The organism is Vibrio sp. DNB22_10_4 (assembly GCF_052879755.1).
On sequence record NZ_JBNNXW010000010.1, the window covers coordinates 57,672 to 115,342 of the forward strand.

The following is a 57,671-nucleotide window of genomic DNA, read 5'->3' on the forward strand; positions in this document are numbered from 1 at the left end:
GATTTGGCTTCCAAATCGTTGGCCGCCCCTAGCGATTGGACGCGCGAGGCATCAAACTGCACTTCTCGATTCGACTGAAAAGAGTGAGCGGGACCGAGCTGTTTTACCAGCATGTCGGCAATGCCAGAGTTCTGTTTTTTGGCCAGTTCAATCGACAGCTGTCCATCGTGCATATCTCTAAATACGCCGTGTTGTTGCGAGGAAAACGGACTGTCTTCGTCGGCCAGTGCGTCACTGCTGCTACGCATTTGTCTTAGCACCATTTGCAAGAACATGGCCTCAAACTGCCCCGCCACTTCTTTTAGCGCTTCAGGGCTGTCGTTGCTGTGTTTGATATTAGTTAGCGCCGCATTGTCATGATAAAGCATGCTGTTGACGCGAGTCGTATCGTTCATGGCATCGATTTTCATACTGCGTCTCCTATATCACAACCAGCTCAGCATTGAGCGCGCCTGCTTCGTGCAGCGCTTGCAGAATAGACATCAAGTCTGTTGGCGTTGCACCTAAACTATTGACTGCATTGACAATAGTATTCAGTTCAGTTCCTTCCGGCCAAATCACCATTTGTGCTTGGTCTTCATTAATGTCGATTGTGGTTTGGTCTACCACTACGGTATCGCCATCGGCAAAGGCATTAGGCTGACTGACGCGCTGCGATTCACTGATCGCGACCGTCAAGTTGCCATGGCTAACCGCCGCTTCCGTGACTTTGACGTTTTTACCCACCACCACAGTGCCGGTGCGCGAGTTAAACACAATGCGCGCTGGCTTGCGGCCTTCAACCACGCTCATCTCTTCAAGCATCGACATCATAGTCACGCGCTGCTGGGAATCCTTTGGCGCGCGCATATCCACACGAACCTTGTTGACCGCAATTGCTACATCGGGACCAAAGGTGCCGTTGATTTCACGAGCGATGTTCTTCGCCGTGGTAAAGCTTGCTTTGCGCAGGTTTAAGGTAATTTGTGGACGAGTATTAAAGTCGGATGGAATTTCACGCTCCAGCGTCGCGCCATTTGGCACGCGGCCGGCTGTTGGCGTGTTCACGGCTATCTTAGACCCACTGCGCCCTTCCGCAGACACACCGCCAACAACCACGTTGCCTTGAGCCACAGCGTACACTTCACCGTCCACACCACGCAGAGGTGTTAACAACAACGTGCCGCCACGCAAGCTCTTGGCATCACCAATCGACGAAACCACGATATCCAGCATTTGGCCGGGACCTGCCATCGGATCGACCGAGGCGGTCACACTAACCGATGCCACGTTACGCAGCTTTGGGTTAGCATCGTCGCCAATCTGCACGCCAAACTGACGCAACATGTTGGTAATAGATTGAGCGGTAAATTTCACTTGGTTGCGGTCGCCTTGGCCATCAAGGCCTACTACCAAGCCGTAACCGACAAGTTGGTTGCTACGCACACCTTGTACGTCAACCAAATCCATAATTGGGATTTCCACTTCCGCCTGTGCCATTGGCGTTAAACCAAGGGCAAGCACAGCAGTAAGGGCGTTAAAAAAGTGACGAAGTTTCAACATTAGAATGGCATCCAAGGGCTTGTGAAGAATTGCGTTAGCCAACCCGCTGAGTTGCTATCTGCTAAAGCGCCGCGTCCTGAGTAAGTAATGCGAGCATCACCGATACGGTGTGAAAAGACTTGGTTATAACGGTCAACATCGTCAACGCGGACGATACCAGTGACGCGGATAAATTCATCACCTTGATTGAGGCGGATCCACTTTTCACCGCTAACTTTGAGTACGCCGTTTGGCATCACTTCATGCACAGTGACCGTAATGGCACCCTCAAGCTTGTTGCCTTGCGAACTGGCGGCACTGCCGTCAAAAGCGCGGTTACCGCTAATGCCCACCGCCGTTTCATTAATCGTAGTACCACCTATGTTAGCGGCACCAAAATCCACATTCGATGACTTACCAAACTTGGTATCGGCTTTTTTGCTCGATTGGGTTTCTTCCACCAGCAAAATGGTGAGCACATCGCCGACGCGATAGGCGCGGCGATCTTGAAATAACGTAAGGTTGTATTGATGACGGTACAAACTGCCATTGGTTGCCTCAGGCAGCGCGTAGTTTAACTCTGGCGGCGCGTACTTCTGCTCATCTGGCTCTGGCGGCACAAACTCTTGTCTGGCTGCACATCCAGCGAGCAGTAGCACCGTCAGTGCCACTATGCCTTTTTCTATTAGGCGTCGCGAAAACCATTTCATATTACTACTTCCTTTCACGTTATCTCCCGCTCACTCAACTCGCTTGCTCAACGAGTTTGGTTACCGAAACCCGTTACACCGCTTGCGCGACAAACTTAAGCATGTCATCGGCCGCCGATACGACCTTGGCGTTCATTTCATAAGCGCGCTGTGTGGTAATCATGTCGACCATCTCTTCCACCACTTGCACGTTTGAGCCTTCCAGTGAGCCTTGCTTGATGCTACCTGCGCCTTCTTCACCCGCAATCAGCTCTTGTGCTTGACCGCTTGCTTCAGTCTCTTTAAACAAGTTGCCACCAATCGCTTCAAGGCCAGCGGGGTTAATGAATTTAGCTAGGGTAATTTGACCCAGTTCTTGTGGTGCAGGGCCGTCGGCTGTTGTTGCCGTCACCGTGCCATCGACACCCACAGAAACCGTCAATGCGTTGTCTGGGATCTGCACTTGCGGCTCAAGCGGTAGACCTTGGCTGTTGACCATTAAACCTTCTGAGTTGACATGAAACTGGCCGTTACGGGTGTACATGATCTGGCCATCGGAATTTTCGATTTGGAAAAAGCCCTGTCCCATGACGGCTAAATCTAGCTCTTGCCCTGTGTTTTGTGAGCTGCCTTGAGTGAACACTTTTTGCGTCCCCACAACGCGAACACCGCTACCCAACTGAACACCGGTTGGTAGCTCATTCACTTGGTCTACCTGAGCGCCAGGTTGGCGCTGAATGCTGTAGAACAAGTCTTCAAATACCACTCGGTCACGTTTGAAACCGACGGTATTAACGTTGGCAAGGTTGTTGGAAATCGCCGTCATTTTGGTGTCTTGGGCGGCCATCCCTGTTTTACTGACCCACAATGCTGAATGCATGGTTTACTCCTGTAGGCGAGCCTTCTAGCTCGCACTCATTAATTTGTTTCCGGATTGCGCTAAAGTTTCCGCGGTTTTCATCATGCGGATCTGCATCTCGAAGTTGCGGGTGAGTGACATCACGCTCAGCAGCTCATCAATGGCTGAAACGTTACTGCTCTCGATATGCTCAGGCGCTAGATTGACCGTCGCATCCGCCGCAAACGGCTGACCATCAAGGCTGTGCAGTAGGCTGTCACTCTCTTTTTGCAACTGAGTGATATCCGGCTTAACCAGTTTCAGTGTGCCAACTTCCACTTCCGCACCGCCGCCAGGTGGGATCACCGACACACGGCCGCGTTCACTGATTTCCACTTTCTGAAATTCAGGCAATACCATAGGACCGTTATCACCAACAACGGCAAAGCCATTGATGCTCATAGCACCCAAATCGTCCACTTTGATGTTACCGGCGCGAGTGTAGGCTTCGTTACCGGCAGGGGTTTGAACACTGATATAGCCTTCGCCCATGATGGCAATGTCAAGTGGGCGACCGGTTTTCACCACGTCGCCTGAATCAAATCGCGTCGCGGCTGAGTTGGTGACCACCATAGTGCGGCCATCGAAACCTGAGCCTTGCAATGGAACGCTGTTGACGCGCTCCATATCCGCACGAAAGCCCGCCGTATCGGCATTCGATAAGTTGTTTGAACGAACATGCTGCGCTTTAAGGACGCGACTCGCGCCCGTGGTCGCAGTAAATAGCAAGCTATCCATGGCCTACCTCTATACCGCGTTAAACAGCGCTTGAGTAAGTTTGTCAGACGTAGAAATCGTCTTCGCATTCGCTTGGTAGTTGCGCTGCGCCGTCATCAGGTTCACAAGCTCAGATGTGAGGTCTACGTTGGAGCCTTCCAGCGCACCCGGCGTCAGATCGCCCAATACACCAGTACCCGGTGTACCCACCACAGGTGCACCTGAGCTAAAGCTTTGTGTCCAAGCGGTACCATTGGTTTTTGCCAAGCCTTGTGGGTTAGCGAAGTTCGCCAGCACCACCTGACCTTGCATCTGCGACTGACCGTTGGTGTAAGTGGCGAATACCATGCCGTTGTTCTCAACACGCACACCCGCAAGCTCACCAGAGGTGTAACCATTTGGACTGTTGGTACTTACGCCAAATGCCGCGCCAAACTGGGTGCTGCCCGCTAGACTGATATCGATGCTCATCCCATTCGCACCGGCAGCAGGGAAAGAAACATTAAAGCTGCCAGTTGGAGAAGCAAGCGTACCGTCAGCGTTAAAGTCTACTTGCTGTGTTGTCGCTGGCGTCGTTGGCGAACCATCCACCTCAACATTCACCTGCCACGAGTTGTCGGCAGTTTTGGTGAAGTACTGAGTTACTGTGTGGGAGTTGCCAAGCGAGTCATACACTTTTGAGGTGTAAGAAGAGTTAAATGAATCTGGATTTGAAGAATCAAATGGCGTCACTGTTTGGTCAATCGCTGTCGCACTTGCATCGAAGTTGGCGATAAAGTCCAGTTTGTCGGTTGCTTGTGCCGCTAGAGAAGAGGTGCTGATCTTGATGTCACCCACAGAGCCTTGGAGTAGGTTATTGTTGCTATCAACACCATAACCTTGCAGCTTGGCACCCGTGTTGCCGACCACATAGTTATCTTTGTCGGTACCAAACACACCTGAGCGGGTGTACAGGGTTTGCCCCATACCATCTTTAGTCACAAAGAAGCCATTGCCATTGATGGCTAAGTCCATCGAACGCCCCGTGCCGGATACCGAACCATTTTTGTCGAAGTTCTGTGAAATAGATGCCACTTCCACACCGCCTGCCTGCATGCCGTTATAGACCGCAGAAAACTCGGTACGCGCTTGCTTAAAGCCGTAAGTCGATGCGTTAGCAATATTATGACTGATAGTGTTTAGCTGAGTATTCGTAGCATCCAAGCCACTTAAAGCAATATTAAAACTCATGATGTCCTCTTAATTCTGATAATTATGGGTTTTACACTCGGCGCTAAGCACCAAACTGACTGATTTCATAGAAAGGCACATTGCCCACGCCAGCGACATTGACCATCGCCGCGCCGCCTGTGCTAGGAATACGGACTTGTTGAACTTCACCTGCCAGCAGCAAATTTGGCTGCGCTTGACCGTCTTGTACTTCGACTGAAATAGAGTACTTGCCCGGCTTAAGACCCAGCTCTTCTGGGTTGATGGTGAAATCCACGTCACCGGCAGGGTGAGCGCCCAGTGGCACTTTGGTTTTTTGACCAAACTCGTCTTCCACCACCACATTCACTTGGCTCGATGAATGGGCGAGCTCAATACGACCTTTTTGCGCGCCGTCCGCCAGTTCAACCTCGTTGCTGCTGACATACACGGTTTGACCCACTAGGCTTGCAGTCGATAGCACCTGCATGTTGTCGAGAAGCACCATGCTGTTTTGCATTAGTGTTGACATGTTCTCGGTACTTTGTACCTGAGAGAACTGCGCCAGTTGGCTAACGTACTCGGTGCCATCAAGCGGATTGAGTGGATCTTGGTTCTGGATTTGCGCCACCATTAAGGTGATAAACTCATTTTGTAGTGAGCTAGCGCTGTTGGCGTCTTGCGGATTCGCAGACACATTAGCATTAGTTTGCTGGGCGACTGGAGAGTCCGTATCCAGCGCGGTGAACTGTGCAATACTCATTAGCTGCCCTGCCCTAAACGAAGTAATCCTTGCTGCATGCTTTTCACATTCGACAGCACTTCCACATTGGTTTCAAAGCTGCGTGATGCGGACATCATGTCTGCCATTTCCGCCACCACATCAACGCCCGGGTAATAGACATAACCTTCTTCATTGGCGAGTGGGTTATTCGGCTCAAAACGTTGTTCGGCTTTAGCACCACTATTCACCACATCGACAATGCGCACTTCGGCATTGGGGTACACCCCTTGATCACTCGCCAATTGGGTTTGGCTGTAGACAGTGGCAAACACAGGCTTGAGCGGCTTATAAGCATCATCTGGGTTGGCCGATACGGCGTCTGCGTTGGCAAGGTTACTGGCCACGGTATTAAGTCGTACCGTTTGCGCCGTCATGGCTGAGCCAGCGATAGAATAAATATCGGTAAATGACATGATTAACGTCCCTCAATCGCTTTCGCTAGCCCGCTAAACTTCATGTTCATGAAGGTCAGGCTAGTTTGAAAATCCATGTTGTTTTGAGTGAATTTGGCCTGCTCAACGCCCAGCTCTACCGTGTTGCCGTCTTTGCTGTTCTGGTACGGCACGGAGTATTGAGTGGCAATGTCCAACTTTGGTGTCGTGCTGTGCACACCATTGGCGCTGGCTTGCTTCATCACCGTGGTAAAGCTCAGGTCTTTTGCTAGGTACCCAGGTGTATCGACATTTGCTAAGTTACTGGCTAGCACCTTGGTTCTCTGAACTCGAAAATTGAGTGCTTCGGGATGCACGCCTAACGCACTGTCAAAACTGATTGCCATCTCTTTGTCCTTAAATGGGCGGTCGTCCCTAATTAACAACAAGATGCGTGCCAATTTTTTATTTCAATAAAAACAATGAATTACACAAAACAAAGGAAGAGGAACTTCCGATTCACGGAAGCGAGATATGACATGGGGAAATGGATCATAGGTCTATTATTGGGGGCAATATCACTGTCTGCTTTCGCCACCAGCCACGCCAAAATGACGCGGTTGGATATCGAGCACGCGGTGCGCCACGCGCTTGATTTGGAGATTGAGCAGCTCGCCGAGCGCCATCGCTGGGGTAAGCACGACGCCAAACTGGTGATATTGGTTCCAGAGTCAGCAAAACATCTCGATCAATGCATAGCACCGCTCATCATCAGTAGCCGTGACCATCAAGCGCTGCCTGTAGGCAATTTAAAACGCAGCGTCAGCTGTGAAGACGGAGTGAATGATTGGCGCATTAATGCCAGCATCAAGGCGACCTTATCCTTGCCTGTGGCAGTGGCAACCACCACGCTCAATCGTCATACCACGGTAGATGCCAAATCGGTTCGACTCGAAACACGCACCTTGTCGCGCGCAACGGCCTTTGTGACCGACCTGTCGACATTGCGTGGTAAACAGGTCACGCGAAGGATGCGTGCCGGGCAGATCATTGATGCTAAGTTTGTCAGTAACCCACCATTGGTTGAAAAAGGAAATGAAGTGGTGATCGTCGCCGCCAAAGGCGGTTTTAATGCCACCACCAAGGGCATCGCCTTACAAACGGGTGGAGAAGGTGAACAGATTAAGGTGCAAAATAGCCAGTCAAAAAAAGTGATTCGAGCCGTCGTTACTGGATTAAATCAAGTGCATACGCAATTTTAAGCACAGGTCAGCCCCCTCAACAAACCCAAACCATAACCACCACCTATATTTACCGTAAGCCATATTGTTAGACTTGAACATGGATTCCAAAAATCACAGCGTTCAAGTTATTGAAGAAAGTTATCGTAGAAGAAAAACAATGCTTTTTTCAATAAAACAAAAGTGGTGGTTATGTATAAATCAACCTTCCCAAAGTGCAAAACAATAGGGATCCTAACCCTAGTTGCACCTTTTTCGCTTGCTGCAAACACTCTCAATATCGAGTTCGAGGACTATGACACAGGAGGTCAGAATGTCGGCTATTTTGACACCACCCCCGGTAATGCTGGTGGTAATTATCGTACTGAGGATGTCGATATTAGAAGTAATGGTTCTGGTGGCTATGCCGTGGGCTGGATCAAAGAGGGGGAATACCTGAACTACAGCCTTAACCTAGCTCAAGCGGGCCGTTACCGTCTTGATGCTCTGGTCGCAGGTAACAAAACAGAACCTATGACTCTGAGCTTTCACCTCACCGATGGCAGTCATTTGGGCACAATGACTTACACCCCACTGGTTGCCGATGTGCGCAGTTTTCAAACCGAAACTCTATCAGATATCTGGTTGCCACAGGGCGACATCACGATTCAGGTTCGCTTACACAGCGGCGCCTTATCCCTAGACAGCTTTGCCCTCATCTTAGATCAGGCCGCTTCCGCCGCCGATACTCAATATGGTGCGGGCTCAAGCCTGGTCAATTACGCCCGATTACCGGGAGACTTCATGGCGGCCGATTACAGTGGCTATTTCGATACCACCGAAGGCAATGCTGGCGGCGGATATCGCCAAGATGATGTCGACATTCGAGTCAGTAATCAAATCCCTCTGGTAGGCTGGACTCAACCTGGAGAATATTTAAAGTTCGAAACATCCATAGCACAGAGCGGTGCTTACGATGCTGTTTTCTACCTTGCATCAGATAGTACAAGCGATAAAACGCTGGAGCTTAGAGACGAAGCTGGCGACCTGCTAAGTCAGTTAACTTTTAATACTCAAGGTGCTGGTGCCTATAACTTCGAGCCCTTTACCATGAAAGGGTTAACACTGCTTGAGGGGCGCCAACAATTGGAGCTTCGCTTTACCAGTAATGGCTTCCGCATTCGAGACATTGACATTGTCTCCTCGCCCGATCGCGACGGTGACTGGGTTGGCGACAATGCAGACGCTTTTCCTGATGACCCAGCAGCCAGCATTGATACTGATAAGGATGGCTACCCCGATGCTTGGAATGAAGGCAAGACTCAACAAGACTCTACGACGCCTTTAACACTGGACGCCTTCCCCGATGACCCGAATGAACAGCTCGACTCCGATAAGGATGGCGTAGGCGACAATGCCGATATTTACCCATTACTGCAGGATCTTTGGGAGCCTCCAGTAATGAAGGTGCCGGGCAGCATGCAAGCCGAGCACTTTCAATACGGATTAAACGGCCAAGCGTATTATGATTCGACGCCGGGGAACTCAAAAGATCAGCATCGTACTGATGTCGACGTCGATATCCATAACAACAACCAAAGTGACGCATCGGGCAACCCGACCTACGGGATTGCTAACACCGCCGATGATGAATGGTTGATGTATGATCTTGAAGTACAACAAGACGGGCTGTATCAACTCACCCTAACCGCTGGCAGTGGCCAAATCAGCAAACCTGTTGAGCTTTCTATACATATCAATGGTGACAGCTACCCGCTTGAATACACAGCAAATGTCGCCGATCCTCGCCAATATCAAACCGTCATGCTGGATGCCGATATCCCACTATCCGCAGGCAAGCACTCATTAATGATCCGCTTTGATGACGCCAATGGCGCGTCACTGGATGCTTTCTCACTGACCACAGTTATCGATAGCGACAACGACGGTGTTTCTGATGGTCGTGATGCCTTCCCTAACGATCCTACCGAATGGTTAGACAGCGATGGCGACGGTGTGGGCGACAATAAGGATGCATTTCCTTATAACGCCGCTGCCAGTGTCGACTCTGATGGCGACGGTTACCCTGATGCATGGAACGAAGCATGTAACTATTTATGTCAGTTAGACTCGGGGCTGCGACATGATGAACTGCCGAACAATCCGAATAACTACCGTGACAGTGATAAAGATGGTGTGGGTGACAACGATGACCTAGACGATCAGCGCTTCCATCACACCTCTTTTGCCAGCGATACACTGCTTTTCGAACGATTTGAAATTGAGACTCGCTCCAAGAGCGGCGCAGAAGTGATAGGTCGAATCCAGCCTGTCAGCAATCGCTTTGCGCCAGAATCGGCACCAGACTCCGATCTCGCTTTTGTTCTCACTCGTGACGACAGTGATCTGTTCACGCTCACTAATGTTCGAGATCAGGACGGCCGATTGTTCGGGGTACTGACACTGAAAAAGGATGACAGCGTAGATTGGGACAACAACCATCTGGTTGAAATTGAGCTCCAGCAAGCGGGCAGCGCGATTGCTCGAGTGGAGACCTTGGTCGAAGCACTTAATACCACAGCATGGCAGCAGTTCTTTGACCAGTTCTATCTCTACGCCACAGACGAAGCCTATCGCCTACACAGCGGTAGAGACTATGATTATGCTTTGGTCAGCGACCAGGTAACGACTCTGGCTAGCAACAACTATCAAGTCCGCCATGGATTTAAGAGCACCAGCTCTGGCTGGGTTGAGGACAGCAACCTCGCGATCAATTTCTATGATTACCCGAATGAAGATGATCTCGCCTATTACGGTCAGCAGGTCGTTAGCAAATCGATTTTGGCTGATGAGCTTGAGCAAAGTGCACTGCATCTTGCGGCTCTGGCTCGTGCGTATACTCACCTACCCGAGTATCAATCCGGATCTGAGCGAAGTACCCTGAAAGCGACCTTATTGCATGCCCTAGAGGCCTGGCTTGATGTCTTCCCGAGTTCTGACTTTGGTAACTTCGCAGGTGTTGAGTACAACGACACCACACACGCTTGGCGCTTCACCGACCCCATCTCTGGTGTCATTATCGCGCTAGCCGAAGACATCCATAAAGGCCGAGCAGATGGCAAGAGCCTTTACACGCGGGTATTTGATAAGACCAGTCATTTCCTGTCTGAGGTGGCGTTTGACTTGCCTGTGGGTGAGGCCTCCATTGATTACCACCGTTACTACAACGCTAAGGATCTCGCTTCCTCTCCAGGTGCTTGGGCCGACGCTAACCGCGCACACCGACTCAGAACGTGGGCAGCTATGGTTGCCTTCTATAAAGACTACAACCGCCCGATCACATACAACGCATTGTGGTACCCAGACTACGAGGGCGATCAACCCGGTTTCGGCTGGCAATCACAAGGGACAACTTTGTTACCGGGATGGAGCCCTCTGGGAAGCTTTGGCGATCTGAAGCAGTGGATCGACACCAATGGCATCAGTGCACAAAGCTATGGCCGCTCCGGTTTGTTACCAGACGGTACCATGAGTCACCACGTAGGATTAAGACAAGACTTAGCCATGTACGCGTACGGATATGAGTGGCTAACCGAAGAGCCTTATGTGTTTGCATCTTATCTGAAAGGCACAGCGTTTGAAGCCTCACATACCCCTTATGAGTTTTCAATGAATGTGCTTAACTACATGATGCCTTGGCTCATTTATGGTGAATCCACCGACTTTCAGGCGGTCGGACGCAGTCACTACGGCAGTCATATCGGTGATTTTGGTAATTACATCTTAAGTCGAGATGCAGAGCTGCTCACCCAATCCGCACCAGAGTCAACCGATCAGAATGCTATTACTCAGTTGACGGAGTTAACCTCAAACATTAACCAAGACACCCACCAGCAACTGGGCAGCAACGCCTTTTGGACCAATGATTATCTGGTCCACCGCAGGGAGACGTATGACACTAACCACGCAGAGTACCGAGAATGGTTTAGCTCTGTGAAGCTTGAATCTCAGCGAACTCGCGGGGCCGAAAGCTTCTCTGACAGCGCATTTGGATTTATGAATGGGCGCGGCGTGCTGCAAGTCAAAACCAGTGACCAGGATTATAGTGATATCCGTTATGACTGGGACTGGCATTTACTTCCAGGGGTGACCGAGTCGTGGCGACAAGATACCCCACCACTGCAATCTAGCGAAAAGGCTGGCAACCCGTCTGCATTTTCATCCGTACTGACAAATGACGCGCAAGATCCACAGAATGCTTATGCGATGGCGGCGTTTGACTACGCCAGCGACCATAGCTACACCACAGTCACGGCCAATAAGTCTTACTTCTTCCTCGATGATATGGTGGTTGCGATGGGCAATAGCATTCAACGAGTAAGAGACGATCTCGCAACTGGTGGTAATAATTCACAGATATTAACCGTCATCGATCAGCTTGCATGGTCTACTCCTCTGACTTACAACCCAGGCCAAGGTTCAAGTGTCGGCACGGATGGTGTGAAAGTAGCACAGCTGCAAACTAGCTGGTCTTCGAGCCCCGCCAGTGACCCTACGCTCAGTGAATCCGAGCAGGTTATGTGGTTCCATCAGGGCGACAAAGGCTATGTCATCCTGCCGCAAAATGGTCAAAAAGTTCGAACCTACTTACGTGGCGGCGACAGCATTCCCGATTCAGATCCAAGTCAGCAAGCCGGAGAGGATGGTGCGCGTCTACAGCCACTGCTCATTGCCATTAATCACGGTACTGAGATTGAAGGTGCTGGAGAACGCAGTCACTACACCTACCTGACGTTGCCTTTTGTCACTGCGCAAGAGATGCCCACAAGGGTGCAACAAATCCTCACCCAGCTTGAGGTGCATCAACTGCCGAGTTCGGGCATTGAAGCCATTTACTATCAAAACCCCGACAAAGGTACCGACGTCGCACAAATGGTCTTTAGGCAGAGCGGAGAGATGACGTTTGATAATGGCCTTAAGGTCTCCGTCAACAAACCTGCTCTGGTACAAATGAGTCAGTTGAGCTCTGGTGAGTGGGACATCACGGTGAGTGATCCTACCGCTCATGACGACCCGAATGTCGAAGCGCCGACAAAAAGCTTTAAGCATGTCTCTTTGACAACCCACAATGAAATTGTTTTGAACGTAAGTCTCAACTTTTCACCGGGTACATACTCTTATCTGACTCAAGGTATCAAAAAGGAGGCGCTGCCCTCGCAACAGGTATGGGTTTCAAGTATCAATAACGGTACAGAAATAACTTTCCAACTGCCTGATATTAATGATAATGAGGACTATCAAGGTAGAGAAAACCTTTACCTTGGCATGCCGGCGAGTGTTCGCATCGACGAAATCAACTAATGTAACCTAATCACAGGCAAACAAAATGTTTAATACTTTTTGTTTGCCTGTCGCCCTATACTGTTAACAACAATGCAGACAGGAATTTGTGATGAAAATCGATAAGGTGGCCGGCGGACATGTCCCACAAACTAACTTCAACCAGTCTAAAACTCAAACCGCAGAAACGCCGCAGCGTAAAACCGTGTCTGAAGCCGCATTCAATGCCAACACAGCCGCACTAGACAAGGCACAAGCCGAACTCGCTGCTATGCCAAATGTGGATATGGCCAAAGTCGAAGCGGTGCGTAATGCGCTGGCGAATGGCGAATTGGGTCTGGATGTTAAAGCCCTGTCGCAAGCGGTGATGCGTTTTCATACTGGTCACGAATCCTAAGCACGCGACCCCATTGAGTGGAGTAACCAACCATGGCCGCATCGAAAACCGAGCTAGTACAAGCCTTCGTGCTGAGCATTTCTGACGATATTAAACTGTACCGAAAACTGCTCGCACTACTGCAACATCAAAAAGCCTTGTACCTCAAGTTTGATGGGGAATCGCTGAGCGACAATATCCAGAGCCAACTGCCGATATTGAATCAACTTGGCCGCAATGCCAGCAACCGCAGTCAGGCACTCACCCAATTAAAACTGCCTTGCTCTCAAGCTGGGGTTGAACGCTTAATTAGAGCGCTGCCTGCAAAGCTGTCAGACAACGTGCACAAACAATGGCACATCCTTGAGTCTTTGATTGCACAGTGCCAAAAATACAACCAAAACAACGGCCAAAGCTCCGCCGCTTTCCAAGAATTGCTCGGCGAGTTGACGGGGCAAAAGCAGCACAGTTATGAGGAACATGCTCGCGCGGTTTAGCCGTTATTGGCGCCAACCTCACTGGTATGCTTTGCTAGTGATAAGTTTGCTGTGCTTTGGGCACAGCATAAGCTATGCCAAACCGTCCCAAGGTGCCCCTGCCCAAGCGGACATAGCCCCACATATCGCCACGTTAAAACCCTATCAAACCCATATCACTAAAAAGTTCGAGGAGTTCAGTCCTTTAGTGGATGAAATCTTCAAACAGCTAAGCAAAAGGTCACTACCCGAAAGCTTAGTACTGGTGCCTATGCTGGAGTCTTCCTATAACCCCAAAGCGGTCTCGCCAGCCAAAGCCGCAGGACTTTGGCAACTCATGCCAGCCACCGCCAAACGCTTTGGGTTAATCGTAGAGCAAAACCTCGATCAGCGATTTGATATTGAGCCGAGCACACAGGCAGCGATGCAATATCTGTCATTTTTATATCGCAAATTTGAGGGCGATATTAATCTTACTCTAGCGGCCTATAACGCGGGAGAAGGACGAGTACAACGCGCAATCAATAAAGCGGGCAGTCGTGAATTCTCAAAACTCAAACTGCCCAATGAGACCGTGCACTATGTACGGCGTTTTTACGCCTTAATGAGTCTCGTCGACATTTCTTCACTTAAAGGAAATCACGTTGATACCTTATGGCTGTTTGCCAGTGAACCTTCATGGCAACAAGCGCCATTGATCGATCTGACACCGCTGCCACCGCTGATCTCACTTTAGTTGAGCTCGCTGCAATCTTGTGTGATTCGTCACCACAAACTGCTGTTTTCAGAATGCCATTCACTGGTAAGATGCAGACATTGTTTACTCCATCCTAATGCTAACTCTCCATGCAAAACGAACGCAAAGCCCTGCTGTTTGGGTTATCGGCTGTCCTACTGTGGTCTACGGTCGCGACGGCATTTAAACTCACATTGGCTGAATTTACCCCTGCGCAAATGGTCGCCGCAGCATCGGTTGCCTCAACCATCGCTCTGGTCATTGTCTGCGCCGTAAAAGGGACGCTGTCTCAACTCAAAACCACGTTTTTTTCCAATCCTTGGTACTACCTATTGCTGGGATTGATCAATCCTCTCGCGTATTACCTTATTCTGTTCAAGGCGTATGACTTACTACCAGCGTCGCAAGCGCAGCCCATCAATTACAGCTGGGCAATCACGTTAACCTTAATGGCGGCGGTATTCCTAAAACAGAAAATCCGTCCGCAAGATTGGTTTGCGTGTGCACTCGGCTATTTAGGTGTGGTGGTCATCGCTACTAAAGGGGATGTGCTAGGACTGCAATTTGATAGTCCAGCAGGCGTGGCACTAGCGCTGCTTTCCACTTTGCTTTGGGCAGGCTATTGGATCCTGAACACCAAAAACACTGCCGATCCGGTTGTTGGTGTACTGCTCGGCTTTTTGGTGGCGTTACCATTTGCTTTCGGTGTCGCGATCTATGAGGGTGCCGCTTGGTCGAGTATCACCCTAAAGGGCTGGCTGGCGGTAAGCTATGTGGGTCTTTTCGAAATGGGTATCACCTTTGTTCTTTGGCTGAGCGCTTTGAAGCTGACACAAAATACTGCGCGTATCAGTAATCTGATCTTTGCTTCACCATTTATCTCACTGATGCTGCTTGCCACCGTTATCGGCGAAGAAATCCATCCATCGACACTCGTCGGCTTAATGTTAATTGTGATTGGACTTGTTGTGCAGCAGCTGAAGAGAAAACCTAAAACTTAATCGCTAGATAGCACCCTATTACTAGCGTCGCGAGCCTTTGTGCTCGCGACTCCTTCCAATATTTTTCCTACTCTTTTTTGCCAGCCTCCAATGAGGATGCATTATCTATCCCAAGATAATCAGCACAAACATCCACTTCTAACTCATTTTATAGATACACCGACCAAACCAAGGCGTCCTTTTCATTCCATCACATTGCATCCTGCTGAAATTACTGTAGAAATTAATGTGTTGGAAATATTTTTTTATCGTTTCGTAAATGATTTTTTACAGCGATTGCAGTACGGATAATAATCATAAAGGACTCATGTCATGGATACTTCTATCCCTTCAGAGCCAGCATCACGCCCAGGCTTATCTCACTTAGTACGTTCTCTTGGTCCCGGCATCATGATGGCAGCGGCCGCCGTTGGTGGTTCTCACCTTGTTGCTTCTACTAAAGCAGGTGCCATCTATGGCTGGCAACTCGCAGCACTGATCTTGCTCGTTAATCTATTTAAATACCCATTTTTTAGAGCTGGGGTTCAGTACACCGTCGGTACAGGCAATAGTCTGATTCAAGGCTATGAAGGATTAGGCCGTGGATACCTTTGGGTATTTACGCTGCTGACGGTCATTTCCGCAGTGGTCAATACGGCAGCACTACTCTTGTTTAGCGCCAGTTTGCTCGGCTATTTCCTACCATTTGAGCTATCCTCACTTGCCCTTTGCGGGGTTGTGCTGGTGACTTGTATTGGGATTTTATTCGCGGGTCACTACAAAGCGCTCGACGGACTGTCCAAAGCGATTATGGCCACATTGACGGTGGCAACTGTAACAGCGGTGATTATCGCAGCGTCTAACGGCAGCGTCGCGCCCGCCGATTATCAAGCCCCATCTCCATGGACCATTGCCGCCATCGGCTTTATCGTAGTGACCATGGGGTGGATGCCAGCGCCTATCGAGATCTCCAGCATCACATCCATGTGGCTTAAAAGTCAGTGTAAAAAGCAAACCGTCACCGCACAATCGGCACTGTTCGACTTTAATGTTGGTTATGTCGGCACAGCGCTCTTGGCACTGGTTTTCGTCGCCCTAGGTGCCTTAGTGATCCATGGTTCAGGCACTGAACTGTCCGCATCAGGGGTTGGATTTTCACATCAATTGGTGGGCATGTACGCTTCAACCATTGGTGAATGGTCACGTTACCTGATAGCTGTGATTGCCTTCTTCTGTATCTTTGGCAGCACCATTACCGTTATTGATGGCTATTCTCGCGCGATTGCCGAATCCCAAAGACTGCTACAAAACCAATCGGAAGATAATCCAAAGAGCTATCAAGCTTGGGTCATTATCGTGTCTGTTGTGGCTATCTCAATCATTGCCTTCTTTGCTAAGGCACTGATGCCAATGCTTAACTTTGCGATGATCATGGCGTTTGTCACCACTCCAGTGTTTGCGCTGCTCAACTATGTTTTAGTGTCTAAAACGGAACTTCCCAAAGCTCTGCAAATGGGCAGTAAGTTAAAAGCGCTGTCCATTATCGGTCTTATTTACCTGTTTGGTTTCCTTGCCGTGTTTATTTGGTGGAAATGGTTGATGTAGTCGCCTTTTCTCCAGCAAATCAAAAAGCCGAAAGTCTTTCTTTCGGCTTTTTTGTTTATAAATCAATCACGTGCTACAAGCCATTCTAGATCACCCTCATCGATCGATCATCATTTACACATAATAGTGATGAATGTCACAACGAATCTTTTTTCATCCCATATCTCGAGTCACTTCACGAAACAAAAAATAGAGCAAAGCCTAAAAAATCAAAACTAAGGCATTGTTTTTAATGGGTAAATATTTAGAAACATTATTTTACAAAGAAAAATAAATCCAATTTGCGATGTTGAACACGAAAAAATATGCATGTACAAAGTTAGCAACTAGTTTCATTTTAGAGGGATGAAAAATGAGAAAAATCAGTGTTGTTATTCCAACGTACAATCGCCAAGAACTGCTTGCCCACACACTTGATTCACTGGTGTCGCAAACACTCGACAAAGCGCTATTCGAAGTCATCGTCGTCGACGATGGCGGGCGTGATAACAGTAAACAAGTCGCTGAAAGCTATAAAGATCGCTTGAACATTCAATATTTCTGGCAACATGACAAAGGATTTCGCGCCGGTAAAGCGCGCAACATTGGCACCATGGCGGCTGAAGGTGAGTACATTGTTTACATCGATACAGGCGTGTTGCTGTCGACCATTACTCTTGAAGAGCATTTACGTGTTCACAAGTCGTCAAAAACGCCGATTGCTGTCCTTGGTTATGTGTATGGTTTCGATGTTGATGCCGAAACACTGGAGTCGTTGCAGCCGATCCTAAACGCCAGCGATATCGATAAAACTTTACTGCACCTTAAGCAGCAAGGCGCTCACGACATTCGTCAAAAACAGTATGAGGATATGGGTGAGAACATCGGTGACTGGCCTGCACCATTTGACCTATTCTGGACCTGCCACGTCTCTGCCGAGCGCAGCGAACTCATCAAAGCTGGTCTGTTTGATGAGTCCTTCAATACCTGGGGTGGCGAAGATGTCGATTTAGGCATCCGCCTATTCCTCAACAAAAACCAATTTATGATGAACAAAACCATCTGTTCATTCCATTGGCCTCACCCGAAAGAAGTTTCCGACAGCGACGACCACTCTAACGATGCGGCTAGACGCATCCATGAGAAATACCAAATTTGGCAAACCAGTTTCTACAACGTCGATCATCGTGAAGACGGTGTGCCGTTGAACAAAATCATTCAGCTCTATCGCCCTTACGAAAACCCATTATTCCGACGTTCAAACTTCGTCGATATTCACTAATTTCCAAACACCTGCCACCCGATACACTCACCTTCGCCCCCACGAAGGTGAGTCAACATAACACAAGGATGTTGTATGACTTGTATATATGAAAACCTGCTCCCTATCGATAAAAGCCAAACCAGCGCGACGTTTTTTCCTGAATTTGAAGATCACGTGATCATCGGCGACAACACGGGACTGATTGGCGTTCCCCATATTGGCTATACCTTCGTTCGCGATGAGACCTACGGCAACATGGATCGCTCCAAAGCACTCATCCAAGCTGATGATTTCAAGGGCCGCATTCGCATTGGCACTAACACCCAAGTCTATTCTGAAAACGAAGTGGGGTTTGAAAACTCGCCGGTCAGACTGACACTGGTCAAAGCCAACCACCGTGACGCAGGGGAGATTACCATCGGCGACAACGTGATTTTGCAAGGCACCAATATTGTCTGCTACGAGCGCGTCACTATTGGCAACGACATCATGTTTGGCCCGCGCGTCACCATTATGGATTGCAGCGGCCACCCCGTGGTGGGCCGCGGTTTGGCTGATGAAGTAAAACGCACGCCGTCGTCCCCTGTAACCATTGACGATGGTGCGTGGATTGGCATGGGCGTAACCATTTTGAAAGGCGTTCGCATCGGCCGCAATGCCATTGTCGGCGCCAACAGTGTGGTTTACCACGACGTACCAGACAACGCGATTGCTCTTGGCAACCCTGCCAAAGTCGTGAAAACACTCGATCAAGGAGCTGAGCATGAGCGTCAATCCGCGCTGGCTGCACACGCTGCTTAGTCTTGCTCTGCCTGTCACGCTGCAGACCATGCTGTTCTCAAGTAAAAGCATGGTCGATACCGTGATGCTTGGTCAGCTTAACCCTTTGGACATGGCAGCGTTAGGGCTCGCCACTAAGGCACAGATGATCGTCAGCTTTTGCTTGATTGGCGTATCGGTGGGGGGTGGGCAGCTCTTGGCGCAATGCTTTGATAAACAGGTCAACGACAAATTCATGCGTGCCATGCTGATCATGCTCGGGCTCGCGATTGGTGTCGGCCTATTGTGTGCTGTTAGCCTCGCGCTCCTTAGCCAGCCGATCATGACTTTTGGTAGCACCAACCCAACCATTATTGAGCGCGGCGCGGACTATTTGCTGATCATCTCTCCGACCTTAGTGCTGTTTGCCATTGCGCTAACCGCGGCGACCGTGCTGCGCACTATGTTTAAGCCGATGCCTGCTACGGTGATCAGCTTCATCGGTGTGACACTTAATATTGGTTTCAATATCTTATTAATTGACCAATATGGCATGAAAGGCGTCGCCTTTGGCACTCTGATTGCCGCCAGCATCGAGACCTTGTTGCTACTTAGCTATGTGCATTGGCAGCGTTGGTTTCCCATTCACAAACTGGCCACTATCGCCGCCAGCACATCACTTCGCGACAGTAAAGTGGTGGCCAAATTGTCGCTGATTGCGGCACTAAACAGTGTCATTTGGTCGCTAGGGCTATATGTATTCCACGCCTTATTAGGTAAAACCAGCGACGATTTGCTGATCGCGCTTGGGGCGATGGCGCCGATTGAATCCTTGACTCTCGCACTGCTCATTGGCTTCGCGACCGCCGCCTCAGTGATCATCGGTAATCACTCGGGCCAGAGGGAAACTGAAACCATTCGTGCGCTGATACCAAGGTATATCACTCTGAGTTTGCTTACCGGGCTAATGCTATCGCTGACCCTGTTTGCCTTAAAGCCGTTGATTATCGACTTCATTGCTGATCAAGCTCTGCATCGTGCAGACACCGCCAATTTAGCGTTCAACGTCATGCTTCTCTCTATCAGTTTTAAAGGACTATCGATGATGTTCATCTTGGGCATTCTGCGCGCTGGCGGCGACGCCAAGTTTTGCTTATGGGTCGATATTTTTTGCCAATGGGGCTTCTTACTGCCCTGCACGGCGCTGTTTCTCTCCCTCAACATTCGCTTGGAGTACATCCTACTGCTTGTGGTGGCTGAGGAATGTTTGAAAATCACGCTTTGTACGCTGCGGCTGCATTTTGGCGATTGGATCAAAGTTCACGCTGATCACATCAACGCCTAGCCGCATCATGTCCAAAAGCGAATCCCCTTCATCGCTTCTGGGCAACCACTAAGGATAGAAATTTAATTAAGGACACATTATGACAATCGCAAATACCCCCGTAACCAAAGCCGTAATCCCTGTTGCTGGTCTTGGTACTCGCATGCTTCCCGCGACCAAGGCAATCCCAAAAGAGATGCTACCGCTAGTCGATAAACCTCTGATTCAATACATCATTGAAGAGTGCGTGTCGGCAGGCATCAAAGATATCGTGCTGGTAACTCACGCCTCCAAGCAAGCGATTGAAAATCACTTCGATTGCAACTTCGAGCTTGAGCAAATTCTGGAGCAAAAAGGCAAAGATACGCTACTTGAGCAAGTGCGTGCACTCTGCCCAGCAGATGTCACCATCTCAACAGTTCGCCAAGGAACGGCGCTAGGTTTAGGACACGCGATTTTATGCGCAGAGCCAGTCATTGGCGAAGAGCCTTTTGCGATTCTACTGCCCGATGTACTGCTGAGCTGCGCTCATAATAAAGAGAACAACAATAACCTCGCCAACATGTTAACCAGCTACCACCAAAGTCAACAAAGCGTCATCATGGTCGAGCCGGTAGCGCCTGAAGAGGTCAATAAGTACGGCATTGCAGATTGTAATGGCACCGCCATCCTTGCCGGTCAACATACGCCTCTGCAAGCGGTTGTAGAAAAGCCAGCCATCGATGAAGCACCATCTAACATGGCGATCGTAGGCCGCTACGTGTTATCGCCAAGCATCTGGCACGAACTAAAACATACGACTGCCGGTGTCGGCGGTGAAATCCAGCTTACCGATGCGATTGAAAGCTTGATGAAAACCGAAGTGGTCAATGCATTCCACATGACGGGCGTCTCTTACGACTGCGGCGACAAACTAGGTTATATGAAAGCGTGTGTGGAATTTGGGTTAAGACACCCTGAACTTCAAGGTGCATTTGGGGACTATTTGACGCTCAGACCGTTTCAGGATGCGGGCTCTATCGCGGCATAAAGAAAACCTATCTAGAAGCACACTGTTGCATCATGTTCAGTGTGCTTTCTCCTTCCGAAATCACAACAGATTTTGCGACCCACTTAAAATATTCAATCGATTGAATATTTATAATAGTGAAGTGACACGCACCCCAAACTGAGTAATGTTTAACCACTTTGCTAGTGAGAATATTATTTGTTCAAAATAATGAAGATATAAACCTCCCCTACTCAGACTAAGGAAAGCACATGTCTAGCATGAACAACCTTATGGGACTCATTGAAAGAACCGTTGGTCCCTTAGCAGCAAAAATTTCCGGACAGAGACACATTAACGCCATCAAAGACGGCTTTGTTGCCACCATGCCATTTTTGATCGCTGGCTCACTACTATTGGTACTTGCCTTTCCCCCTTCTACTGGCAACTGGTTTTTAGATGGTTGGACAGCGATTGTCGAATTTATCGGTCGAGACAACATTCTGGCACCATTCCAGATCAGCATGGGGATATTCGCCCTATATGCAGCCTTTGGCATTGCTTACAACCTTGCTGAATCTTACAAACTTCCTCCGGTGAACGTTGGGCTACTCTCTATGTTCACGTTTTTACTCGCTGTATCACCGGTGCAATTTCTCGATGAGGTGGGAGGCATTATGCCTATCGCCTACTTGGGTGGCTCAGGTGCATTTACCGCTATTTTATGTGGTTTGTTGGTACCAGAATTACAACGCGTACTTATTAAATACAATGTGCACATTAAGCTGCCTGAGGCCGTGCCACCGAAGATTTCTGCCTCGTTTGATGTACTGATCACCGTACTCATCTTAGCAACCATTGTCATGGTGTTTAACGGTGTATTAGGAAACTTTGAGCTCAACATTCCATCAGCAATCATGTCGCTATTCCAACCTTTGGTACTCGCTTCTGACTCTTTCTTTGCCTGCTTGATCGCGGTCATCATGATTCAATTGCTGTGGTTTGCAGGTATTCATGGCTCGCAAGTGGTAGTGACCGGGATCTTATATCCAATCCTGATTGTTAACTTGGGCCTGAACCAAGAAGCACTTGCCGCGGGTGAGGCTCTGCCTAAGATTTTTGTTAACCCTGTTCTCGACTTCTTCATCTTTGTGGGTGGTGCGGGTGGTACTTGGGGATTTGTTGTGCTGATGATGCGTTCTCGTTCCAGTCATTTGAAAACCATTGGCAAAATGTCGATTGTTCCCGGCACCTTCAACATCAATGAACCGGTGATTTTCGGTACACCAATTGTTATGAACCCGACTTACTTCATTCCTTGGTTGCTGTCACCCATCGTCAATACCTGCATCGTATGGATGGCGTTCAAAACGGAACTGGTCAGCAAAATCATCGCTCTGCCACCGTGGACAATGCCAGCACCAATTGGTGCGGTTATCGCCACAAACTCCACCATTGCAGCAGCTGTCGTCATGGTTTGTGTCGTCGTGAGCGTCATTATCTATTACCCATTCTTTAAGATGCATGAACGCCAGTTACTGGTTGAAGAAGGCATTGTTGATGCAGAAAGTTCCACTAAAGAATCTAACTTGAAGCCTGAGAAAGCTTAATTAAATCAGTTATTACAGAGCCTTACACCAACCCAGCTAAGGCTCTATTCAACGAGGTTTACCATGAAGAAACGCGTATTTGATCTCACTCGAGAAGATATTCTAACCGCCTCTCGCCAAGATATTTTAGCGGCTATCCAACTGGCTGAAGGCCGTACCATTATGGCGGAGTGTGTCACTACCATGCAGCCCGCCATAGATCTGGTATCCAACCCTGAGATTGCTGCGGCATTTGGTGCAGACATGATCACGCTCAACTGCCTTGATGTATTCGATGCCAAAGTCGAAGTGTTGGGCGGAGAGGGTCACGGCACAGCAACAAGCTTAGACATCAACACCGTTAAGTCTTTTACTGGTCGATTGGTTGGATGCAATCTCGAGCCAGTTCCAGCAGATGTTACTCATATCCCTGTCGGTCGCGCAGTATCAGAGGCCTCCGTGACTCAAGCCATCGAGCTTGGTATGGACTACATCATGTTAACAGGTAACCCCGGAATGAAAGTCTCCCAAGAAACGATCTTAGATGCGATTGCTTTAGTTCGTAGATTATCGGAAGACATCATCATCATAGCGGGAAAAATGCACGGCGGTGGTGTTGGCAATGACTACAGCTTGTCGTTTGTTCGACAGTTCGCAGAAGCGGGAGCAGATATCATGATGTTCCCAGCCCCTTATACCACTCCGGGTATCACGACAAATATGGCCTGCGAAATAATCAGTGAAGTTCATAAGCAAAACATGCTCGGATTGCTGGCCATTGGCACTTCACAAGAAGGTGGAACGGAAAGCTACATTGAGCAAGTGGCTATGGAGGCGAAAGCCGCTGGTGCGGACATCATCCACATTGGGGATGGCGGATATAGTGGCTTAGCGGTACCTGAGAATATTCTTCGTCTCGGGTTAACCGTTCGTGGCAGGCGCCATCAGTTCAAGCGAATGGCCAACCGTCGTTAGCCCATAGAAAACGCTCCCTAAATCAGAGTTCATCAAGAGTAAATAACTATGAAATACATTAGCCGTGAAGGCTCAGCCATCATCAACATCTCAAAATACTTGCTGACCACTCACGTCGGAGATCGGCTGGTCACCATTGATCAACTCTCTGAGCGCTATGAAATTTCTGTTGGTTTTGCTCAAAAAGCCTTAACGACTATAGAAGAAGCCAAGGGCGCGACTTTTCAACGGCAAGGACGCAATGGTACCTGTATTCGGTCGCTTGATGAGCAGATCCTAACTAGGCTGGCAGGTATCAGCCACCTCGTTTGCGCCATGCCTTTACCATACACCAGGCACTATGAAGGACTGGCGAGCGCCCTTAAGGTGCAAATGAATGAAGTACCGTTCTACTTTGCTCACATGCGAGGCGCACATACACGAGCAGAGTGCCTAGAAGCGGGAACGTATGATATTGCAATAATGTCTAAAGCTGCCGCCAAGACTCATGACAAGGAGTTGATGATCGCTTTGGAACTGGGGCAGCACTCTTATACCAATGAACACAAGCTCATTTTCCGTCAAGGGGAATACGAAAAAATCCGTCGCGTGGGTGTTGATTCTGACTCTCCCGATCAGACTCTCCTCACTGAACAGTTCTTTTCTGATAGAGAAATTGAACTCGTTGAAATTGGCTACGGCGATGGCATTAATCGTCTCAACAATAAACAAATCGACGCTGTAATTTGGCTCCCAGAGGCGGTAGAGATGAGCGCTCTTGGGCTAGAGCAACGCTCCCTGTTAGACGCCCCTTTGTCTCGAGAGGCCAGCGAAGCGGTACTTTTGGTTCGCAAAGACAGTGAATACCTGCGCAGTCTGTTGACCAAAGTGCTCGATATAGACGCCCTTATAAGTCATCAGCAGCAAGTCATCCATGGTGACATTTTCCCAAGTTATTAGGATTTATTATGGATAGTAAACTCAATTTACTTGCGAAAGCCGGAGTAATCAGTGACACCGCTTATAACGGTGGTCTACATGCCCAGAATTTGTTGGCGCAACGCTGGCCACAAATGGTAGGCAGTGAACAACTGGATATGTTGCTTATTCACCTGTGCCGCGCAGTTGATCGTGTTATCAGCCATCAACCAATGACCAAATCGATAGATGAAGATATCTGGAGTGAAATCAGGGAAGTGCCGGACTATCAAGCGCTGTCAGAGTTAAACAATGAGATTCTACTTGGCTTTGGCATTCACAGTGTTCCAGAAGCAGAACTCTCTTATCTCATGGCAAATTTGGTCGGGTTGAACATGGCGAAAGAAGGAAGTTTGTTATGAGCATAATAGCCCCCGGTTATACCTACTGTCATGAGCACTTATATATCGATCTATCTATTCAAAAGGGTGATTTAGATTGTCGGCTTGACCAATATGACAATATCCGTCAGGAGCTCATAGATTTGAAGGCACTAGGCGTCTCTAACATTGTTGAAGTAACCAATGCTCATATGGGGCGCAATGCTCCCTTTTTAGAGCAGCTTATGATAGACACCGGTGTCAACATCCTAGTATCTACTGGCCACTACATTGAAGGTTTCTTTCCCCCGGAAGTCACCTATTGTACTGCGCAGCAACTTGCTGACGTGATGATCAATGAGATTTGCTCAGGAATAGAAGGCAGCAGATTAAAAGCTAGCGTAATTGGCGAAATTGGTACTAGTTACAACGTTTTCACACCTTTAGAGCAAAAAGTTTTTGAAGCCGCTGCCATTGCGCATTTAGAGACAGGGAGACCAATTTCAACACACCAGTCACTCAGCACGATGGGACGAGAACAAGTGATGTTTTTAGCCTCTCTTGGGGTGAGCCCCGAACACATCACCATTGGTCATTGTGACTTAAAAACCAATCTAGATGATATCTACTGGCTTATCGAACAAGGTTGCTACGTCCAATTCGATACCATTGGAAAGCACAGTTACTACCCTGACGACAAAAGAATCGAGATGTTGTTAGAGCTAAAGAAGCGCAACTATTTAGGCAAAGTTATGTTGTCGATGGACGTGACAAGGCGTTCTCACCTCAAGGCAAATGGAGGCTTGGGCTTTAGTTACTTGCTTACAAGCTTTGTCCCCAAGTTACTCGAGAATGGCTTTAGCCAAAACGATATCGACACAATGTTGATTACCAACCCCTATACATTATTCAAATAACAATTCATCTAAAAACGAATGGAAACAATTAGGTGCCACAATGAAGAAAATAGCTATTGCAGGCCTACAAAGAGAACAAATTAGGCAACAAATTTTACCCTTCTCCGACCAATTTGAAGTTCATATTCTCAATGATATGGAAGCAGCCAGTCGCGTTAAGTCTGGTGACCTCGACTTCTATATTGGATGCTGCAACACAGGTGCAGGTGCCGCTCTTTCGATCGCGATGGCAATTATTGGATTCGATAAATGCTGCACCATCGCCAAACCTTCCGTACAAGCCAAACCCGATGAGGTTGCAGGGTTTGTGAGTGATGGCAAGGTGGCCTTCGGACTCTCTGTGGAGCATGTCGAGCACGCGATTCCAATATTGATGAGCGCATTGAGCCGCTAAATCTAGGAGCAAAAAAATGGATCTTATATCTATGGTCACAGTCATTGTACTGTGCGCCACGACCGCGCTCGTCGCAAATATTAGCGTAGCTGTATTTCACGATGGTATTCGCCCAATACTACCTCAGCTCTACGAAGGCAGTATGTCGAGACGTGATGCTGGCTCTGTTGCTTTTGGACTATCAATAGGTTTCGTCGCTTCCGTTGGCATATCTTTCACTCTTTCGACGGGTTTGCTTAACCCTTGGCTATTATTCCTGCCTACCGATATTTTGGGTGTAATGATTGGAAGTCGACTATTGGCAGCCCTGGCAGGGGCAGCTTGGGGGCTATTAGTCATTACATCTTTAGCTGCTGTCAATTCAGCATTAACAAGCCTGCCGATTGATGCGCTGGGTGCGCTGGCGGAACTAGGTACTCCTGTCATGTCTGCGTTCGCATTGTTTCCTCTGGTCGCGGTGTTTTACCAATTTGGGTGGAAATCTGGAGTCATCACAGCATTAGTGATGCTCGCCACTCGCTTATTAGTCATACAGCACACCGGGATATACCCTGAATCTATCCAAATCTTTGTTGGTATGTTGTTTCTAGTTGGCTTGGCGATCAGAAAAGATCTCGCAGATCGAGCCGCTGGGCAAACTCCACCCGACATGTCCGGTATGCACAGTTTATTTGAACAGCGTAGCAAACGAATTGTTCGTTATCTCCCAATTTTGGCGTTTGTTGGTGCCCTGATTGCCGCCGTCGCTCAGCAAGGAATTTTTGCAGGCTCTGAGGTCTCTATTTACGCCCTTGCCGACGCCTATCGGATCGAAGATGCCCAAGCGCAGCAAGCTGCGATTAATCAAGTCGCACTATCAGAGCTTATGCGTGGATTAGGATTCATCCCATTAATCGCAACCACCGCTTTGACAACGGGTGTGTACGGTGTGGTTGGTTTCACTTTTGTTTTTGTTGTCGGCTATTTATCACCAAATGTCCCAATCGCCATGCTACTCGGGGCGGCCACCATTTGTTTGGAAATTTGGCTACTAAGGACAGTGGGGCATGGGTTAGAGCGATTTCCTTCTATTCGCAACGCCTCAGACAATATCCGTGACGCAATGAATACCTTGATGGAGTTTGCGCTACTCATAGGAGGGGTTCTGGCTGTCATGAAAATGGGTCAAACCACCGGCTTTACTATCTTTGCCATGCTGTATTACCTCAACGAGGTATTGGGACGCCCAGTTCTTAAAATCGCCGCCCCCGCAGTCGCTGCAATTCTAACAGGCGTAATACTAAACCTATTTTACTTCATAGGCCTGTTTAACCTTTAACCAATTTAGTCGATTAACCGATATGGCTGGCTCACACCTCTCCCCCTTGGTTGGGTCAGCCTTCTTTGGAGCAAGATGATGTTTTTACATGCCCTAAAAAAACGCAATCCGCAGCTCATTGATAAGGCTGTTCAACTATTTCGTTCTGGCCATATTCAACCGGATAGCTACGTGATTGATGTGGATGCCGTTTTGAACAATGCTCAGCGACTGAAACGCACCGCTGACCAATATGGCATTCAACTGTACGCGATGACAAAACAGATAGGTCGCAACCCTTATTTGGCAAAGCGTTTGGTCGACGAGGTAGGTTTTTCAGGAATTGTCTGTGTTGACTATCGAGAAGCGCTTCTATTTCAGCAACTGGACATTAAAGTCAGTCACATAGGTCATTTAGTACAACCTCCTAAGCACTTACTGCATAAAATCATGCAGGCATCGCGCCCTGAAATCATCACAGTGACTAGCATTGAGAAAGCAAAACAGATTTCCAACATTGCTGTAGAGTTAGGTATCAAGCAGTCCATCATGTTGAAGTTTATCTCACCAAATGATCTGTTTTATCCCAACCAAGAGTCTGGATTTCCTCTCGAAGAAATAGCGCAGGTTTATGATCAAGTTGCTGGTCTCCCCAATATCGAAGTGAGTGGCCTGACACACTTTCCCTGTTTTCTTGCCAACAAAAATGGTTCCGTAAGCGCAACAGAAAACCTCGAGACGTTAAAGCTCGCCCACCAAAAGTGGCAAAAACTTGGCGGCCAAATCTCTCACTTGAATCTCCCATCGTTAAACTGCTGCGCAACCTTGCCGATGCTGGCTCAATTTGGGGCAACACACGCTGAGCCCGGCCACGCTCTCACAGGTACAACACCAATCAATCGAGATGGAGAGCAAGAAGAGACGATCGCCATGCTCTACCTCAGCGAAATATCTCACCACTACCTTCACGATAGCTACTGTTTTGGTGGGGGCTACTACCGACGCGGTCAATTAAGCTCAGTTTTGGTGTTTCCCAATGAGACAAACCAGTCATGCCAAGAAGTTTCTGTTTTTAATGATGACGATACCAGTATCGACTATCACCTTCGACTCAAGAACAGATGGCCTATTGGCAGTGCTGTCGTTGCAGCCTTCCGGTCTCAAATTTTCGTAACCCGCAGTGAAGTGGTGCTCATCGAAGGCCTTCAAACAGGTAACCCAAAGATCATCGGAACTTGGGATGCTCAGGGCAGGCTAGTGAGGAATGCAACATGAGAAATAAACGCTGTATTGTCATTGTCCTAGATGGTTTTGGTATTGGGGAAATGCCCGATGTACCCGTGGTTCGCCCTCAAGATAAGGGCGCAAATACCGCAGGAAAACTGCTGTCTCATTTCTCTAAACAACGCCTACCTACGCTAGAAAAATTGGGACTCAATAACGCCGTTGAATGTTCAAAGAGCATCATGCTCTTCAATCCCAAAGCAAACGTGGGAAAAATGCACTTGGCTCATGAAGGCGGTGATACTTTTATGGGTCACCAAGAAATTATGGGGACTCACCCCGAGCCTCCGCATCGCGCACCATTTAGCGACTGTATTTCTGAAGTAGAACAGCAACTCTTAAACAACAGCTACGATGTAAGTCGCGTATACCGCGATGGACTTGCCATGCTTTGTGTCAACGGAGCCGTCTTGATTGGGGATAACTTAGAGGCCGATCTGGGACAGGTCTATAACCTGTGCGCCAACTTAGACCAAATTAGCTTCAGCCAACTTCGCGATATTGCGGCTCATGTTCGCAGTTGCAACAAAGCCAGTCGCAACATCGCTTTTGGGGGGCACGTTTCTAGCCTAAAGCCTCTTGTCGATGCCATTCAAACTCGGCAGGGTAAGTATATCGGCCTCAACGTACCCAAAACTGGGGTGTATGATTATGGCTTTGAAGTCATCCACTTAGGTTATGGCGTAAATATCAAGACCCAGGTTCCTCACCAACTAAACGACGTCAATACCACAAGCTACCTATATGGAAAAGTCGCTGACATTGTTGGTAATCCACATGGCGTGTCTTATCCATCTATCGTCGATACAACGCTTGTTTTTGATCTGCTACTAAACGATCTCGATAACGTTGCTCACGGTTTCTTTTGCCTCAATGTACAAGAGACTGATTTAAGCGGTCATCAGCAAGATCCCGAGCAATATTGGCGTGTTCTGGCTCTCGCTGACCAAGGGATCCATGCCGTGCTAGAAAAACTAACCGAGCATGACTTGCTGGTAGTTACTGCCGATCATGGTAACGACCCATTCATTGGCCACAGCAACCATACTCGCGAACAAGTTCCACTGCTTGTCCACCATCACAACGTCCAATCCAAGCCATTGGGCACACGCACCACTCTGGCTGACCTAGGCGCTACCGTGTGTGATTTCTTCGATGCCTCAGCACCTGAAAGTGGTCGCTCATTCTTATCTGAAATAACGATTTCCTCGACAAACTTGGATGCTAAATCCGAGATTTAAATACCTACAACCAATAAGGAAATAACATGAAACTTAAACCTTTGATTGTACTTTGTGCGATCGCCTACAGTCATGTGGGGTACACCCAACAGGGAGGTGTTCAAGATTTTTTAAACTCACTGAGAGATTTTGAATCAGGTGTGAACCCGAGCCTTGCCGACTTTTACCTAGAAAACTATGACAATCCAGTTTACACCTACGCTCAGGTAACGAGCCCTGGTCGGCTAGTTCGTGATTGCGCTACTGGTCAAATGATCTCTGAGCCAACAACTATTAGAGAATTCTTCACTAAAATTGGTGTCAACCAGTACTACGATCCAACCACACCTTACAACGCCGATATGTTCACCAAAATGCAGTATAACTCCACGAACGCATGGGGATTCATCGGTTATCAATTGGGTGAAGCGGTACTAATTGACTCCGGCTACTATAGCCCGACAACTGTGGATGTTGATGGCAAAAACTATGAAAGTTTCTACATGTTCGTCCCTGACTCTACATGGCAGGGCTGTAAGACAGAAGCGTTGGTAGAAGTTGAAGGTTCGGGCGGCAACATGGTTTATGTCACGGACACGAACCGCTGGGAGGGCACATTTACTGGAAAAAATGGCGTCAAATCAATGGCAGATCTTCGTACCGTCGATGGTCAAGAGATGATCATGCGTGATGCTATGCACTTCAACTACGGAATCATTACAAAACTGCTCGATGATGCCAATATGACGTGGGAACAAGCCTTAGCGAAATCTTGGCCTGGTACTGACAAGTTCGGCAACGTAGTGACAGGATATGACGAACAGGGGAATGTTATCCCAGTTAAACCAACTATGTCTGGCATATTAGCTGCGGCACACCTTCGCGGCGCATGGGGTACAGCTCGCTTACTTACAAAAGATGAAATCACTTGTGATGAAATTAATACCTGTATTACCAAGTACGTCCATAAGTTCGGTGGGTATGCGACTCTATTTGACTCCCCATCAGATAACGCGGCAATAGGCTCAAAGTATGACGAGCTCATCTGGGCTGGTTGGGGCAATGATGTTGTCACACTTGGCGCAGGAAGCGACACCCTTCAATTGAATGAGCAGGCAGGTAGTGTAACAACAGTCACCGATTTTGCACTTGGTATCGACAGAATCATTATCGCTAACTGGAGCACCACCAATACCATTCCAAATATTACCGTAACAGACACTCCCTCTGGTGCTGAGCTATTACTAGCAGAGCAACGAGTGATACTGCAAGGTGTCACTGCTACTGACATATCAGTCACGGGACTTTCCAACGTAGTGTTCGAGTCTAATATCTATGAGATGGCTTGGAGAGGCAAGTATGTCGTTGATGGCTTTAACCCTGCGGTCGACAAACTCAAAGGAACGGCAGGTATTGGTTTTAAACACTTAAAAGCCTACCAAACAAATAACTCAATCATCATCGGACCTCAGGCCGCAGATGGGGGTATCTATGCTTCTTATGAGTTGGTCGGACTAACTTTAGCTGACCTTCACCCAAATATGTTCGTCAATGTTACTGGCAGCTATGACAGATTGGGCTTTATTGTCCCATTAAACAGCCTAACTTGGGGCTGGAATGTTACCTTGGATGTCGGCTATTTTGACCCAGCAAAAACTGAGCTCACTGTGCCTTCCGGCGAGCCAATTCCTTTCTCAGCAGTTAAGTTGAGCCAAGTAGGCAGTAATACCGAGCTCTCTTTAATCGAGCCTTTTTCTAAAGGCGATAAGAAAAAGATTGTTATTGCTAATACATTGGTGACCGACTTTACCGCAGCCAACTTTAGTGGCTTTACTGGTAATTTTAGTGAAGTCACTATTGATATTCCTGTCTACCACAACGCTACAGTGGCCATTTCAGGAGATGGCAGTGTACTCCCAGCACCAGATGCATCCGGCAATATTCTTGTCCAGCAAGGTAAACCTTTCACCCTCGAGATCATACCAGCTCTAGGTAACCGTATAGAATCTGTTGTGATCGATGGTCAAAGCTATGGCAACCAGTCAACTATTACCCTCAATGACGTCACTGCAGACCTAACGATTCAAGTTAGCTTTGTACCAGGTGTCGCTTGTCCGAGCGCTTGGGATGGTGGTCAAGTCTATGTGGCTGGCGACCAAGCTGTTTACGCTGGCAAAATTTATGAAGCCAAATGGTGGAACACTGGAAATCAGCCTGATCAAGGTGGTCCTTGGAAGTTAGTTGGTGATTGTGCGAGCTAATTACTCGTTCTTTCCAAATACTTCAACGCAATAAGACAACAAGGAGGAGACCTCTCTCCTCCTCTTTTCAGAAAGGAACAACCATGACTAAAATTCTACTCTGCTGCAGTGCAGGCATGTCCACCAGCATGTTGGTGAAAAAAATGCAGCAAGCCGCTGAATCACAAAACTTAACGACTCAAATAGAAGCCCATTCAGTCTCTTCATTTGCTGAAAAGATAGAAGAGTTTGATGTTTGCTTACTCGGTCCACAAGTGCGATTTCAACTCGCAGCACTTCGACCTTTGGCAGAACAACTTGGCAAAGGCATCGATGTCATTTCACCTCTGGATTATGGAATGATGAAAGGTGACAAAGTACTTGAGCAAGCACTTGCGCTGGCAACAAACTAGGAGGAGGCATTATGGATCAAGAAATGGTCGTCATGAACATCATTTGTAATGCTGGTGAAGCTAGAAGCTTATGTTTTGAAGCGATGGCACTGAGTCGGCAAGGGGATTGCGAGCAAGCGCAAGGGAAACTGGATCAAGCCAAACAATGCCTTAACGAAGCACACCTTACTCAAACTCAACTAATTGAAGCCGATCAGGGCGAAGGTAAAGTGCCAATGACACTCATTATGGTACACGCGCAAGATCACCTAATGACCACTATCCTCGCCCATGAGTTGGCGAGCGAAATCGTACATTTACACTCACAGCACTAACCGAATCTACACAGATCGAAAATGCCTAAGAATAACCAGCTAGGCATTTTCTTCCCCCTCCCCCAGCCAACTTCTTGCTCAACCCATTTTTGAACAAAATCACACATAAAGGTATTTGATTTGTCATAACAAAAAACCTTGTTAGAATATGACAAATAAATAACAAGACAAGGTCAGCTGAGACGAGATAATACCCGCCTCAGTACTTAAATCCGCCAGCACAAGAGATGGGGCACAAACGATGAAACACAAAATAATCAAAGATCTTAATGCCTCCGCTGTCGGTTTTGGTTGCTGGGCAATCGGCGGGACATGGAATAACGTCTCTGACCCAAAGTCCATTGAAGCGATCAAAGTAGCGGTCGATGCTGGTATCAACTTTTTCGATGTCGCGCCAGTGTATGGCAAAGGCCATGCAGAAATCGTTCTTGGCCAAGCGCTAAAGACGGAATCTCGCGAACAGATCATTATCGCCACCAAGTGCGGTTTACCGTGGTCACAAGATGCGCGTAAGAAAACCCGTAAAGATTTGACTAAAGCGAGTATTTTCAAAGAGGTTGAAGATTCTCTTACACGCCTGCAAACTGAGTACGTCGACCTGTACCAAGTGCATTGGCCAGATCCAAACACGCCAATTTCAGAAACGGCAGAGGCACTGGCTGAACTTAAACGACAAGGCAAAATTCGCCACGTCGGCGTATCGAACTACTCGCTCGATATGACGCGTGAAATGATGGCAGGTGTTGAAGTGGCGACCTTCCAAGGTCTCTACAACCTACTTGAGCAAAACCCAGAGCATTACCACAACATTCCACTTCAATACCGTGCACGCGAAGAGGCTCTGCCATTCTGTAAAGAGCACGACATGAAGTACCTACCGTACTCACCGCTAATGCAGGGTCTGCTGACGGGTACGTTAAAGCGCTCTGGTAACTGGGATGAGAACGACGACCGTCGTAACAACCCTAAACTCAATGGCGAAGCATTTGAACCCTACTTCAACTGTGTTGAAGAGCTAAAAGCGCTGGCTAAAGAAGCCAACATTCCGCTTTCACACTTAGCGATCCACTGGCTTGTGGCGCAAGAAGAAGTAGGGCCTGTGATTGCTGGCGCGCACACTGTCGAGCAAGTGCGTGATAACGCAGCGTTCATGCAATCGACATCGAGCACTGAGTTACTGGCACGTGCCGAAGCGATTGTAGAAAAATGGGAACTAAAATAACGGCTCTCGAGCCTGTTGCTAGGCTAATGACAATTTAAAGCTTGGAATGCGCTTGCAGTAGCCCCCTGCCTGCGCAGGGGTGACGAAATTTTAGGGTAAGACAAATCCAAAACGTACGTCATTCCTGCGTAGGCAGGAATCTAGTTTGAATGCGATCGAAATTACGATAGAACTCTGTTGCGATAATTAAACATGCTGACCCGCGACAAATCCTGATGACCAGCACCATTGGAAGTTGTAACCCCCTAGCCAACCCGTCACGTCCATGACTTCACCGATAAAGTACAAGCCCTCAATAGACTTACACTCCATCGTTTTAGAAGAAAGGTGGTTAGTGTTCACTCCGCCCAACGTCACCTCTGCAGTGCGATAGCCTTCGGTACCATTTGGCACAATGGTCCAATTTTCTAGTGACTCACGAATCGCCACCAGCTCTTTCGGGTTGTACTGTTTAAGTGGCTTATCCGCAAACACCTTACGCTCAATCAGCACTTCGACCAAACGCTTTGGCAATACTCGTGCTAAGGTATTTTTCAGGCTTTGGTTAGGATGTTTCTCTAGCGAGCGCGTCAGAAGCTCTTCAATATCTGCCTCTGGCACTAGGTTCACCGACACGTTTTGTCCCGGCTTCCAGAACGAGGAAATCTGCAGCACCGATGGACCAGACAATCCACGGTGAGTGAACAGCAATGCTTCTTTGAAGAGCGTACCATCATTCGCCGTAATCTCTGCTGGAACGGCAATGCCAGAGAGCTCCGCAAAGTCTTCTTTGTCTTCTTTGTGCAGCGTAAATGGCACCAGACCCGCTGTCGTTGGTACTACTTCAAGACCAAACTGCTCGGCAATCTTATAACCAAACGGCGTCGCGCCCAGTTTTGGCATTGAAAGGCCACCGGTTGCTACCACTAAAGAGTCGCATTCAATCGTGTCGGTATCGGCGTGTAATGAGAAGCCTTGCTCGGTTTTCTCGATGCTATGCACATCGGTTTGGTAGCGGAACTGAATGTTTGGTGATTCACACTCAGAAAGCATCATCTTCACGATGTCTTTCGCTGACTCTAAGCAGAAAAGCTGTCCATGATCGCGCTCTTCAAACTCGATGCCGTATTTACTGACTAACGAGATAAAGTCCCAGTTGGTGTACTGCGACAGCGCCGATTTTACGAAGTGTGGGTTTTGACATAAATAGTTGTTTGCCGACACATCGTAGTTAGTAAAGTTACACTTACCACCACCGGAAATCAGAATTTTACGACCTGGTTTTTTTGCATGATCCAGCACCAGCACGCGACGACCTCGCTTGCCCGCTTCTGCTGCGCACATCAACCCCGCAGCGCCTGCACCAATAATCACCACATCAACTTTCTGATTCATCACGGTTTTCCGACAAAATTCAAATAAAAAAAGGATGTGCGTATTGCACATCCCTTCAACAATCTGGCGCTATTCTAGCGGCTTCATCGATTAAAGCCAACACTTCCAACGCTACTAAGCAGCCGGAGACTGACACCAAGTTCGTTGCGCCGTACACGACCGCAACCGGCTCACTATTGTCAGCTATCGTCTAAAGCATAAAGCCAGCAAGTAAGGTCACACCTGTCAACGCCACACAGAGTACAAACAACTCACGGACGCGATCGCACTTACCTGTAAACACCGGATCATGGTGGTGATGGTATTCTTTGCTTTTGAGATAGTGATACAGCCTCACTTGCTTCGACATATTGCCGTGCGTCGTGAAAAAGCCACGTCCGTCGACTTGCTGATACAAGAGCGGATGTGCCTCACGCATGATGAAAATTAGTGCGCGTAGTGCTGTCAGATACCTCGCCATATTGACTGAGGTAATGAGCATCAATGCTAATAGAATAGTGTCTCCACTGATCATCTTTTCCTCCCTACGTCTTCCTAGACACCCAAGAGAAAAAGACAATCAATGGTCTTTTAAACGCTGATGTTACTCAGCAGGGGCGTCCATAATGGAAGAAGAACCCTCTTTTGCTAACGTTGCTAAATCCTTGTCGATGAAGAATAGCGCCTGTCCATTTTCACCTACGAGTTCTAGCTTATCTAAGATCCCTTTAAACAATTTTTCTTCTTCATGCTGCTCCGCAACATACCACTGAAGAAAGTTGAACGTTGAGTAGTCTTGAGCCGAGAAGGCAACATGCGCCAGCTTGTTGATTTTCTCCGTAATCATCTGCTCATGTTTGTACGTTTCGCGGAACACATCGCCAAGGCTTTCAAAATCGTGACGAGGTGCCTCAATACTGCCCAAAATTGGCAGTGCACCGGTTTCGCTTACGTAGGTAAACAATCTTTGCATGTGCTGCATTTCTTCGTCCGCATGCTTACGAAGAAATTCTGCCGCGCCTTCAAATCCTTTGTCTTCACACCAAGCACTCATTTGTAAGTATAGATTGGATGAAAAGAATTCGAGGTTAATTTGCTCGTTCAGGTGTTGAACCATAGATGGAGAAAGCATTTACGACTCCTAATTTCGTAACTGGAATTAACGCCACTATAACATAACTAATTGAGGAGTCTTCTGATCTCATGCCCAAACCTGGCAACAACTGTGCACTCAGCGCTTACTTTGATTCTAGAAAACTTTGGCGACTTTGCTCACATTTTGTCGTCTTGTAATTGAGAAAATTATTGAGGGAGACTCGTTGTATTTAGTCACGACAAGGCAGAGTTTTATAGCTATGACGACCGATTTGGGATCACATCAGCATAATTTTCAGGTGTTAAATGCTATGTTTTTAGTAGGACGAACGTCAGGAGGAGTGCGTTATGGGTTACAAACATATTATGGTCGCATTAGATCTCTCAGAAGAAAGCAAAATGCTCATAGACAAAGCGGTCTCACTCGCGAAACCATTGGATGCCGAGATATCGTTTATTCATATCGACGTCAACTATGCCGAGCTTTATACCGGCTTGATTGACCTCAATATGGCAGAGACACAGCATCAGGCCATGGAAGCCTCAATGACTCAGCTAAGAGAATTTGCTGAGTACGCGAATTACCCGATTAAACATTCATTGGTTGGCAGCGGTGACTTAAGTAATGAGTTGCGCGATACCATTGGTGAATACAATGTCGATTTAGTGGTGTGTGGTCACCATCAAGACTTTTGGAGCAAAATCCTGTCATCTACCAGACAGCTTATCAACACCTCACCCGTCGATATGTTGGTCGTGCCGATCAAAGACTAAAAATTGCAAAAGGCTTCTTCGGAAGCCTTTTTTGATCGGATCTCTCATCGTGACGAAAAGTGTTACACTGACGGCATTTGTTATTAAATGATAATTGTTAACTATGGGTTATCTCTATTCTGTTACCCTGCTTTGGGCTTTTTCTTTCAGCCTAATTGGGGTTTATCTCGCGGGTCAGGTTGATTCTTGGTTTTCGGTACTAATGCGCGTTGTCCTAGCGGCACTGGTCTTTTTGCCGTTCACTAAGTTCAAGCAAGTTCCCAACAAGCTCAAAGCCAAACTGATGGCGATTGGTGGTATCCAGCTAGGACTGATGTACTGCTTCTACTATCAATCATTTTTGCTGCTTTCGGTGCCGGAAGTGCTGCTGTTTACCGTTTTCACACCAATCTACGTCACCTTGTTCTATGACTTGCTCAAAGGTCGCTTTTCGCCATGGTATTTGGTGACGGCGGCAATTGCGGTCGCGGGCGCGGCGTTCATCAAGTTTGCTGGCATTAACGATAACTTCTTGATGGGCTTCTTGGTCGTGCAAGGCGCGAACCTCTGTTTTGCCATTGGTCAGGTGGGTTACAAATACGTGATGGAGCAAGAGCAGGTTGAGCTGCCGCAGCATAGCGTGTTTGGTTATTTCTATATTGGCGCGACGATCGTAGCCACCATCGCCTTCTCGATTTTTGGTAGCTTCGATAAGATGCCAACAACGGGCGTGCAGTGGGGTGTGCTTATCTACTTAGGCACCATTGCTTCTGGATTGGGTTACTTTATCTGGAACAAAGGCGCGACAATGGTCAACGCGGGCGCACTGGCGGTAATGAATAACCTTCTGGTGCCAGCGGGGCTTATCGTTAATATTGTGATTTGGAATCGCGACGTGGACTTGGTGAAACTGTCGATTGGTGGCGGGATCATCTTGCTATCACTCGTGGTCAACGAGCTTTGGGTCAAACCAAAAGCAGAAGCCCAGCTGGCAAACAGCTAGGCTTAGCTCGAAATAAAGATCTTATTAGTGCAGCTGTTCTGGCTGCACTTTCATTACCTGCTTTTCAACCGTAGCTGCCGCTAACTGGTACTTGTGCTCAAGTTTGCTCTGCTTACGTAACAGCTTCTGACTTTTCTTCAGTACCTTACGCAATTTCTTCTGCGCTTTTTTCTGCGCTTTGAGTGCTTTTTTCGCACGCTTCAGTGATTTCTTATCGATAGCATCTACCCTCAACGCTTCGGTCATTTCCACGTTGGCCGCTGGTTTAGGCTCGGCTTTGTTGGCAATCTTGGTTAGTTTCGGCACAGTTGTGGTCGGCAATGCTTCAGCTAACACACCACATTGCTGCTGTTCAGCTATTGGCTTGCTTTGGCAAGATGCTGGCGGGATAGCCGCCGGTTTGCAAAGTGTGGATTTATCGGCAGATGAACGTGAGCAAGAACGGCACAGGAACTTAGGTTCTGCGACCAAACGATGGATAGCACCAAGGTTGTCACTGATGTCGCGACGATTTAACTTGCACAGTCGCTTCTTTCCAACAGATACGGTCATACCACTTAATCTCCAACTAACCACAACGAAAACAGGAATGATTCTTAGTTAGATATAACGTCAATTGGCAGCGGTTGCAAGTAACTTGCTCCAGTTACACCAGAGCAAGTTACTCAAAAAACATATAGGAAAGGATTAACTCATTGATGCGTTAACATAAACATCGAAGCGATTTTTTTTGGTCTCAATCGCCATTGTCGGTTTTTTCTCATCCAGCCACTCGGCGTAGTCTGGACGTTTGACCACAACGCGTTTTGCCGCAAGCTTAAGAGCAGGCTCAAGCAGTCCGTCTGCATCGGTATCTGCGCCAACCAAAGATTGAAAAACACGCATCTCTTTTTTCACCAGCGCCGATTTCTTTTTGTTCTCTGGATGCGGATACATAGGGTCTAGATAGACAACATCGGGCTTGATAAAGGCGTTGTCATCGGCAAGTTCACTTAAGGCATCTAGGCTCGACGCATGCAGCAGCGACATACGCTCATTCACCCACTCGCCAATTTCAGAGTCTTGTTTGGCGCGCTCAAGGCCATCATCCAGCAATGCGGCGACCACAGGATGGCGCTCTACCATCTGCACCTTGCAGCCAAGAGATGCGAGCACAAAGGCATCGCGACCTAGACCAGCAGTACCATCAAGCACCGTAGGTGTCGCCCCTTTGTTTAAGCCTGCTGCTTTAGCAATAGCTTGACCTTTGCCACCACCAAACTTACGCCTGTGCGCCACCGCACCACCAGCAAGGTCGACGTAAATCGCGCCCAGTTTCGGTTCATCCAGCTTTCGAAGCTCGAGTCTTTGTTCGGTCAGCACCAATGCAAATTCGGAATCGTCAGACGCCACCAACCCCCAACGCTCGGCAAGTTGCTGAAGCTCTGGTTGACGTGGTTGATGTTCGCAAATGAGTTGAATGTGCAAAGTGAAACTCCGAAATAAGACAATGGGCGCCAGTGTACCTCAAGTCGATAGCACGACCAATAAGCGTGATCGACACAAAGACGACTGCGCAAAAATAGTGATAAGCTTGTGCACCAATGAAACGGCACGTGTTCAGCGATGTCGCCCACTCACTCAGACAAAGGATTCGATATGCACGGTACCAACAATCTCGACGAGCTGGATAAAGCGATCCTAAAAACCTTGATGGAAGACGCCCGTCGCCCGTATGCCGAGATGGCAAAACAGTTTGATGTGAGCCCAGCGACGATTCACGTGCGTATCGAGAAGATGAAAGCGGCCGGGATCATCGAGGGTACTGAGGTAGTCGTGAACACCAAAAAGCTCGGCTATGACGTATGCTGCTTTATCGGTATCAACCTATACGCAGCGCGTGACTATCACTCGGCGCTTGAGAAGCTCAATGCCTTGGATGAAGTGGTCGAAGCCTACTACACCACTGGGGCGTATAACATCTTCGTGAAGTTGATGTGCCGCTCGATTGAAGAGCTGCAGCATGTGTTGATCGATAAGCTGCAGGCGATTGAAGAGGTGCAATCAACGGAGACGCTGATTTCGTTGCAGAATCCGATTAGTCGGAATGTGAATCCGTAGGTTTGGTGGGCGTTCAGTCAACGCGCGCTGTTAGTAGATTCCTGCCTGCGCAGGAATGACGACATGGTTGAGTGTGATACCCTTTATTAGTGCGTCACCAAACCCAAAAAAGGCGCTCATCAGAGCGCCTTTTTACTATTTCAAGTGAAGGATTAAACCCACTTAGTCTTAGTTGCTTCTTTCACTGCAGACATAACTAGCGTCGGTAGTGATGCAGCCATGATGACACCGAATAGATGACCTGCTGCCAGTGCTTCCGTGTTGAAGATTAGCTGGCCTAGACCTGTGTAGATAACCCCTAGCGATAGAATCGCTGACACCGATACTGCACTCAACAGGTACTTGTTGGTGAATGGATTTCTGCGGTATAGCGACGTAAATGTACGTGAGTCAAATAGGTGCCATAGCTGAGCAAAGACTAGCATCGCAAATGCCATTGTCTGTGCGTAGTTCGCAGAGAAGCCGTTGGTTAGTGCCCAGTTGAACGCCATGTAGCTCATGCCACCCAGTGCTAGACCACGAGTTAGGATACGAGTACCTAGGTGGTCACTGAAGAAGCTCTCGTTACGTTTGCGAGGCTTACGCTCCATCAGATCTTTCTCTTCTGGCTCAACACCTAGCGCTAGCGCTGGTAGGCCATCCGATACCAAGTTGATCCATAGAATCATCAGTGGTGTTAGCGGCAAGATAGCCTCTGGACCCATCATTAGGAACGCAAACAGAATAACCGATACTTCACCTACGTTCGCTGTTAGAGCCTGACGAATGAACTTACGAAGGTTATCGAAGATTTGACGACCTTGGCGTACCGCTTTCACGATAGTGCTGAAGTTGTCATCCAGTAGGATAAGGTCACCTGAGTCTTTCGCTACAGACGTACCAGTGATACCCATAGCAACACCGATATCTGCACGGCGCAGTGCGGGCGCGTCGTTCACACCGTCACCTGTCATCGCTGCTACTTCGTTGTTGAACTGCTGAGCCTGAACGATACGTAGCTTGTGCTCTGGTGTTACACGGGCAAATACTGCAACTTCCGGACAGATCTGACGAAGCTTGTCATCGTCCATCTCATCAAGCTCTGCACCCGTCACAACCAGATCTTTCTCGCTGCGGATGATACCGATATCACGTGCAATCGCGGCAGCGGTTAGCGCGTGGTCACCGGTGATCATTACCGTTCTCACACCTGCTTGGTAGCAGCTTTCAATCGCATCGCGTACTTCTGGACGCGGTGGATCCATGATGCCGTAGAGACCCAATACCGTAATGTCTTTCTCTAGCTCTTCAAAGTCACGCTCTAGGTCTGCTTCTGTTAGCTCTTTGAAGCCAACGGCTAGCGTACGCAGTGCGTCTTGAGCAAAGTTTGCAATCGCAGCTTCATAGTTTGCAACGATCTCAGCACTTGGGCTAGTCGCCAGCGCAAGGTTGCCGTCCGATGCTGTTGGTGTGTGCTCAACAGACGTACCGTCAACCATAAAGCCTGCTGCGTTGCGAAGAATCACATCTGGCGCACCCTTGATAGCAAGGAAGTGGTTGCCTTCAGGACCTTTCACGATAACCGATGCCATCTTACGAGAAGAATCGAACGGGAATTTCTCAACGATAGAGTAACCACCTGACGTTAGCATCTCAGACTGGTTCAGACCTGCTTTCGCTGCTGCCACAATCAGTGCACCCTCAGTTGGGTTACCACGCACAGCCGACTTGTCGCCGTCCATGATGTATTCAGAATCGTTACATAGCGTTGCGACAACCAGACCTTTCATCATCTCAGGGCTTTGCTTGGCATCTGTGCTGTGCGATAGCGGCTTGAATTGACCTTCAGGGCTGAAACCTTTGCCACTTACTTGCCAGTAACGACCGCTTGCATCGTACGCCTTCATTACCTGCATTTGGTTTTGAGTTAGCGTACCTGTCTTATCAGAACAGATAACCGTGGTTGAACCTAGCGTCTCAATCGCAGCCAACTGCTTAGCCAGAGCATTGTTCTTCACCATGCGAGTAGAACCCATGGTTAGAACAATAGTGATGACCGTCGGAAGGCCTTCAGGAATCGCAGCGACAGACAGTGAAATACCGGTGTTGAGGATCTCTAGCCAAGGCATACCGTAGTAAAGACCGATAGCACACACAACCGCTACAACGCCTAGGGCTACTAGCATTAGCGTTTTAGCAATGGTGTCCATGCGCTCTTGCATCGGCGTCTTGGTTTCTTCAGTGTTCGCCATTAGGTCAGCGATGTGACCCACTTCGGTCTGCATACCTGTCGCAACCACAACACCTAGACCTGTACCCGATGTCACCATCGTGGTCATAAAGCCCATGTTTAGCTGGTCGCCAAGGCCTACGGTTTCGTCTTCGATAACCTTAAACGTCTTGTCTACTGGCTCTGATTCACCCGTTAGCGCTGCTTCGTCGATAGATAGACGGTTGGCCTCGAGAATACGTACATCAGCCGCTAGGATGTCACCTGTGCTGATTTTTAAGATATCACCTGGAACGATGTCGCTCGCTGGGATGTCAATCCACTCACCATCACGCTTAACCTGCGCCGACGGTGCCGCCATTTGACGTAGCGCTTCCATACCTTTCTGAGCTTTGAACTCTTGCCAGAAAGCAATCAACGCGTTGATAAAGATGATCGCTGTAATCGCGATCGCATCCACGAGATGTCCGGTGAAATAGGAAACAATGGCACCGACGCCCAGAATGAAAATCAGTGGATTTTTAAATTGGTGGATAAACAGCTCAAGCGCAGATTTGCCAGCCTTCTCTTGCAGCTCGTTTTTTCCGTATTGTGATTGGCGCTCGGCTACTTCCTGTGAAGTCAGGCCTTGCTCCGCCGACACACCCTGCATCTGCTGAGTGTTCTCAACGGTTTCAGTAAACCATTTTTTAGTCATGGGGGTAACTCTCCAAGTAAATTCAGTCGACATCGGTAGAATGACAAACCGATAAAAAGCAATCGCTGAATAAAATGATGAAAACGCCCCGCCCTTAATTTGCATTTTTATTAACAATTAATGCGTAAGCGGAAAGCCAAATTAAGTTACCCGAAACTGAATATCCCTGTAATTAACTTTCGGAGAGCTGGCATGCACTCTAGGACGCTTCTTTGACTCAAAACAAACTTAGATTTTATTCGAGCCTCAAACGTAGCAAGGCTTTGTAAGTAAAGTTAAATAACACCTAATTTTGGCTGAAAGGATACTTCTGTTTTTTCGAAGTGTGAAAGTGAGTGACATTATCGGGAAGGTGGCTGGGGGATACATTTTGGTAACGAAATGGGGCTGGGAGGGTTTTATTCAATAGTTATTCACTGCGGATATATCATTTGAATCGGAGGAATGACCACGTTGCGATGCGACGATAGGCGCTAGCATACGTTCTCCCCTTTAATAACGGGGCGCGTTAGAGGGGGTACTCTTGGGCTCTTTGCTTTTTATTTCAATAGGCAAAAAGCAAGAAGAGCACCCCTCCCAGCCTCCCCTTAGTAAGGGGAGGAGCAACAAGGCTCGCTAGCGCATCGCCTATTCATTGACAATAACACTGCCTTGCGACGCTAGGAGCAAACGGCTAACTAAGCACTAATCCCAGAATGACGCAGCAATGCATCAATCTCTGGCTCACGGCCTCGGAAGCGCTTAAACAGCTCCATCGGCTCTTCACTGCCACCCATTTCTAGGATGTTGTTTAGGAAGCTTTGACCAGTCTCTTTATTAAAGATGCCTTCTTCTTCAAAACGAGAATAAGCATCTGAAGACAACACTTCTGCCCATAGATAGCTGTAGTAGCCAGCACTGTAGCCACCAGCAAAGATGTGACTAAAGCTGTGTGAGAAGCGGTTCCACTCTAGGCTTGGCAATACGGCGACCTTGGATTTCACATCTGCAAGGGTTTCTAGAACGCGTGCGCCGATGTCTGGATCGTATTCTGTGTGCAGCGTGAAGTCGAACAAACCGAACTCAAGCTGACGCAGGATAAACATCGCCGATTGGAAGTTCTTCGCTGCCAGCATCTTGTCGAGCATGGCTTTTGGTAGCGGCTCGCCGGTTTCATAGTGACCAGATATAAATGCCAGCGCTTCTTCTTCCCAGCACCAGTTTTCGAGGAACTGACTTGGCAGCTCGACCGCATCCCATGGCACACCGTTAATGCCAGACACAGCACCAGTATCGATCTTAGTCAGCATGTGGTGAATGCCGTGGCCAGTTTCGTGGAATAGTGTCACCACTTCATCGTGAGTGAACATGGCAGGCTTATCACCCACTGGTTTGTTGAAGTTGCACGTTAGGTACGCCACTGGGGTTTGCAGTTCACCTTCAGCATTGGTGCGGCGCACTCGACATTCGTCCATCCATGCTCCGCCACGTTTGTGCTCACGTGCATACAGATCTAAGTAAAAGCTGCCGCGCAGCGTGTCTTCATTATCGAAGATATCAAAGAAACGTACCGACTCATGCCAAGTATCCACACCTTCACGTTCAGTAATCTTCATACCGAAGACGCGATTAAGCACCTCGAACAAGCCACTAACCACTTTTGATTCTGGGAAGTATGGGCGCAGCTCTTCATCTGAGAACTGGAATAGGTGCTGCTTTTGCTTCTCGCTGTAGTAAGCGATATCCCAAAGGTTTAACTCAGTGACGCCAAACTCTTTTTCGGCAAATTGGCGTAGCTCTTCGACTTCACGTTCACCTTGAGGCTTGGCTTTCGTCGCGAGATCGTTCAAGAAGCCAAGCACTTGCGCCGGGCTCTCAGCCATTTTGGTCGCCAGCGATTTCTCACTGAAGGTACCAAAACCAAGCAAGCGAGCAATTTCATGGCGCAGTTTTAACTGCTCTGAAATGATATCTGTGTTGTCCCACTGACCCGCTGTCGGGCCGCGATCAGAGGCGCGAGTGACGTATGCTTCATACAATTCTTGGCGCAGCGCTTGGTTATCACAGTAAGTGAGAACTGGAAGATAAGATGGAATATCGAGCGTTAATAAATAACCCTCGAGTTCTTTGGCTTCAGCGGCCGCTTTCGCTGCGGCCAGCGCCGATTCCGGCATGCCTACTAGCTCTTTCTCATCGGTGATGTGCTTAGTCCAGCCCATAGTGGCATCGAGCACATTGTTAGAGAACTGCGAGCCTAGCTCTGACATGCGCTTGCTGATCTCGCCGTAGCGATGCTGCTCGTTAGCAGGTAAGCCAATACCAGATAGCTCAAAGTCACGCAGTGAATCTTTGATGGTTTTTTGCTGAGCTTGGCTTAACGCCTCAAACTCATCGCTGGCTTTGATCGCTTTGTAAGCTTCATACAGACCTTTGTGCTGGCCTACCCAAGTGCCGTACTCCGACAAAATAGGCAAACAGCTTTCATACGCTTCGCGCAGCTCGTCGCTGTTGACCACAGAGTTCATATGGCTCACTGGTGACCAAAGGCGGCTTAGCTTGTCATCAATCTCTTCGATTGGCGCAACAACATTATCCCAAGTCGGATTGGTATTGCCTTCAAGCACCGCATCAATCTTCGCGCGGCAGGCATCAATCGCTTGCTCGACTGCTGGTTTCACATATTCTGGTTTAATTTGTGAAAAAGGAGGTAAGTCGGTAAACGTCAGTAGTGGGTTTGACATGCAGCGTCCCTTTTTAGTTATTGGGTTCCCTCACTCATTGGGTAGGAAGTGAGCGTAATTATTAAATAAATGTAGTCATTGGACTCGAATTTCAATCCTTACGATAAGACGAAGTTGTAAGATCTCTGCCGCTTCGGGAAAGAAGAGGTTATACTTCGTCCATTATTGTCTAACCGAGTCATTATTTTGCTGAGCTATCGTCACAGTTTTCACGCAGGCAACCATGCCGACGTCGTGAAGCACATAGTACAAAGTCTTATCCTTAATTCTCTAAAAAACAAGGAAAAGCCATTCGTTTATCACGACACCCACTCAGGTGTAGGTCGCTACGATCTTACCCATGAATGGTCGGAGAAAACGGGCGAATACAAGCAAGGTATCGGCAAACTTTGGGGTAACTCAGACATCCCAGAAGAGATCGCCAGCTACATTGAGTCGATTGATACGCTAAATAACGGTGATGCTCTGCGCTACTACCCAGGCTCCCCACGTGTGGCGCGCGCGCATCTGCGCCCGCAAGACCGTATGGTATTGACCGAGCTGCACCCAAGTGACTTCCCGCTACTTGAGCAAGAATTCCATCGCGACCGTCAGGTTAAGATCTTTAAAGAAGATGGCTTTAAGCGCCTAAAAGCGAGCCTACCACCAGCAGAGCGTCGCGGCTTAGTACTGATTGATCCACCCTACGAGCTCGCCAGAGAGTATCGCGATGTGGTGACCGCGATTGCACAAAGCCATAAGCGCTGGGCCACCGGTATCTACGCAATTTGGTACCCAGTGGTCAATCGCTACGACATCGACGACATGATTGATGGTCTAGAAGGGCTCGGTATCCGCAAGATCCTACAGATTGAGCTTGGGGTTTCTCCTGATACCAATGAGCGCGGCATGACAGCTTCGGGCATGATTGTTATCAACCCACCTTGGATGCTAGAGCAGCAGATGAAAGAGATTCTGCCGTACCTTAAAGAGAAGATTGCCCCTGCAACGGGTCACTTTAAGGTGGAGTGGATTGTCCCTGAGTAAACAATTCCCGAAAATAAGCTTATAGAACACCAAGCGCAAGCGTCTGTTTTTCATAACAAGCTTGCGCTTTTTTGTTGCCCTTATTCCCTTACTTGAAAAATATTTCGACTTTTTTGAAATTACTTTCGTCTTTTTCAAACACCCTTCGTCTTACTAGTGAAAGTACTGAAGCAGTACACCCAAATTACATCCTAGTGAGGAAACCAACATGATTAAGATTGTTAGCTTTAAGATTTGTCCCTTTGTTCAACGCGTGACAGCAGCACTAGAAGCTAAGCAGATCCCTTACGAGATTGAGTACATCAGTCTAAAAGACAAACCGCAGTGGTTTTTAGATATCTCACCGAATGGGCAAGTACCAGTCATGGTGACCGAGTCCGGCACGGCGCTGTTTGAGTCTGACGCCATCATTGAGTACATCGAGGATGAATATGGTTCGCTAGAGCAAGGCGTCACCAATGAGCAACGAGCGCTTGACCGCGCATGGAGTTACCTAGGGTCGAAGCACTATCTTGCTCAGTGCGGCACCATGAGCAGTAAAGATCAGCAAACTTTTGAAGAGCGCGCAGAGAAGCTGATCAAAGCGTTCCAAAAAGCAGAGAACCAACTGTCGGGTGAGACAAAGTTCTTTAAATCGGATGCGCTCAGCAATGTGGATATGGCATGGCTACCGCTACTGCATCGAGCTGCCATTGTTAAAGCCCACTCTGGGTATGATTTCTTCTGTGGTCTACCTAAGATGCAAGCATGGCAGCAAAACATTCTCAAGTCGGGTCTGGTCGAGAAAACCGTATCAGAAGACTTCGATACGCTGTTTAGCAACTTCTATCTAACCAACACCTATCTGGCGGAAGGTAAAGATATGGCTACAACATCAGGCTGTGGAACAAGTAGCTGCTGTGGTTAATCATGACGCTCTGAGGGCGCTCGCCCTCAGACTCATCGACATTAATCGTTATTAGTCATAATCAACGCAACTTTTTCCCATTGGAGAAAGTTGCTAGACTCGATTTATTATACGGACAGAGATTGTGGCTAACGTTTTGGGTTGTTGAGTTCTGACAACATCGCCCCAATATGCTTTAGTACAAGCAATCACAATATTTATAAGCTCTTGGAGAACGTAATGGCAACGCATTTTGACTATATCTGTATTGGTGGCGGCAGCGGCGGTATCGCATCTGCAAACCGTGCGGCAATGTATGGCGCGAAGGTTGCGCTTATCGAAGCGAAAGACCTAGGCGGTACTTGTGTAAACGTTGGCTGTGTACCTAAAAAGGTCATGTGGCACGGCGCGCAAATTGCTGAAGCGATGAACCTATACGCGGAAGACTATGGTTTTGACGTTGACGTTAAAGGCTTCGACTGGAACAAGCTGGTTGAAAGCCGCCAAGCGTACATTGGTCGTATCCACCAATCTTACGATCGCGTACTAGGTAACAACAAAGTAAACGTTATCAAGGGCTTTGCTAAATTCGTTGACGCGAAAACTGTTGAGGTTGATGGTGAACTATATACAGCAGACCACATCCTTATCGCTGTTGGTGGTCGCCCAACCATTCCAAACATCCCGGGTGCTGAATACGGTATCGACTCAAACGGCTTCTTCGACCTAGATGCACAGCCTAAGCGTGTTGCTGTTGTAGGTGCGGGTTACATTGCTGTTGAGATCGCAGGCGTGCTAAGTGCACTGGGTACAGAGACACACCTATTTGTTCGTAAAGAGTCGCCACTACGTAGCTTCGATCCAATGATCATCGACACACTAGTCGAAGTAATGGATGCAGAAGGCCCAACACTGCACACCCACTCTGTGCCAAAAGAAGTGGTTAAAGAAGCAGACGGCAGTCTGACTCTGCTCCTAGAGAACGGTGAAAGCCAAAACGTTGACCAGCTAATCTGGGCAATTGGTCGTCACCCAGCAACAGACGCAATCAACCTGAGCGCTACAGGCGTTGAGACTAACGATCGCGGCTACATCAAGGTAGACGAATACCAAACAACCAACGTTGAAGGCATCTACTGTGTGGGCGATATCATGGAAGGTGGTATCGAGCTAACACCTGTTGCAGTTAAAGCCGGTCGCCAGCTTTCTGAGCGTCTGTTTAACAACAAACCAAACGCGAAGATGGACTATGACCTAGTTCCTACCGTGGTATTTAGCCACCCACCTATCGGCACCATTGGTCTAACAACACAAGAAGCTGAAGCTAAGTACGGCGAAGACAACGTAAAAGTGTACACATCAGGCTTCACAGCGATGTACACCGCTGTCACTAAGCACCGCCAGCCTTGTAAGATGAAGCTAGTATGTGCGGGCGACGATGAGAAAGTGGTTGGTCTACACGGCATCGGCTTTACGGTTGATGAAATGATTCAAGGCTTTGCGGTTGCGATGAAGATGGGTGCAACCAAAGCAGACTTTGATTCTGTTGTGGCTATCCACCCAACGGGCTCTGAAGAGTTCGTTACTATGCGCTAAAAACCGCGCAGCACACATAATATGATTTCAGCCCAGTTTCGACTGGGCTGTTCTACATCTAAAGTTTCGAACCACCACACACCTTTACGTAATCAAGCAAATACTCATTCCTACCTAGCTTGAAACGCCTCGCATCGCTTGAACCTCAAGCACAGGATTAATGGTTTTCACAGTAACTAGCACATAGCCTTTGTTTTAGTTTTTTCTGCTAGCTAACAGATCTCATCCAGCATGAGTCTCTGCAAACTAGTCAAATTAAATAAAAGGAACGTGAAATGAAACCTTCTCATTTGTTGGCAGCTGCGACACTTATCAGCACCAGCTTGCCCGCTTTTGCAGTCAACCCGCAACCCGATCCAACCAACCCCACGGGTTACGTGTTACTGCGCAGTGAAGTGCAAGCCAGCGCAGCCGCCCAAACCAATGACCCTATGTATGCGGTATGGGCAAATGCCCTCTCCACTGCACCAAACACTGTCGTCGATGCGATTGACGCAGGATTGGCGACCAATCCCGGCAACGTAAAACGTGCCGAGCGCGTATTCCCGCGCTCGGAATGGGACTTTCTCACTCAAATGGCAGCTCCAGAGTACACCTACCAGCGTTTTTTGCAGGCCATCGGTAAGTTTCCCGCATTTTGTGGCGACTACACCGATGGACGTGATGCCGATGCCATCTGTAAGCGCTCCATCGTCACTGCATTTGCCCATTTCGCCCAAGAAACCGGCGGACATATCGCGCTGGATAACACTTGGGATAACCCACTTGCTTTAGAGGAGTGGCAGCAAGCTTTAGTTCATGTGCGTGAGATGGGATGGTCTGAAGGTCAAGAAGGCTATACCACAGGTTGCGGACAGAATGACTGGCAAAACAAACGCTGGCCATGTTCACCCAATCAAGGATATTTCGGTCGCGGCGCCAAACAGCTTTCCTACCATTTTAACTACGGTCCTTTCTCGGAGGTGATGTTTGATGGTGATGCGACGGTACTACTTAACAATCCAGCTCTGGTTGCCGATTCTTGGTTAAACCTTGCCTCTGCGATTTGGTTCTTCCTAACTCCACAAGCACCTAAGCCCGCCATGCTTCACGTGATTGACCGTACATGGAAACCCTCACAGCGAGAAATTGACGCGGGAATTGGCTATGGTTTTGGCACCACCATTAATATCATAAATGGCGGTATTGAATGTGGTGAGCAAAACAAAACCAAAGGCCAACCGGTTAACCGTATTCGTTATTGGGAGGGGCTAGCGGCACACTACCAGATCCCCATTGAAGCCGATGAAGCCAACACCTGCTGGCAACAAACACCTTATGGCAGCCTCAATCTCAATGGTGCGACCGATGTGCTCTACACCAACTGGGAAGCAAGCTGGAAGTACCATGCGAACCGCCCGGGTGGCGTCTCATTTGAATGTAATCTAGTGGGATATCAAACCGCCTATTCGGCACTGGTTCCTGGTGACTATGAAAAGTGTGTTACCAACTTCTACGGCTCTCACGCTAATTGGCCCGAGGTGCGTATTGTCGATACATTGCCATCTGATGGTGGTACCGGCGGCGGAAACACTGGTGGTGGCGACACAGGTTCAGACACCCCTTCTAGTATTCTCGTTTGGGAGGCCGGAGTCACTCAAGCTAAGGTTGGCGACACCGTGATTCATCAAGGCAAGTGTTTTACCGCCAAAAACAAACCTGGCGTATGGGAAACACCAACGCAAACTAACTGGTTTTGGCAGCAAGTGAATTGCCCAGCTTAAGAACATCACCAATATCTATAAATCACTGATTTATTATAGAAAACAGAGCAGCAGTTCGGTATCCTCTAGCCTGGTTAAAAAGGACGCATTGGCCAGACATTGAAACATGGACATCGCACAGAGCTGCTGCTCAACTTCCACTATATGGATAAGGCTGAGCAAGCCACATATCTTGATCAACTAAAACACTCAGATCCCAAGCTGCATCTCGAGTTACTCAGTGAACAGAGCACCACACATTCGGAGCTAACACAAATATTAGGTCGACACGCCAGTGTGCATGTCGATGACTCAGCGATTGCCCAAACTAAGCTCGGTCCCTATCGAGTTTGCGAGCGAATTGGGCGTGGTGGTATGAGCCAAGTCTATCTGGCCGAGCGATGTGATGGTCGATTTGAACAGTCCGTCGCCATTAAGGTGTTCGAGCCGCACCTGAGCAATATGGTTGGCAAAACCATGCTGTATTGGGAAGCGCAGCTTCTGGCGAAGCTCAATCACCCCAATATCGCCAATGTACTGGATGCTAACGAAACAGATTCCTCGGTATTTTTGGTGATTGAACATGTAAAAGGTCAATCACTCACGCAATGGCTGACCACTAGCCCCAGCAATAGCGTTAAACTTGCGCTGTTTTTCGATATTACCGACGCCATACACCACGCTCATGCGCAAGGTGTGTTCCATGGGGATCTCAAGCCAGAAAATATCCTCGTCGACGAGAATGGCGACGCCAAGGTGATCGATTTTAGTATCGCGACTCATGATGCTCGCTATGCTGATCTGCACATTTACAGCGCCGACTATGCCAGTCCAACGCAAAAACAAACCGGTAAAGTAGATGCCTCAAGCGACATTTATGCCCTTGGCAAAATTTTCAACAAACTGTTTCCCAACCAACAGCACAAATCTGAATGGCAATGGGTCTATCAAAAGTGTACTCAGCCAAGTGCACTTCAATACTCTCGGATAGCGGAGTTGAAGTCAGACATTAAAGCACTTCAGCACAATAAGCCCATCTCCCACCCGGATGCAAACGCCCTTTATCGATGTGGCAAGCTTTTAAAGCGAAGACCACTCGCCAGCGCCTTGACCGTGCTACTCATGACTTCCGGCTTAGGCTTTGTTTCTGCGTTAATCAATAAAAACCTTGAACTCCAACAGCAGCAACGCGTCTCCAATGAACTATTACTCGAAATGACGCAGCTACTGTTTCACGGCCATCACAGTGATGCCACCTCTCTAAAAGCCATGCTGGACTTAACCAGCATGCGGCTACTGAACCATCAAGATTTACCCATTGATATCAAACAGAAGCTGGTATTGGCGATGTTAATGCCAGAGCAAGGCTCTGACGAACAAGAACAACAAGACATAGGTACAACCTCAGAATGAAACGTATGAATCCTGCCTGGGTGGCCATGGTAACCACCCTTGCGAGCACACAAATTTTCGCAACTGATATTCAGATAGGCCACTTTATTGATGCACCCGTCACAGGCCTCTACTACGAGACCAGCTCCAAGATTCGCGGTTACACCCAACAGGGACAATTTGAGTTTAAAGACGGCGATGAGGTTCGCTTTTACTTAGGCAGCAACAACCAACATAAACTGCTCGCCACAGTTGCTGCGCAAGAGGTGGTTACGCCTAATCTCGCTTCAACCACACCCAGCAAAAGCCTTAATATGGTTCGTCTCTTGCTTGGCATCGATACCGCTCCTAATCGCGACGACCTCATCAAGCTCGATAGTGACTGGCTGTCAACGGATAAGGTTCAAGCGCTACTCAACGCACTGGATCTCAACAACCTACCTGAGAGTCTCAGCATCTCGAATAAACCTCTCGCCAGCGTGCATGAAGCCGCCAAACACCTAGAAAGCAGCCAGCAATACATAGAGCAGAACTTTACCTCCAAACAAGTGCTCACAGCGCCATTAGACGTAAAGCTAGTCAACACAATTCTTAAACGTCGAGACTGGCGAGGAAACCTGTGTTTTTACGATACTGCGCGACGCGACGAACCGAACTATCACGGCCCAATTGGCAGCACCACCTATAAAATTGTTGATGGAGGCATAATTCTCTATCCGGATGTGGGCGATTACTATGGCAGCCGTGATGGCTCCGTCAGCAGCTGTGAAGTCAATGTCAGTCAAAGCTACCAAAAGCAAGAGTTTGAGAAGATAGACGACTATTCCGACTGGGGCGGACTCATCGCTTGTGCCCATACCGGCTGCACCCACCTAGACCTAAATGGATTCGATATCGAAGATTTTGATGATGAGGGCGATTGGAAGTACCGAACCGTGGCAATTAGCTACAACACCACCACCAAGCTACTGACTCAAAAGTCGCAAGGGTTGGGCAAGAAGGCTAAGGTAGAACACGATAATCTGACCGAGCACCTATGGTTTACCTCAGCTGTAGATGAAAAGCAGTCTATCGATTTCCAAGGCTATTGGCGCCAGCGTAATCTTGCGTCCGGTGACACTCGTTGTCTTTACATCGACAAGGATCACGTTCTACAAAGTAAGCGAGCAACATGCACTAAAAACCGCCAAGACTATACCCAAGATGTCACGGCAGAGTTTGGCGATATGTGGTGGCTCAGCAGCGACGGTTCGAGTGCAGCAAGTATTGAGCAGCTCAACAGCGGAGTAAAGTGGTACAGCACCGATAACACACCTCGCTATAGCTTATGGGAGTTCTTACCGACTCAAAATCAGTGGAGCGAGGGCAAAATTTATCGCCGCTTTCAAGACATTCAAGTCGACCAGTTCGGCAAACAGCAAGCTCGCACCATTGCTGTGTTCGAACTGGAAAGATTAGCCAACAACTCATGGATATAGGAACGCCAATGCAACTGACAGATATCATCGTCCGGTGGCACAACGGCGATAAGCAGGCAGAGGGGCTACTGTTTCATTATGCCTATGAACAACTAAAGAGCATCGCCCACAAAGAGCGGGTGCGTGCTTTAGATAAATTTGGTGATAATGCAGAACACCACGAGCAAGAGGTAAACAACACCACAGCTCTGATCCATGATGCTTACGTCAAACTGTCCCAGCATGACGTCAGCTATCTGCAGAATCGGAAGCAATTCTTCTTACTGGTCTCCAAGGTCGTACGCCAAATCCTTATCGATCAATCCAGAAAACGCCTCGCACAAAAGCGCCAACCGACAACCGCGACCACGCGAGACCAACAGAACTTTGATCAACTGATGAGCTTTGATAGTGCTTTAGGAGAGCTTAAAAAACGCTTCCCACGCCAATCCGAAGTGCTCCAATTGCGCTACTTTGCTGGCCTTAAAAATAAAGAAATCAGTGACATGCTGCAATGCAGCCCCAGTCTTATCGAGAAAGACCTCAAGTTCTCTCGCAGTTGGATGCAGTCACAGATATAAATTATTTTTACGGTTTTTTGTGACAATTACGTTCCTTGTTGCTCATTCAGTAAACGGTTAAAAAAGGGTCATTAACCGAGTGAAACCAAACAAGGAACGACCCTATGAAACAACTTAGCGCAATCGCCATCGCGGTTTCTTTGATTCTTACTGGCTGCGGCGGTAGCGATAATGGTGATGCCGGCACCTCAACTGGCGGCGGTGAGCAAACTAAGCCTTCGTTGCAGCGACTAGCTCTTGATGGCTACTTGGTAGACGCTGATGTCTACATTGACCGTAACCGTAACAACATTGCTGAAACCGACGAGAAGTTGACGGCTACCACCGATTCACAGGGTAAGTTCACCATTTCGGAAGCCGATGCCGAGTTCCCAGTCATCGTTCGCGCCGTTGCAGGTCGCAGTTACGATACCGATAAAGGCGGCAGGCTGATCAACACATTTGAGATCGCGGCACCAGCAGGCACCGCAGTTGTCAGCCCATTCTCAACCATTGCCGTTCTCGAACAGAAAACGCTGGAAGAAGTCGCGACAGATTTAAATATCGACAGCACCACCCTAGATACTGACTACGTGGCTGCAAAGCAAGCCAACGCCAACGCGAAACAAGTGCATGCCATTGCTCGCTCACTAACGTTGCAACTAGATAGTGATCTCGCCAGCTCAGAAGCGAACCTTTCTGATATCAAAACTCAGCTCACAAACATCCAAGATAAAATTGCAGAACAGGTAAATAACGACGTCGATCTAGACACCATCATCGTTGATGAAAAGGGTAACGTTAGCGAATCGCCAAAAACCGTCAAGGACATGATGGTCGGCTCAACCTATTACTATGTGTCGACCAATGATGACTATTTCCACAAAGAGGGGGTTTCAGAAATCACCTTCCACGAGAATAAAGTCAGCTTTATCGATGACAACGGCGAAGTCGGCGAACACTCGCTTACCTACACCGATACTGGCTACATTACTCCTGACGGCGAAGAGACCATCATTTTACTTGGTGAAAAGCTCAGTCTAACCGTGACGCCTCAAAACGATTTGTTTGTCGCTAGCCAAGTAAACTTTGGTGACAACGGCTACGAAAAGCGTGTGGTAACGACATCAGAGTTTGCTGGTAAGACTTTGTATCACTTCTGGGATGATTCCACGTCTAACAAGGCGGACCCAGATATGGCGAAGATTACCCTCAACACGGATGGTAGTGGCGTGATTGTGGAAAGACAGGGACTCAATTGGCCAGAGACTGAAATGCAAGGATCATGGCGTATTAGTGACCAAGGCGACCTCGTCCTTAGTGCTAGCGACTTCGATGAAGATTGGGTGATCTCGTTCACTACATTAACAAGCCAAGGCTTGCATGTAGCCTACGAAGACAGTCGTAATCAATCTAAGCCGCTATTGTTTACTGAGAACCACGATCTGGCTGACAACCTATATAGAGAATGGCTTAAACTCGCGAAGTAACGCGAGATCCTCAAACTGCCCTGCGGGGCAGTTTTTACACAACTCTGATCCCCACTCCCTTTCTTAGTTGGCAAAACTTCCTTATAGTTTGTGAAGACTGTAAGGAGTTGTTAATGGACAAAAAACACGTTTATTTCTTTGATGCGATGCGCTGTGTGGCGGCGCTGGCGGTGATCATCATTCATGCGCTTGGGCCTTACCGTCATGAACTTGGACAAATCCCAATGGGCGAATGGGTAACAGCGATCACCTATAATGGTTTTAGCCGCTGGGCAGTACCAGTGTTTATCCTTATCACTGGCGCTCTCATGCTTAATGATACGCGCCCTTTCGATCTTAAATACTACCTATCGCGCCGATTAGGCAAAGTGCTGATCCCGTTTCTGGTATGGTCACTGTTTTACGCCTATTTGTCCGGCTGGACGATTGAAGGTTTTAATGGCGACACGGTAAAAGAGGTCCTCGCTGAGAGTTATCATCACCAAACTTATTACCACCTAGGATTCTTTTACTACTTCATCCCACTTTATGCAGCTATTCCGTTTCTGCAAATCTTCGTTCGTAAATTCGACGATGGGGCGCTTTATGCGTTCACAGGGCTCTGGTTATTGACGACCCTGCTATTCTTGATGCGTATAGATGGCCCTTGGAGTGAGCAGTTCTGGCTGTATATGGGATTGCTGCCACTGGGCTACATTTTGTATCAAAAGCTACCTGCCAGTCGCGGCGTGGTGGTGATTTCCGTCATCCTTGGCGTTGGTGCGATGGCACTAAGCAGCTACATGGTGGTGCAAGGCAGTATTGAAGCCGACCGCTATTATGTCGGCCGCTGGTTCTCATACAAGACGCTGAATACGGTTCTCGCGGCAAGTATGATTTTCATTGTCTGTAAGGCATATGCGGACAATCTAAAACCAAAAGTGAAGAAGGTGGTGAGCTTTATCAGTCAGTACAGTTTGGGTATCTATATTCTGCACCCGCTGTTTTTATGGCCGATGAATGAGCTAGGACTGCACCATGGACACCCGATTTATATGATCCCTTTCTGGGTCATCATCAGCGGCAGTTTGGCGCTGGCCACCAGCTGGCTGCTCGCTCGCAGCGCAAAAACTCGCTGGTTGCTGCCATAACGTTTACTTCCCGACACACACCACGTTCAGCAAGGTGTTACCTTTAAGTGGTGACACCTTGCCATTGGTAAATAGTCCTTTCTGACCATCTCCCCAATACGGCAT

General features: G+C 48.2%; 53 protein-coding genes (2 of these 53 cut by a window edge). 36 read left to right on the forward strand and 17 right to left on the reverse strand.

The annotated features are described in order from the left end of the window. From ACVA6Q_RS19010 to flgB, 9 genes are all read right to left on the reverse strand, one after another. Positions 1-410, reverse strand: the 5' portion of a protein-coding gene (locus tag ACVA6Q_RS19010) for a rod-binding protein (protein ID WP_353497413.1). The gene continues 145 nt to the left of window position 1, outside the view; the window shows 410 of its 555 coding nt (coding positions 1-410); its start codon is at positions 408-410; its stop codon lies beyond the left edge, outside the window. A gap of 10 nt (positions 411-420) precedes the next feature. Beyond that, on the reverse strand, positions 421-1,542 hold the full coding sequence (locus tag ACVA6Q_RS19015; protein ID WP_446648560.1) for a flagellar basal body P-ring protein FlgI: 1,122 nt from the start codon (positions 1,540-1,542) through the stop codon (positions 421-423). Beyond that, positions 1,542-2,231 (reverse strand): flagellar basal body L-ring protein FlgH, encoded by a 690-nt coding sequence (gene flgH, locus ACVA6Q_RS19020; RefSeq protein ID WP_353497414.1) that lies wholly within the window; start codon positions 2,229-2,231, stop codon positions 1,542-1,544. The genes ACVA6Q_RS19015 and flgH overlap by 1 nt, the downstream gene beginning before the upstream one ends. 73 nt (positions 2,232-2,304) lie before the next feature. Continuing rightward, a complete protein-coding gene (gene flgG / locus ACVA6Q_RS19025; protein ID WP_353497415.1) occupies positions 2,305-3,090 on the reverse strand; it encodes a flagellar basal-body rod protein FlgG in 786 nt (261 codons plus the stop codon). Positions 3,091-3,114: 24 nt separating this feature from the next. Continuing rightward, positions 3,115-3,846: a flagellar basal body rod protein FlgF gene (locus ACVA6Q_RS19030; RefSeq protein ID WP_353497416.1), complete on the reverse strand. Its 732-nt coding sequence runs from the start codon at positions 3,844-3,846 to the stop codon at positions 3,115-3,117. Positions 3,847-3,855: 9 nt separating this feature from the next. Beyond that, complete coding sequence (gene flgE, locus ACVA6Q_RS19035) at positions 3,856-5,055, reverse strand: flagellar hook protein FlgE (RefSeq protein WP_446648561.1); 1,200 nt, start codon at positions 5,053-5,055, stop codon at positions 3,856-3,858. Between the two features lie 43 nt (positions 5,056-5,098). Continuing rightward, entirely contained in the window at positions 5,099-5,776 is a 678-nt protein-coding gene (flgD, locus tag ACVA6Q_RS19040) for a flagellar hook assembly protein FlgD (RefSeq protein WP_353497418.1), read from the reverse strand. Continuing rightward, positions 5,776-6,210 (reverse strand): flagellar basal body rod protein FlgC, encoded by a 435-nt coding sequence (gene flgC / locus ACVA6Q_RS19045; RefSeq protein WP_353497419.1) that lies wholly within the window; start codon positions 6,208-6,210, stop codon positions 5,776-5,778. The genes flgD and flgC overlap by 1 nt, the downstream gene beginning before the upstream one ends. Positions 6,211-6,212: 2 nt before the next feature. After that, the gene (gene flgB / locus ACVA6Q_RS19050; RefSeq protein ID WP_042502033.1) at positions 6,213-6,575 is read right to left on the reverse strand and encodes a flagellar basal body rod protein FlgB; all 363 of its coding nucleotides are present in this window, start codon (positions 6,573-6,575) and stop codon (positions 6,213-6,215) included. A 132-nt stretch (positions 6,576-6,707) separates the two neighbouring features. Here flgB and flgA point away from each other — a divergent pair, with 132 nt between their 5' ends. The 24 genes from flgA to ACVA6Q_RS19170 all read left to right on the forward strand — a co-directional run bounded on the left by flgA (position 6,708) and on the right by ACVA6Q_RS19170 (position 34,357). Beyond that, positions 6,708-7,430 (forward strand): flagellar basal body P-ring formation chaperone FlgA, encoded by a 723-nt coding sequence (gene flgA, locus ACVA6Q_RS19055; RefSeq protein ID WP_446648562.1) that lies wholly within the window; start codon positions 6,708-6,710, stop codon positions 7,428-7,430. A 171-nt stretch (positions 7,431-7,601) separates the two neighbouring features. After that, the gene (locus tag ACVA6Q_RS19060) at positions 7,602-12,749 is read left to right on the forward strand and encodes a polysaccharide lyase family 8 super-sandwich domain-containing protein (RefSeq protein WP_446648563.1); all 5,148 of its coding nucleotides are present in this window, start codon (positions 7,602-7,604) and stop codon (positions 12,747-12,749) included. Positions 12,750-12,840: 91 nt separating this feature from the next. Beyond that, on the forward strand, positions 12,841-13,125 hold the full coding sequence (flgM, locus tag ACVA6Q_RS19065; RefSeq protein ID WP_042502029.1) for a flagellar biosynthesis anti-sigma factor FlgM: 285 nt from the start codon (positions 12,841-12,843) through the stop codon (positions 13,123-13,125). 32 nt (positions 13,126-13,157) lie between these two features. After that, positions 13,158-13,601 carry a flagellar export chaperone FlgN gene (flgN, locus tag ACVA6Q_RS19070; RefSeq protein WP_446648564.1) on the forward strand — a complete coding sequence of 148 codons (444 nt, stop codon included), beginning with the start codon at positions 13,158-13,160 and terminating at the stop codon, positions 13,599-13,601. Then, positions 13,576-14,316, forward strand: coding sequence for a lytic transglycosylase domain-containing protein (locus tag ACVA6Q_RS19075; RefSeq protein ID WP_446648565.1), 741 nt, complete (start codon positions 13,576-13,578; stop codon positions 14,314-14,316). Before flgN ends, ACVA6Q_RS19075 begins: the two co-directional genes overlap by 26 nt. 110 nt (positions 14,317-14,426) lie before the next feature. Next, positions 14,427-15,317, forward strand: coding sequence for a DMT family transporter (locus tag ACVA6Q_RS19080; RefSeq protein ID WP_353497423.1), 891 nt, complete (start codon positions 14,427-14,429; stop codon positions 15,315-15,317). 312 nt (positions 15,318-15,629) lie between these two features. Next, entirely contained in the window at positions 15,630-16,901 is a 1,272-nt protein-coding gene (locus ACVA6Q_RS19085) for an NRAMP family divalent metal transporter (RefSeq protein WP_446648566.1), read from the forward strand. 352 nt (positions 16,902-17,253) lie between these two features. After that, positions 17,254-18,162 (forward strand): glycosyltransferase, encoded by a 909-nt coding sequence (locus tag ACVA6Q_RS19090; RefSeq protein ID WP_446648567.1) that lies wholly within the window; start codon positions 17,254-17,256, stop codon positions 18,160-18,162. Between the two features lie 75 nt (positions 18,163-18,237). After that, entirely contained in the window at positions 18,238-18,945 is a 708-nt protein-coding gene (locus ACVA6Q_RS19095; protein ID WP_446648568.1) for an acyltransferase, read from the forward strand. Further along, the gene (locus tag ACVA6Q_RS19100) at positions 18,908-20,248 is read left to right on the forward strand and encodes an MATE family efflux transporter (RefSeq protein WP_446648569.1); all 1,341 of its coding nucleotides are present in this window, start codon (positions 18,908-18,910) and stop codon (positions 20,246-20,248) included. The genes ACVA6Q_RS19095 and ACVA6Q_RS19100 overlap by 38 nt, the downstream gene beginning before the upstream one ends. 79 nt (positions 20,249-20,327) lie before the next feature. Beyond that, the gene (gene galU / locus ACVA6Q_RS19105; RefSeq protein ID WP_446648570.1) at positions 20,328-21,257 is read left to right on the forward strand and encodes a UTP--glucose-1-phosphate uridylyltransferase GalU; all 930 of its coding nucleotides are present in this window, start codon (positions 20,328-20,330) and stop codon (positions 21,255-21,257) included. A 230-nt stretch (positions 21,258-21,487) separates the two neighbouring features. Continuing rightward, entirely contained in the window at positions 21,488-22,825 is a 1,338-nt protein-coding gene (locus tag ACVA6Q_RS19110; protein WP_446648571.1) for a PTS sugar transporter subunit IIC, read from the forward strand. A 63-nt stretch (positions 22,826-22,888) separates the two neighbouring features. Continuing rightward, positions 22,889-23,779: a DUF7916 family protein gene (locus ACVA6Q_RS19115; protein ID WP_446648572.1), complete on the forward strand. Its 891-nt coding sequence runs from the start codon at positions 22,889-22,891 to the stop codon at positions 23,777-23,779. Positions 23,780-23,827: 48 nt separating this feature from the next. Continuing rightward, positions 23,828-24,718 carry a GntR family transcriptional regulator YhfZ gene (gene yhfZ / locus ACVA6Q_RS19120; protein WP_446648573.1) on the forward strand — a complete coding sequence of 297 codons (891 nt, stop codon included), beginning with the start codon at positions 23,828-23,830 and terminating at the stop codon, positions 24,716-24,718. An 8-nt stretch (positions 24,719-24,726) separates the two neighbouring features. After that, complete coding sequence (locus ACVA6Q_RS19125; RefSeq protein WP_446648574.1) at positions 24,727-25,098, forward strand: hypothetical protein; 372 nt, start codon at positions 24,727-24,729, stop codon at positions 25,096-25,098. Continuing rightward, positions 25,095-25,973 carry a phosphotriesterase family protein gene (locus ACVA6Q_RS19130; RefSeq protein ID WP_446648575.1) on the forward strand — a complete coding sequence of 293 codons (879 nt, stop codon included), beginning with the start codon at positions 25,095-25,097 and terminating at the stop codon, positions 25,971-25,973. Before ACVA6Q_RS19125 ends, ACVA6Q_RS19130 begins: the two co-directional genes overlap by 4 nt. A gap of 40 nt (positions 25,974-26,013) precedes the next feature. Next, positions 26,014-26,367 carry a DUF2620 family protein gene (locus ACVA6Q_RS19135; RefSeq protein ID WP_112461437.1) on the forward strand — a complete coding sequence of 118 codons (354 nt, stop codon included), beginning with the start codon at positions 26,014-26,016 and terminating at the stop codon, positions 26,365-26,367. A gap of 16 nt (positions 26,368-26,383) precedes the next feature. Then, complete coding sequence (locus tag ACVA6Q_RS19140; RefSeq protein WP_446648576.1) at positions 26,384-27,685, forward strand: YhfT family protein; 1,302 nt, start codon at positions 26,384-26,386, stop codon at positions 27,683-27,685. A 75-nt stretch (positions 27,686-27,760) separates the two neighbouring features. After that, on the forward strand, positions 27,761-28,939 hold the full coding sequence (locus ACVA6Q_RS19145) for an alanine racemase (protein ID WP_446648577.1): 1,179 nt from the start codon (positions 27,761-27,763) through the stop codon (positions 28,937-28,939). Next, positions 28,936-30,189, forward strand: coding sequence for a phosphopentomutase (locus tag ACVA6Q_RS19150; protein ID WP_446648578.1), 1,254 nt, complete (start codon positions 28,936-28,938; stop codon positions 30,187-30,189). Before ACVA6Q_RS19145 ends, ACVA6Q_RS19150 begins: the two co-directional genes overlap by 4 nt. A gap of 26 nt (positions 30,190-30,215) precedes the next feature. Continuing rightward, the gene (locus tag ACVA6Q_RS19155; RefSeq protein WP_446648579.1) at positions 30,216-32,429 is read left to right on the forward strand and encodes a carbohydrate-binding protein; all 2,214 of its coding nucleotides are present in this window, start codon (positions 30,216-30,218) and stop codon (positions 32,427-32,429) included. A gap of 83 nt (positions 32,430-32,512) precedes the next feature. Then, positions 32,513-32,821 carry a PTS sugar transporter subunit IIB gene (locus ACVA6Q_RS19160; protein WP_446648580.1) on the forward strand — a complete coding sequence of 103 codons (309 nt, stop codon included), beginning with the start codon at positions 32,513-32,515 and terminating at the stop codon, positions 32,819-32,821. Between the two features lie 11 nt (positions 32,822-32,832). Further along, positions 32,833-33,135 carry a PTS lactose/cellobiose transporter subunit IIA gene (locus ACVA6Q_RS19165; RefSeq protein WP_446648581.1) on the forward strand — a complete coding sequence of 101 codons (303 nt, stop codon included), beginning with the start codon at positions 32,833-32,835 and terminating at the stop codon, positions 33,133-33,135. A gap of 241 nt (positions 33,136-33,376) precedes the next feature. After that, entirely contained in the window at positions 33,377-34,357 is a 981-nt protein-coding gene (locus ACVA6Q_RS19170) for an aldo/keto reductase (RefSeq protein ID WP_446648582.1), read from the forward strand. A 186-nt stretch (positions 34,358-34,543) separates the two neighbouring features. On the opposite strand, the gene ACVA6Q_RS19175 is transcribed toward ACVA6Q_RS19170, so the two are convergent. The 3 genes from ACVA6Q_RS19175 to ftnA form a co-directional block, all read right to left on the reverse strand. Continuing rightward, the gene (locus ACVA6Q_RS19175) at positions 34,544-35,731 is read right to left on the reverse strand and encodes an NAD(P)/FAD-dependent oxidoreductase (RefSeq protein WP_446648583.1); all 1,188 of its coding nucleotides are present in this window, start codon (positions 35,729-35,731) and stop codon (positions 34,544-34,546) included. 190 nt (positions 35,732-35,921) lie between these two features. Beyond that, positions 35,922-36,245 carry a universal stress protein UspB gene (uspB, locus tag ACVA6Q_RS19180; protein ID WP_353497430.1) on the reverse strand — a complete coding sequence of 108 codons (324 nt, stop codon included), beginning with the start codon at positions 36,243-36,245 and terminating at the stop codon, positions 35,922-35,924. Between the two features lie 69 nt (positions 36,246-36,314). After that, positions 36,315-36,842: a non-heme ferritin gene (gene ftnA, locus ACVA6Q_RS19185; protein ID WP_042502012.1), complete on the reverse strand. Its 528-nt coding sequence runs from the start codon at positions 36,840-36,842 to the stop codon at positions 36,315-36,317. A 311-nt stretch (positions 36,843-37,153) separates the two neighbouring features. On the opposite strand from ftnA, the gene ACVA6Q_RS19190 reads away from it, so the two are divergent. Both ACVA6Q_RS19190 and ACVA6Q_RS19195 read left to right on the forward strand, forming a co-directional pair. After that, entirely contained in the window at positions 37,154-37,579 is a 426-nt protein-coding gene (locus ACVA6Q_RS19190) for a universal stress protein (RefSeq protein ID WP_353497431.1), read from the forward strand. 103 nt (positions 37,580-37,682) lie between these two features. Then, positions 37,683-38,561 (forward strand): carboxylate/amino acid/amine transporter, encoded by an 879-nt coding sequence (locus ACVA6Q_RS19195; RefSeq protein ID WP_353497432.1) that lies wholly within the window; start codon positions 37,683-37,685, stop codon positions 38,559-38,561. A 24-nt stretch (positions 38,562-38,585) separates the two neighbouring features. Here the strand turns inward: ACVA6Q_RS19195 and ACVA6Q_RS19200 are convergent, their stop codons facing one another. Together ACVA6Q_RS19200 and ACVA6Q_RS19205 are read right to left on the reverse strand one after the other, a co-directional pair. After that, positions 38,586-39,113 (reverse strand): hypothetical protein, encoded by a 528-nt coding sequence (locus tag ACVA6Q_RS19200; protein WP_446648584.1) that lies wholly within the window; start codon positions 39,111-39,113, stop codon positions 38,586-38,588. 135 nt (positions 39,114-39,248) lie between these two features. Next, complete coding sequence (locus ACVA6Q_RS19205; protein WP_446648585.1) at positions 39,249-40,028, reverse strand: class I SAM-dependent methyltransferase; 780 nt, start codon at positions 40,026-40,028, stop codon at positions 39,249-39,251. A gap of 171 nt (positions 40,029-40,199) precedes the next feature. Between ACVA6Q_RS19205 and asnC the strand changes: the two genes are divergently transcribed. Then, positions 40,200-40,661 carry a transcriptional regulator AsnC gene (gene asnC / locus ACVA6Q_RS19210; protein WP_446648586.1) on the forward strand — a complete coding sequence of 154 codons (462 nt, stop codon included), beginning with the start codon at positions 40,200-40,202 and terminating at the stop codon, positions 40,659-40,661. Positions 40,662-40,813: 152 nt separating this feature from the next. Here asnC and ACVA6Q_RS19215 read toward each other — a convergent pair whose 3' ends face one another. Next, positions 40,814-43,567, reverse strand: coding sequence for a cation-translocating P-type ATPase (locus tag ACVA6Q_RS19215; protein ID WP_446648587.1), 2,754 nt, complete (start codon positions 43,565-43,567; stop codon positions 40,814-40,816). 677 nt (positions 43,568-44,244) lie between these two features. Next, complete coding sequence (prlC, locus tag ACVA6Q_RS19220) at positions 44,245-46,287, reverse strand: oligopeptidase A (protein WP_446648588.1); 2,043 nt, start codon at positions 46,285-46,287, stop codon at positions 44,245-44,247. A 186-nt stretch (positions 46,288-46,473) separates the two neighbouring features. On the opposite strand from prlC, the gene ACVA6Q_RS19225 reads away from it, so the two are divergent. From ACVA6Q_RS19225 to ACVA6Q_RS19265, 9 genes are all read left to right on the forward strand, one after another. Then, a complete protein-coding gene (locus tag ACVA6Q_RS19225; protein WP_446648589.1) occupies positions 46,474-47,313 on the forward strand; it encodes a 23S rRNA (adenine(2030)-N(6))-methyltransferase RlmJ in 840 nt (279 codons plus the stop codon). A 208-nt stretch (positions 47,314-47,521) separates the two neighbouring features. Then, positions 47,522-48,220: a glutathione S-transferase family protein gene (locus tag ACVA6Q_RS19230; protein WP_446648590.1), complete on the forward strand. Its 699-nt coding sequence runs from the start codon at positions 47,522-47,524 to the stop codon at positions 48,218-48,220. A 219-nt stretch (positions 48,221-48,439) separates the two neighbouring features. Beyond that, positions 48,440-49,795, forward strand: coding sequence for a glutathione-disulfide reductase (gorA, locus tag ACVA6Q_RS19235; protein ID WP_446648591.1), 1,356 nt, complete (start codon positions 48,440-48,442; stop codon positions 49,793-49,795). A 275-nt stretch (positions 49,796-50,070) separates the two neighbouring features. After that, positions 50,071-51,558 carry a chitinase gene (locus ACVA6Q_RS19240; RefSeq protein ID WP_446648592.1) on the forward strand — a complete coding sequence of 496 codons (1,488 nt, stop codon included), beginning with the start codon at positions 50,071-50,073 and terminating at the stop codon, positions 51,556-51,558. A gap of 99 nt (positions 51,559-51,657) precedes the next feature. Further along, on the forward strand, positions 51,658-52,950 hold the full coding sequence (locus tag ACVA6Q_RS19245; RefSeq protein ID WP_446648593.1) for a serine/threonine protein kinase: 1,293 nt from the start codon (positions 51,658-51,660) through the stop codon (positions 52,948-52,950). Continuing rightward, positions 52,947-54,407: a chromosome partitioning protein ParA gene (locus ACVA6Q_RS19250; protein WP_446648594.1), complete on the forward strand. Its 1,461-nt coding sequence runs from the start codon at positions 52,947-52,949 to the stop codon at positions 54,405-54,407. Before ACVA6Q_RS19245 ends, ACVA6Q_RS19250 begins: the two co-directional genes overlap by 4 nt. A gap of 8 nt (positions 54,408-54,415) precedes the next feature. Beyond that, on the forward strand, positions 54,416-54,967 hold the full coding sequence (locus ACVA6Q_RS19255) for an ECF-type sigma factor (protein WP_353497442.1): 552 nt from the start codon (positions 54,416-54,418) through the stop codon (positions 54,965-54,967). Positions 54,968-55,071: 104 nt separating this feature from the next. Beyond that, positions 55,072-56,436, forward strand: a complete 1,365-nt coding sequence (locus ACVA6Q_RS19260) for a hypothetical protein (RefSeq protein WP_446648595.1) — start codon at positions 55,072-55,074, stop codon at positions 56,434-56,436. 113 nt (positions 56,437-56,549) lie between these two features. Then, positions 56,550-57,566 carry an acyltransferase gene (locus tag ACVA6Q_RS19265; protein ID WP_446648596.1) on the forward strand — a complete coding sequence of 339 codons (1,017 nt, stop codon included), beginning with the start codon at positions 56,550-56,552 and terminating at the stop codon, positions 57,564-57,566. A gap of 3 nt (positions 57,567-57,569) precedes the next feature. Here the strand turns inward: ACVA6Q_RS19265 and ACVA6Q_RS19270 are convergent, their stop codons facing one another. Then, a protein-coding gene (locus ACVA6Q_RS19270; RefSeq protein ID WP_446648597.1) for an SPOR domain-containing protein crosses the window boundary here: on the reverse strand, positions 57,570-57,671 show its final stretch. Its footprint extends 900 nt past the window's final position; 102 of the gene's 1,002 nt are visible here — the last part of the coding sequence; its start codon lies off the right edge, out of view; the stop codon is at positions 57,570-57,572.

What these genes read in the sequence shown, in the direction of transcription:
- ACVA6Q_RS19075 (WP_446648565.1), top strand. Translation starts at nt 13,576, where the DNA reads ATGAGGAACATGCTCGCGCGGTTTAGCCGTTATTGGCGCCAACCTCAC.
- ACVA6Q_RS19015 (WP_446648560.1), bottom strand. Translation starts at nt 1,542, where the DNA reads ATGTTGAAACTTCGTCACTTTTTTAACGCCCTTACTGCTGTGCTTGCC.
- flgN (WP_446648564.1), top strand. Translation starts at nt 13,158, where the DNA reads ATGGCCGCATCGAAAACCGAGCTAGTACAAGCCTTCGTGCTGAGCATT.
- ACVA6Q_RS19190 (WP_353497431.1), top strand. Translation starts at nt 37,154, where the DNA reads ATGGGTTACAAACATATTATGGTCGCATTAGATCTCTCAGAAGAAAGC.
- ACVA6Q_RS19255 (WP_353497442.1), top strand. Translation starts at nt 54,416, where the DNA reads ATGCAACTGACAGATATCATCGTCCGGTGGCACAACGGCGATAAGCAG.
- ACVA6Q_RS19160 (WP_446648580.1), top strand. Translation starts at nt 32,513, where the DNA reads ATGACTAAAATTCTACTCTGCTGCAGTGCAGGCATGTCCACCAGCATG.
- galU (WP_446648570.1), top strand. Translation starts at nt 20,328, where the DNA reads ATGACAATCGCAAATACCCCCGTAACCAAAGCCGTAATCCCTGTTGCT.
- ACVA6Q_RS19150 (WP_446648578.1), top strand. Translation starts at nt 28,936, where the DNA reads ATGAGAAATAAACGCTGTATTGTCATTGTCCTAGATGGTTTTGGTATT.
- yhfZ (WP_446648573.1), top strand. Translation starts at nt 23,828, where the DNA reads ATGAAATACATTAGCCGTGAAGGCTCAGCCATCATCAACATCTCAAAA.
- flgE (WP_446648561.1), bottom strand. Translation starts at nt 5,055, where the DNA reads ATGAGTTTTAATATTGCTTTAAGTGGCTTGGATGCTACGAATACTCAG.
- ACVA6Q_RS19060 (WP_446648563.1), top strand. Translation starts at nt 7,602, where the DNA reads ATGTATAAATCAACCTTCCCAAAGTGCAAAACAATAGGGATCCTAACC.
- ACVA6Q_RS19030 (WP_353497416.1), bottom strand. Translation starts at nt 3,846, where the DNA reads ATGGATAGCTTGCTATTTACTGCGACCACGGGCGCGAGTCGCGTCCTT.
- ACVA6Q_RS19265 (WP_446648596.1), top strand. Translation starts at nt 56,550, where the DNA reads ATGGACAAAAAACACGTTTATTTCTTTGATGCGATGCGCTGTGTGGCG.
- prlC (WP_446648588.1), bottom strand. Translation starts at nt 46,287, where the DNA reads ATGTCAAACCCACTACTGACGTTTACCGACTTACCTCCTTTTTCACAA.
- ACVA6Q_RS19240 (WP_446648592.1), top strand. Translation starts at nt 50,071, where the DNA reads ATGAAACCTTCTCATTTGTTGGCAGCTGCGACACTTATCAGCACCAGC.
- ACVA6Q_RS19080 (WP_353497423.1), top strand. Translation starts at nt 14,427, where the DNA reads ATGCAAAACGAACGCAAAGCCCTGCTGTTTGGGTTATCGGCTGTCCTA.
- ACVA6Q_RS19110 (WP_446648571.1), top strand. Translation starts at nt 21,488, where the DNA reads ATGTCTAGCATGAACAACCTTATGGGACTCATTGAAAGAACCGTTGGT.
- flgM (WP_042502029.1), top strand. Translation starts at nt 12,841, where the DNA reads ATGAAAATCGATAAGGTGGCCGGCGGACATGTCCCACAAACTAACTTC.
- ACVA6Q_RS19170 (WP_446648582.1), top strand. Translation starts at nt 33,377, where the DNA reads ATGAAACACAAAATAATCAAAGATCTTAATGCCTCCGCTGTCGGTTTT.
- flgG (WP_353497415.1), bottom strand. Translation starts at nt 3,090, where the DNA reads ATGCATTCAGCATTGTGGGTCAGTAAAACAGGGATGGCCGCCCAAGAC.
- flgH (WP_353497414.1), bottom strand. Translation starts at nt 2,231, where the DNA reads ATGAAATGGTTTTCGCGACGCCTAATAGAAAAAGGCATAGTGGCACTG.
- flgC (WP_353497419.1), bottom strand. Translation starts at nt 6,210, where the DNA reads ATGTCATTTACCGATATTTATTCTATCGCTGGCTCAGCCATGACGGCG.
- ACVA6Q_RS19100 (WP_446648569.1), top strand. Translation starts at nt 18,908, where the DNA reads ATGAGCGTCAATCCGCGCTGGCTGCACACGCTGCTTAGTCTTGCTCTG.
- ACVA6Q_RS19200 (WP_446648584.1), bottom strand. Translation starts at nt 39,113, where the DNA reads ATGACCGTATCTGTTGGAAAGAAGCGACTGTGCAAGTTAAATCGTCGC.
- ACVA6Q_RS19145 (WP_446648577.1), top strand. Translation starts at nt 27,761, where the DNA reads ATGATGTTTTTACATGCCCTAAAAAAACGCAATCCGCAGCTCATTGAT.
- ACVA6Q_RS19090 (WP_446648567.1), top strand. Translation starts at nt 17,254, where the DNA reads ATGAGAAAAATCAGTGTTGTTATTCCAACGTACAATCGCCAAGAACTG.
- asnC (WP_446648586.1), top strand. Translation starts at nt 40,200, where the DNA reads ATGCACGGTACCAACAATCTCGACGAGCTGGATAAAGCGATCCTAAAA.
- flgB (WP_042502033.1), bottom strand. Translation starts at nt 6,575, where the DNA reads ATGGCAATCAGTTTTGACAGTGCGTTAGGCGTGCATCCCGAAGCACTC.
- ACVA6Q_RS19195 (WP_353497432.1), top strand. Translation starts at nt 37,683, where the DNA reads ATGGGTTATCTCTATTCTGTTACCCTGCTTTGGGCTTTTTCTTTCAGC.
- ACVA6Q_RS19175 (WP_446648583.1), bottom strand. Translation starts at nt 35,731, where the DNA reads ATGAATCAGAAAGTTGATGTGGTGATTATTGGTGCAGGCGCTGCGGGG.
- ACVA6Q_RS19165 (WP_446648581.1), top strand. Translation starts at nt 32,833, where the DNA reads ATGGATCAAGAAATGGTCGTCATGAACATCATTTGTAATGCTGGTGAA.
- ACVA6Q_RS19260 (WP_446648595.1), top strand. Translation starts at nt 55,072, where the DNA reads ATGAAACAACTTAGCGCAATCGCCATCGCGGTTTCTTTGATTCTTACT.
- ACVA6Q_RS19230 (WP_446648590.1), top strand. Translation starts at nt 47,522, where the DNA reads ATGATTAAGATTGTTAGCTTTAAGATTTGTCCCTTTGTTCAACGCGTG.
- ACVA6Q_RS19130 (WP_446648575.1), top strand. Translation starts at nt 25,095, where the DNA reads ATGAGCATAATAGCCCCCGGTTATACCTACTGTCATGAGCACTTATAT.
- ACVA6Q_RS19140 (WP_446648576.1), top strand. Translation starts at nt 26,384, where the DNA reads ATGGATCTTATATCTATGGTCACAGTCATTGTACTGTGCGCCACGACC.
- ACVA6Q_RS19085 (WP_446648566.1), top strand. Translation starts at nt 15,630, where the DNA reads ATGGATACTTCTATCCCTTCAGAGCCAGCATCACGCCCAGGCTTATCT.
- gorA (WP_446648591.1), top strand. Translation starts at nt 48,440, where the DNA reads ATGGCAACGCATTTTGACTATATCTGTATTGGTGGCGGCAGCGGCGGT.
- ftnA (WP_042502012.1), bottom strand. Translation starts at nt 36,842, where the DNA reads ATGCTTTCTCCATCTATGGTTCAACACCTGAACGAGCAAATTAACCTC.
- ACVA6Q_RS19250 (WP_446648594.1), top strand. Translation starts at nt 52,947, where the DNA reads ATGAAACGTATGAATCCTGCCTGGGTGGCCATGGTAACCACCCTTGCG.
- flgA (WP_446648562.1), top strand. Translation starts at nt 6,708, where the DNA reads ATGGGGAAATGGATCATAGGTCTATTATTGGGGGCAATATCACTGTCT.
- uspB (WP_353497430.1), bottom strand. Translation starts at nt 36,245, where the DNA reads ATGATCAGTGGAGACACTATTCTATTAGCATTGATGCTCATTACCTCA.
- ACVA6Q_RS19115 (WP_446648572.1), top strand. Translation starts at nt 22,889, where the DNA reads ATGAAGAAACGCGTATTTGATCTCACTCGAGAAGATATTCTAACCGCC.
- ACVA6Q_RS19215 (WP_446648587.1), bottom strand. Translation starts at nt 43,567, where the DNA reads ATGACTAAAAAATGGTTTACTGAAACCGTTGAGAACACTCAGCAGATG.
- flgD (WP_353497418.1), bottom strand. Translation starts at nt 5,776, where the DNA reads ATGAGTATTGCACAGTTCACCGCGCTGGATACGGACTCTCCAGTCGCC.
- ACVA6Q_RS19095 (WP_446648568.1), top strand. Translation starts at nt 18,238, where the DNA reads ATGACTTGTATATATGAAAACCTGCTCCCTATCGATAAAAGCCAAACC.
- ACVA6Q_RS19135 (WP_112461437.1), top strand. Translation starts at nt 26,014, where the DNA reads ATGAAGAAAATAGCTATTGCAGGCCTACAAAGAGAACAAATTAGGCAA.
- ACVA6Q_RS19125 (WP_446648574.1), top strand. Translation starts at nt 24,727, where the DNA reads ATGGATAGTAAACTCAATTTACTTGCGAAAGCCGGAGTAATCAGTGAC.
- ACVA6Q_RS19155 (WP_446648579.1), top strand. Translation starts at nt 30,216, where the DNA reads ATGAAACTTAAACCTTTGATTGTACTTTGTGCGATCGCCTACAGTCAT.